Raw genomic sequence first — 55,798 nt, 5'->3', positions numbered from 1 at the left:
TGCCGATGCCTACCCTAAGGGCAACGACGTCATGGGCCCCGATGCCTCCCTGGCTGGCAGAGCCATTGGCAACGACTTCACCATCAAAGACGGTTGGAGGATGTACCACGGCTCAAAAGTGCCCGGCTTCCCGGCCCACCCCCACCGTGGCTTCGAAACGGTGACCATCGCCACCAAAGGTCTGATCGACCATTCAGATTCCCTTGGAGCGGCCGCCCGCTTCGGCAATGGCGACGTGCAATGGATGACGGCCGGCAAAGGGGTGCAGCACTCGGAAATGTTTCCCTTGCTAAGCAAGGAGAACGGCAATCCGCTGGAGCTGTTCCAGATCTGGCTCAATCTGCCCCAGAAGCACAAGCTGGTGCCGCCTCACTTTGCCATGCTGTGGAATGAGACCATCCCAAGGGAAGTGGTAAAAGACGCCAACGGTAAATCGACCGAAGTAATGGTCGTTGCAGGTAAACTGGGCGACAAAACCGCCCCCACTCCTCCACCTCATTCCTGGGCCAATGACGCCGACCATGATGTCGCCATCTGGACGATTAAAATGGAAGCAGGTGCTACGTTTACACTGCCTAAAGCTTCGAAGGGAGCCAAGCGGTCGATTTACTTCTACAAAGGAGAGTTGCTGCAGGTGGAAGACCAAAGCATCAATGCCTACAAGGCAGTGGAGCTGCAAGCCGACCAGGAAGCAGTGTTAACGAACGGCAAGGAGCCTGGCTTTCTCCTGATGCTGCAGGGGAAACCTATTGGTGAGCCAGTGGCGCAGTATGGCCCGTTTGTGATGAACAACCAGGCGGAGATTCAGCAGGCGATGCAGGAGTACCAGCGCACGCAGTTTGGCGGCTGGCCCTGGCCCAACCACGAGCATGTGCATTCGAGAGAAAAGGGCAGGTTCGCCATCCACGCCGATGGTAAGGTGGAGGAGAAGGGGTAACCAGTAAAGAGGTCGCTCTGTGCAAGCCGCAAGAGCGCCCTCTTTACTTTTTGGTGTCCGCAGTTTCGATCCAGGCAGAAGTATTCGAAGGGCGATCTCCAACTCTACCGTCATTGCGATCGAGCCACAGACTTATTTATTAAGAGTACTTCGTATCGGCGAGAGAAGCAATCTTTTTGTTAGGATTACGGTTCCAAACAAAAAGATTGCCACAGTCGTACTGTGTCCATTCACATAGATCAACAGAGTGGCACTCCTTCCCGCCAAAGGGCGGACAAGCGCAAAGACGGTTAATTTTCTGTTAGCGACTGCTAAATACGGCGTATAAATACCCTGTTCCACAGTCGTTCCGGCATGGTATCTTCACCTGCCGGCAGAAATACCCGCACAAATACCCTCCTCCCCTGATACAATTTGCCATACGGCACTGATACCCTCAAACGACGCTACCCAGGATATTTGTGCAAAAAAAACCTATGCGCAAATTAGCACTTACCCTATTCGCAGTTGTCGTCGCTCTGAGCCAAGTCAAAGCACAGACTTACTCTTACACGGTTCTTGAAAACGACCCGGAAAAGGCCTACACCAAGTTCATTGCACCCGAATTTGGCTCGGAGTTTTCCGGTGCCAACATCAGCATCCTCGTAGGTGCCAACGCCCGCATGGGCATTTCTGATAAGCTGGCATTTGAAGGCGATGCACAACTCGACGTTTACCAGTTGAGTGGAAAAGGCCTTGGCTACCATTTAGAAGGAGGCATTTTTCTTCCCTTAAAAACAAAAACGAAGATAAAAGACGTGCCGGTTATCCTGAGCTACAATCCCTATGCAGGAAGCAAATATGAAAACGGCAAGGAATACAACATAGAAGAAACCAAATACCTCAACATCCCCAACATGGACTACAAAGACCAATATGGCGTGCGGGGAGGTATTTACTCCCGTGGGCTTGGTGTTGAAAGCGATGGTATTAAAGCCCCTGCAGCAACAGGAAGTTTGTCGCTGGTCGGTCCTTATATTGGCGTTCAAAAAACATCGCAGGCCTATGTGAAAACAAAAATCAACAATGATATTGACAGAATCGGCGCTGGCTTTGGCAGGTACTTCATCGACGTCATGCTCTTCCCGGTGAGAAGCTTAAGCGACGAAGCCATTGCTCCTGAGCTGAAGAAAGACAAGTTTGTTGGCTGGCGTGGTGGCTTTCAGTGGTACCTCGATCCCCACGACGGTGAGTACAAGCGCTTGATGAATAGTGTATTTACCGGAGAAATAGGCTCAAGACCATATACTGGCTTCTACCTCAACATGACCTGGGGGTTTGCTTTTATGAACAGGCGGTAAATAAGTTGCCACAAAGGCTTTCGGCTTGCAAATGCCAGCCGAAAGCTTCTCTCATATACCAAACTTTACTTTTTATCGAACAGGTACTTGTTCAGCAGCTCTTTCCCTTTTTTGATTTCCGCTCGCCCGCTCGACTCAATGCCATACCAGCCGCTGTACCCTGAGTCTTTGGCCATGTTGATCATTTTGGCGGTCAACTCCTCCGTTGGCTGGTTCCTGTAACTCATGCCATGGGCATAAGGCAGCGTTTTCTCCAGGTAGGCCACATTGTCGAAGTCGTCCATGGGCCGGCGCCAGTCAGGATAAGTGCCAAAATACAGGTTGTTCACCTCCTGCATCAGCCTCACCATCCAGTCGCCGTCGTTCGAAACTCCACCGTGGTTTTCAATGACCACCTTTATACCGGCCTCCATGGCATACTCCAGCAGCATATTGTACGATTCCACGGCCCATTTAAGCGCTTCCTCCGGGTTGGCACCTTCCGGCCCTCTGCAGTTGGTGCGGATGGCATGGCAGCCCAGGTACTGCGCTATGTCAATCCACTTGCGGTGATTGATCACAAACTGCCTGCGGCCCTCTTTGGTATCGGAGGCTCCATCGCCTTCGGCATCTACCATTATCAGCACATTTTTTACGCCGTGGTCGGCGGCGTTTTTGTTAAGCTGCTTCAGGTAGTTTTCGTGAGGCACTTCCATGAGTGTGTTCACATATTCTATTCCGTTCAGACCAAAGTCTTCTCTGGCCACTTTGGCAAAATCGAGGGTTTTCCATTTCCCTTCTCTCACCTCATCCACCAGCGACCATTGGGCAAGCGAAATATCATCCTTCATAATGATGGGAGTTGATGGTTTCTTTTTGGAGGCCGCAAAGGCTGCGGGCCCCATCAGGGAGGCAGCCCCAACAGCCGCTGTCTTTCCCATAAAGTCTCTTCTGTTCATATCGTTAGGTGTTTAATTTTTCTTTCGGTTAGTTTTGCCGATGCAAGTGGTGCCACCAACAAGTTGTGGGCACCACAATTCTGCATTCTCTTACAGCTCCCAGCCTTTCCTGTATTCTCTTCTCAGGAACTTGTTCGCTTCGGCATCATTCGTTATTTCCATTTTCGCTGAGTCATAAACCACCCGTTTGCCTGCCCGCAGGGCCACAGCACCAAGGTTGATTGTTTCAGAAGTAGCCCCCGCATAAAGGAAGCTGCCAGGTGACTGCGTTTTACTTTGAAAGGCATCAATCCAAACATCGTCGCCCCGCACCGTGGTTTCCTCGGGGGCTGGCTTCCCTGCCAGGTAGCTTTTCATCCGTGCTTCGGGCAGTAGTACTGGATTTTCACACCTGAACTCCGCCAAAATCTTTCCTTTATCTCCCACGAACATCATCCCTTCCTGTGGCATGTCCTTTCCATCGACCTCAAGCTCTTCAGGTGTTGGTGGTTTCATGCCGCCGTCGTACCAGAACAGGTCGAAGGCAGGAAGTGTCTCTTGTTTGGCAAACTTAAACCTGACGATACTCGAGTAAGGGAAGGCAACATCGTTCACCACCGCTTTGCTTACCCCGTCCACAGTTGTTCTGGTAGTGGTACCATAAGCTTCGGCACTGTAGGCAGGCGTTTTCACTCCCAAAGTCAGGAACAGTGGCCACAGGCTGTAGTGGCCCATGTCGGCTATGCTGCCTCCACCGAAGTCGTACCAGCCCCGGAACACGCAGTGGGTATAGTCGGGGTGGTAGGGCCGATCAGGCACAGGGCCCAGCCACAGATCCCAGTTGAAGCCATCAGGAACAGCTGGTTTGTCGGTCGGGTTTTGCGTCCACTGCTGCCATACCGGGCGGTACGACCAGTTGTGAATTTCCTTAAGGTTACCAATCGCACCCTCATCAATCCATTTCTTGACCACGTCATTACCACTCCGCTTGCTCCACGCCAGCAGGTGGGTGCTCGTGCCGGTTTTCCTGGCAGTGTCTATGGTCAGCTTGGTTTCGTGCATCCGGTTGGCAATGGGCTTATGGATCACCACATGCTTGCCTTTTTTCATGGCTGCTATCGACACAGTAGCGTGCAAATGATCAGGCGTCATCACCTTCACCGCATCAATGTCGGTTTCTTTCTCCAGCAGCTCCCGGAAGTCTTCGTAAGACTGGCAGCCTTTGTACTTACCCGATGGTTTGTTTTTGGCATAGTATCGTGTTACGAAATCGAGACCGATGTCCCTTCCGCCCATAATCCCATTGAAGTTCGCCCCCCAGGAGTCGTCGCCCAGCGCCTTTCGGATACTGTTTCTTATGCCGTAAGGTGACCAATCGATGTAGTTGGTGCTCAGTTTGTTGGGATCGCAAACGGAGGTGATTTGCAGCTTGGGGTTGGCAATAAGGCCGACCATTTCCCTCATGCCCTGGGTGCCGCAGCCAATGTAGGCCAGGTTGAGCTTGTCGCTGGGAGCAACGTAACCTGTGCCTCCCACAACATGCCTGGGAACAATGGTGAATGCCATTGACGCCAAAGCAGCCGACCCGACGAACTCCCGCCGGTTGATTTTTCTTGCTGGTGCCATAGTTTAAGTAGTTAGAGCGTTCTATAGTTTTTTCAATACATGGAACGTACTATAAGTTACCACCTGACTATGAAGATCACAAAGCAAAAGTGTTGAATGGGGAAATTGTTGGCGGAAACATCGGTATATTAAACCATCGCTGGCAAGTGGCTAGGCCAGCGGCACCTCATAGTACTCCAGCGCCCATTCCAGCATGAACCTCACCCGGTTGGGCACTACCTTATACACGATCAGCTGCGGATTATCAACGCTGCCCAGGTAGTGTTGCAACAGGCGGTTGCTGTTCCAGATGTCTTCCAACAGCGCTCTATCAGCGACCACCTCAGCCACGCCGGTAATCCGCACCTGGTTATGCTCTTCGTCGACATAACAAAGCTCCACTTTGGGGTTGGTGGCAATTTCCGCCGTCTTTCCGTAGCTTTTCAGGTTAGCCACATACACAGTAAAACCGTCTGTACGCACCGGCGACACGGGCCGCAATCTGGGCTGATCACTGTCGATGGTAGCCAGCACAGGGAATTTCACCTTTTTTACAAGCTCAGCAGCCAGCTGTGGTACTTTGGCGGGGTCAATCGGTTCGGGCGTAGGTTTCGGCATAACTTTGTTTTCTTAGTGAGCTAAAATTAAAGGTTTCCTTCGAAAAATGGCAGTATAAAAACCAACTCCCTTTGCTTAAATTACCTCTCCTGAATACTTTCGTTTATGCGGCTCCTTTACCTTTTCCTCGCCCTGGCGGCCATAGTGTTGATCTCCTTCTTCATTTGGGGAGACCCACTCATGGAGACTTTCTCCATGGAGGGCTCGGTCAGCTGGCTCAATCAGTACGGCAGCTGGGCCTGGCTCATGGGCATTGTGCTGCTGATGGGCGACTTGCTGCTGCCACTACCAGCCACGCTTGTCATGTCTGCCCTGGGCTATATTTATGGGCCGGTTGTGGGTGGGTTGATAAGTGCAGCCGGTTCGTTTATCACAGGTTCCTTCGGCTACTGGCTGTGCCGACTCATGGGTGAGAAGGCGGCCATCAAGCTGCTGGGTGAAAAGGACTACGAAAAGGGCAAAAAGCTTTCTGGTAAATTAGGCGGCTGGGTGGTGGTGCTCTCCCGCTGGCTGCCCGTGTTTCCGGAGGTAATCTCCTGCATGGCTGGCATGGTACGCATGAATGCCACTCACTTTCATCTTGCGCTGGCCGCCAGCGCCATTCCTATGGGATTTGTTTTTGCCTTTATTGGAAGTGCGGGAACGGAAAACCCAACCATTGCTGTGATACTGAGTGCGGGGCTGCCTCCGCTGATTTGGCTGGCCATCAGGCCGATTTTTAAGGCAAGGCTTACAACGTAAGCCCCGCCTTCGCACATGTAGCTATTAAAGTCGCTTTACGCTGGGTTTCAAATCGGTCAGGTCGGCAATCCTGATCTTCTTATTGCCTTGCTCTATGCTTTTTCGGGCAGCCACACCAATCAGCACCGCCATGGCTCCATCACGGCTACCAGCTGCATGACGCAATGGATCGGCCGCATTCGGATCTTTAAAAATTCTGTCCTGCAGTCGGCTGTCGCCGCCGCCATGGCCCGCTCTCACTCTCGGCACTTTGATCTGCTGATAGTCGGCAAAGTTCTTCATCACCATCATCTGGTCAAACTCCTCAGCTTCTTCCTTTTTGCCTTGCGTCATTTCCAGCTCATGGCGGTTGGCCTGGTCTACCTCGTCCTTGCCCTGCTGCCAGGGTATGTCCTCCCAACTATCCAGCCTTCCTTCCATGCCATTGAAGGCCACTCTCCAGCCTTCGTACGGTGAGTAGGTCGTCAACGAATAGTTCACCACCACTCCGTTAGCATACTTGATCTGCGCACTCATTTTATCATAAATATTGATATCGTCCTTCCATACGCAGCCGTCTCTCAGGTAGCCATCATATTTTTCATTGTCAGCGTACAGGCTCATCAGGTTTTTGCTCTTGGTCATGTCCCAGTAAAACTTGCAGTTGCCTTTGTGTGGGCACGGCCGGCAGTTGGTATGCTTGAATTCAGTATGGTTCTTACCGTAGTGCTCCAGCTCCCCAAATGCCACCACTTCAATCGGATCGGAGTCGATCCACCAGTTGAGCAGATCGAAATGGTGACTGGCCTTGTGCACCCAAAGGCTTCCGCTGTTCTCAACCAACCGGTGCCAGCGACGGAAGTAATCCGCTCCATGGTACACATTGAGGTACCAATGGAAGTCCACCGAGGTGAGTTTCCCTGCTACATTATCCGCCAGTTGCTGCTTGATGGCGGTGGCCAAAGTAGAATACCTGTAGTTAAAGCCCACAATCACCTTTTTGCCCGACTTGCGCTCAGCATCCAGTATCGCCTGGCATTTGACGTCGTCGGTCGTCATGGGCTTTTCTGTTAGCACGTTATAGCCTTTGTTCAGCGATTTGATAACAAACTCATGGTGCGTAGAATCCATGGTGGTAACAATCACCAGATCCGGCTTCGTTTTGTCAAGCATGTCGTCGAAGTTGTCGAACATCTTGGCGTTGGGCGCAAAGTCGTTTTTAGCCAACTCCATCCGCCCTTTGTTCACATCATGCAGGCCAACAAACTCAAGGTCGTCGCCGTAGCTGTTAACAACCCTCTTTCCCCAGAAGCCAATTCCCCTTGACCCTGTGCCTACCATTACTACTTTCCTTTTTGCCCGGCGGGCGAAAGCATTCATGGGATTCACCAACATGGAGCCGGCCACGGCCGCTCCGGTAGTAGCTACAAATGATCTTCTCTGCATATGTATTTAAATAGGTTTCAATCAAGATAACCATTTGTCCCGGGAATTCGAAGCATTTCTTGTCATTCTCCAAATGGCTGATGTGAGCGGCGGCTGCCCTGTTTTCAAATTTGATTATATTGAGTGATGAAAAAAATGCTCCTGACCTACCTTGCCGCTATCTGTTTCGCTTACAGTTGCCAACAACCCGAAACGTCTTCCGCACCTTACGAAGCAGCCATTGCCGAAAGCAGCCGAATGATAGATTCGCTGATGACCGCTGAGAAAGTGCCGGGCATCGACGTAGCCGTTGCCATCAATGGCGAGATTGTATGGTCACAAGGTTTTGGCTATGCCGATCTTGAGAACGAAGTCCCTGTCAAAGCAGGTTACACGCTTTTCAGGATAGGTAGTGTTTCAAAGCCGATAGCTGCATCTGCTGTTGCGTGGCTGATGGATGAAGGTAAACTCGACCTCACACAACCTGTGCAAACCTACGTACCCAATTTCCCAGCAAAGAAGTATCCCGTAACCGTGAAACAGGTGGGCGGCCATATTGCAGGCATCAGGCACTACAGGGGAAATGAAATGCTAAGCAGCAGCTATTACCCCACGGTTGCGGAGGGACTCGATATTTTCAAAGACGATACGTTATTGTTTGAGCCCGGCACACGGTATTCGTATTCGAGCTATGGCTTCAACCTCCTGAGTGCCGTGGTAGAAGGTGCCAGCGGGGAAGATTTTCTTCCTTTTGTGCAAAAGAATGTGTTTGACGCCCTGCACATGGGCCGTACCACACCAGATGTCAACCACGAGATTATCCAGGGGCGCACCTCTTTCTACGACCTCGACAGCCTGGGAAGCATCGTGAACGCAACTTATGTTGATAACAGCTACAAATGGGCTGGCGGCGGATTTATTTCCTGCACCACCGACCTGATAAAATTTGGTGAAGCCTACAGAACAGGAACTTTCCTGAGCGATAGCAGTCGTTCCATTTTGCTCACCTCTCAAGTGCTGGCAGACGGCAACCCAACTGGTTACGGGGTTGGTTGGGGTGTTTGGGAAAAGAACGGCAGAAAGGGCTTCGGCCACACCGGCGGCTCTGTGGGAGGCATTACTGATTTTCGGGTCTACCCCAAAGAAGGCTTGATTCTCGTGCTTTTATCAAACTCCTCTGTTACAAAGTATGGAAATGTGAGTGACCGGATCGTCGAGCTTTTTCTCGCCGGTGACAAATAATGAAGCGATATTGAAGGCTGTAAAAGAAGAAAAGCCTCCTGAAGATCAAGAGGCTTTCTTTACTGTTAAACAGGTGTATGAATAAATTTGTGTTATGTAGAGGTATATACGGGAAACCACCTAGAGGTAACCACCCTTTTCGGAAATAATTTATTTTTTTTCATTTTATTTTAAAAGGCCATATTTAAGCATGATAAAGGTACTTTTTGTATGCCTGGGAAATATTTGCCGGTCACCGATGGCGGAAGCAATTTTTAACCGGCAGCTCAAAGAGCGGGGGCTGTCCGACCAGATAGCGTCCGATTCAGCGGGAACTTCACGCTACCACATCGGCGCCGATCCCGACCCACGTACCATCGACTGCGCCATTGGCAACAATACACCTATTGACCACAAGGCCCGGCAGATTCGGATTGAAGACTATCACGAGTTTGACTATATCCTTGCCATGGATCAAAACAACTACAGAGACATTGCGTCGGTTTTCAAAAAGGATCATCCTCACTTTCACTTGATGCGAGAGTTCGATGAGCGACGAGACAGCCTCGATGTGCCCGATCCCTACTTCGGAGGCATGGACGGCTTTCAGCAAGTGTACGACATGCTGTGGCGGGCAAGCGACAAATTAATAGACAGCATTGCCCGGGAAAAGAACCTCTAAATGTTTGACGAGCACTTCAAATCGTTTTTCGAAAAGGTCATTTTCCAAAGTACGGGTGTAGAAACAGAAGACATCGATTTTAGCTTTGTTGCCGGTGGCTGCATTAACAACACGGTAAAGCTAAACTGCAAGGCTGGCGTATTCTTTCTGAAATGGAACGAAAGCGCACCAGCAGGCATGTTTGAAGTGGAAGCCAGGGGGCTGAAGCTCCTGCAAGACACAGGAGCGGTGCGGGTGCCGGAAATAATCAACACGGGTACCATTGAAGGGAAAGATTATTTATTGCTTGAATTCCTGGAGTCAGGCAGGCGGGCTGCCAACCATGCGGAAACACTTGGAAGGGAACTGGCCGCTCTTCACCAAAACTCCTCCAGTTACTTTGGCCTCGATCACGACAACTACATTGGCCGCCTTCCACAAAAAAATGAATCCAAGCAATCGTGGGCCGATTTCTTTATTGAGTGTCGGCTAAAACCACAGGTGGGCCTGGCAGCCTATAACGGCCTTATTGCAAACGACACGGTGTTGCGATTTGAAGCCTTCCACGCTAAGCTGCCCACTCTTTTTCCTGAAGAGCCCCCTTCCCTGCTGCACGGCGACCTGTGGAGCGGAAACGTGCACGCAGGGCCCGACGGACATGCCTGGCTCATCGATCCTGCAGTTTATTTCGGACACCGGGAAATGGACCTGGCCTTTACCCAGCTGTTCGGAGGATTTGATGCCTCCTTCTATTCCGCCTACCACGAATCTTTCCCCCTGCAGCCTGGCTGGAAAGAGAGAACCGATCTCTGTAACCTCTACCCCCTGATGGTGCATGTCAACCTGTTTGGCACCTCCTATCTCCCAGCTGTTGAGCGAACACTTTCCAGGTATATTTAAAATATTTTCAGCGGTTTTCTTGCTGGTGCAATCGATTTAGATGTAGTTTTAAGCCTGTTTTAGACATTAACCCAAAGTTTAAGCGGATGGTAGACAAAAGCAAATTGGGCCAACCTGTTGGCACAACGCTTGATCGTTTTATTAAAAACAAACAAGACGAATTTTCTTTCGCTACCGGGGAATTATCCCAAATTCTGAGAGACATCGGGCTGGCAGGCAAAATCATCAATCGAGAGATTAGCCGTGCCGGCCTGGTGGATCTGGGAGGCTCAGTCGGTGAGCAGAACATCCAGGGTGAAAATCAACAAAAGCTTGATGTCATTGCCAATATCCGTTTCAAAAGAGCGCTGAGAAACGGCGGCGAGGTGTGCGCCATTGTTTCGGAAGAAGACGACGGCATCATCGACCTTAACAATCCTCATGGCCGGTACATCGTTGCCATCGACCCGCTTGATGGTTCTTCCAATATCGACGTCAATGTATCCATTGGTACTATTTTTTCAGTTTACCGAAGACTATCGCCGGTAGGTGGCCCCGCCCTGCGGGAGGATGTGCTGCAAAAAGGTGATGACCAGGTGGCGGCAGGCTATTTGCTCTACGGCTCTTCTACCATGCTGGTGTACAGCACAGGACACGGGGTCAATGGATTTACTTATGATCCGTCGCTGGGAGAGTTCTTTCTGTCGCACCCCAACATGAAAACTCCAACCACTGGCAATATTTACTCCATCAACGAAGGGTCGAGTCAGCTTTTCGATCCTGGTGTTCAGCAGTATATTCAGCACTGCAAGGAAAACCAACTCACAGCCCGGTATATTGGCTCGTTGGTCGGCGACTTTCACAGAAACATGCTGAAAGGCGGCATTTATATTTACCCGGCTACTTCGAAAGCGCCTAACGGAAAGCTGAGACTGCTTTACGAATGCAATGCACTAGCCTATATCATTGAGCAGGCAGGCGGAAAAGCCACAGACGGAAAAGGAAACAGAATTCTTGATTTACTACCCAACGAGCTTCACCAGAGAACACCCTTTTTTATCGGATCCAGCGAAATGATGGAAATGGCAGAGTCGTTCAGTCTGGCGACTGCCGATACTTCTCCCGTAGCTTAATTTTCTCCAGCTGCCGGTCTACAATGGCAGCTGTAAGATTACCCGCCACCTGTTCGGGTGCGCTCTCTTCCAGCAAGGATATGACTTTAGGTTCAGGCAAGTCGATCCGGTAGAGGATGTTCAGTAGCTGTTCAAAGGATTGATCAAGCATTCGGCGAACGACAGGAGTCAGCACTTCTATAAGCAGACTCCTGGCTTTGTCTTCATCATCAGCTGCGGTGTTCTCAACACTTTCAGGCACCTCGAAATGCTTGTTCAGCAACTCCAGAGCCCTGTTGGCAAGATCACGTTCGGCCATTACTTGTCTGCGGACTTCTTTTTGGCTGCGGGCTTGGCCTTGGTCTTTTCTTCCTTAGGTTGCTTTTCAGCGGCCTTGGCAGCAGGAGCTTTCTTTTCACCCGCTTCTTTAGGCGCTTTGGCTTTAGCAGGCTTTTCTTCCTTCACCTCTTCTTTGGGCTCGTCGAAAACCTCAGGGGCCACCTCCACCAAAATGCTGTACCAGTTCACCAGCTTCTTAATGTCGGACACGTATACCCTGTCGGCATCGTAAGTGGGCAACACATGCTTCAGAAATGACTTCAGCTCCTCGTTATCAGAGTTTTTGGTTAGACCAGTGTCGCCGGCAAATTCCTTGTGCACCTTGCGCATCACGTCCTCCAACGCCACCGTGCCTTCATTGTCGGTGGTGTAAATAGAAATCTCATGAAGGATAGACACTTTGGAGTTAGCGTTGACTATCAGCTTGGACTTCTTCTCATCTAACGATTCCAGTATGACGCCTGAGCGGGTAGGATTGAGAACTTTGTAAAGTCCGCCTTTGCCAGACACTGTTGCAATTTCTTTAAACTCCATATTTGTCAGTTTGTGGGCGCAATTTTAGATATTTTAATCTCACCATTCAACGCTTAATCACTTTTTTGCATAAAAAGCCCATTGGCTTCTTCTATATATCCGAGCAATTCTTCCTTTCCCCGCTTGTCTTCTGCGGAGGTTACGAACGATGGAGGAAGGAAAATCCAATACTTCTTCAATTCCCTCATAAAGGCCGCTACTGAAGATTGGGTGTGGTTTTTCGATTGTTTATCGGCTTTGGTGAACACAATTGATAGTGGTATTTCATTCTCCCCTGCCCAGTTGAGAAACTCCAGGTCAATTTTTTGCGGAGGCAGCCTCGAATCGATGAGCACAAACAGGTTGCACAGGTTCTTCCTTTCCAGCAAGTATTGCTGGTTCATGATCTCCCACTTGGCCTTTTCAGTTTTGCTTACTTTGGCCCAGCCATAGCCCGGCATGTCCATCAGCAGCCACGAATCGTTGATCAAGAATTGGTTGAGCAACTGTGTCTTTCCTGGCTTTGACGACGTTTTGGCCAATTTACTGTGGTTGGTCAGCATGTTGATCAGCGACGACTTGCCGACGTTGCTTCGCCCGATGAAAGCATACTCGGGCAGCTCGGATTCCGGGCAGGTATTAACGTTGGCATAGCTTGCCAGAAAAGTGGCTGTATCAATCCGCATTTTTTGAAATTTTGGCAAAGATACAAACCCTGCTGAGAACAAATTTTAAAAACGCAAGGTTTGCAGTATACTTGCGAAAAGTTTCGCACACCAGTTCCCTCATTCATTGGCCTTTTACTGGTTTTATTGACAATTATTTGCACTAGATGACCGTAGTACCCTACAAAGAAAAGGAAGGAAGCAAGAAAGCTCAGGTGGCTGAAATGTTCAACAACATTAGCCGCAGATACGATTTCCTTAATCACTTCCTCAGCCTTGGCATCGATATCGTTTGGAGAAAAAAAGCTGTTCGGGAGCTGAAAGAGATCAAGCCAAAGCAAATACTCGACATCGCTACGGGCACCGGCGATTTCGCTATTGAAGCCCTTTCATTGAAACCCGACAAAGTAATTGGTGTCGACATTTCGGAGGGCATGCTGGCCATGGGCAAGAAGAAAATCGCCCGCATGAAGCTGGAAGACAAAGTTGAACTTCAGATGGGTGATTCAGAAAAGTTGCTCTTCGATGACAATACCTTCGATGCGGTGATCGTTGCCTTTGGGGTAAGGAACTTCGAAAACCTGGAAAAAGGGCTGGCCGATATGTGGCGGGTGCTGAAACCAGGAGGAAAAGTGGTGGTGCTGGAATTTTCAAAACCCACCCGCTTTCCTATGAAGCAGCTTTATAGCTTTTATTTTAAGTACATATTGCCTATTATCGGCAGAATGATTTCCAAAGACCGGGCGGCATATACATACCTTCCCGAGTCGGTAAAAGCGTTTCCCGACGGGGCGCTGTTTACTAACATACTGGATCGGGTTGGGTTCAAAAAAACAATATGCAAACCACAAACCTTCGGCATTTGCTCCATTTATACCGGCATCAAGTAGCAATAATTATTTTGCTGCTTAGCCTTGCTTCGTCATCCGTAGCGCAGCACAGCACTGTCATCAACCTGCCCAACTACACTGAAAAGTTTCTTCACTATGGATTTGGAATGGGTCTGCACAGTTCCCGATATGCCATTCAATATTCCGATGCCTTTGCTGCCGATGACACGCTTCATTCGGTAGTTCCTCACAGCCTGGGCGGCTTCAAAATTGGCTTTATTTCCAACATGAGGGTGATGCAATACCTCGATTTCCGGTTTTTGATCACCGTTGGATTCTACGAAAACAAACTACTTTATCGGTCGGTGACAGGAAACACACTGGAGCAGCTGGTTGACGCCACCACGGTGGAGTTGCCTATGCTGCTGAAATACCGATCAGTGAGGCGTGATAATATTGGCATGTACCTGATAGGCGGCATCACTCCTACCATTGAGGCCCGTGGAAAAGACGACAAAGCAGACGCCAGCGAGCGTTTGCTCACCAAAAGCACTTCTGTAGCCCTGGAAGCCGGTGTTGGCTTCGACCTCTACTACCCGCTGTTCAAGTTCGCCCCGGAAATTCGCTACTCCTGGGGAATCTCCAATATCCTGACTAACGACGTCAACAAGTACAACGATCCGCTAAAGCGGGTTTCACCTCACAATCTGACTCTTTACATCACCTTCGAAGGTGGCCCATCTTAATTTGCCCCGATGACCACTCTCAACTTTCAGCGACTATTTGTCCACTGATTGTGGCAGGCTATGTGCCATTTGGTTGAAGTTTAGGTCTCTATATCTTTAATTGCCGCTGTTTACTCACAAAAGCATGCTAGCTCTATGAAAAAAATTGCCCTTATCACCGGCGCCACTTCAGGCATAGGAAAATCTACTGCTCATTACCTTGCTGACCAGTTTTATCTGATCATTTGCGGAAGGCGAAGAGACAAGCTGGAGGAGCTGGCGCACAACCTGCGAACCGAAACTGATGTGCACGTACTGAGCTTCGATGTAAGAGATCAGCGGGCCGTGAACCAGGCTATTGAGTCGCTGCCATCGAACTGGAGAGATATCGATGTGCTTATCAATAATGCCGGCAATGCGCATGGCATGGATGTTATTCATGAGGGCAGCACGAAGGACTGGGACGACATGATTGACATTAATGTGAAGGGGTTGCTTTATGTAAGCAAGGCCATCATCCCTGGTATGGTAGAAAAAAAGTCGGGTTTTATTGTAAACATTGGGTCAATTGCCGGGAAAGAGGTGTATCCAAAAGGCAATGTGTATTGCGCCAGCAAGCATGCCGTAGATGCCATCACCAACGGAATGCGACTGGATCTGAACCCTTACGGCATTCGAGTAACAGGCATTCACCCCGGCCTGGTGGAAACCGAGTTTTCGCTAGTTCGCTTCAAAGGCGACGAAGAAAAAGCCAAACAGGTTTACAAGGGAATGAAACCTCTGACAGGCGATGACGTGGCGGATGTTATCAAGTATGTGGTTACCAGGCCTCCTCATGTGCTGCTAAGCGACATCGTCCTATTCCCGACCGCCCAGGCAAGCGCCACCATGGTGCACAGAGAACCTTGATCAAATTTCGGACTCAAAAGGAAACGGCATCAAATCACTGGCTTTTTCGAGCACCAGCACTTCATCGTTGGGGTAAAGCAATAGCAGCCTGAACGGACGGTGTTGCTTATGCTGCATTTCCATCATCACCTGTCGGCAGCCTCCACACGGGTGAGCTGGTTCCGCCACCTCCGACTTTGCCGGAAAAGCGACAACGGTCAGCATTTCAATAGGCGTATCTGGGTAATTGGAGGAAGCGTGATACAGGCAAACCCTCTCAGCGCAAAGCCCTGCAGGGAAGGAACGGTTTTCCTGATTGGAACCGACGACCACTGTGCCGTCAGCCAGCAATGCCGCCGCCCCCACCTGAAAGTTGGAATAAGGGGCGTGTGCAGTAAAGCGTGCCTGCAAGGCGCTTTCCATTAGCGCTGCCTCTTCTTTGCTGAGCTCCTTTAATGACACGATTGTATAATCGATTTCTACTTTGCCCGTTCTTCTCATGTATACATATTCGATGGACAGCATTATACTGATTTATTGTTGAAAAAGTTTTAAAGCCTCCACCAAATCGGCTAATTTTCGAGCGATTTAACCCAAAAATATACATGACGAAGCGCATACTGTTAGTCGGAGCCGGAAGATCTTCCTTCTCTTTAATCAACTATCTCATTAGCCTCTTAAAAGAGAACAACTGGCAGCTTTGCATTGGCGATCTTGATGTAGGCTTCTTAAGTGAAAAGTTTGGTTCGGCTGAAAACGTACAGGTAATTTCTTTTGATATTTTTAACCAGGAGCAAAAAACCAAAGAAATAACGCAATCCGACCTGGTCATTTCTATGCTTCCAGCCAAGTTCCATATCCACGTGGCTGAAGTGTGTGCAGAGCATGGCATCAACATGATTACGGCGTCGTACGTCTCCGACGACGTCAAAGCGCTTGATGAAAAATTCAAAGCCAAAGGAGCTATTTGCGTCATGGAAATGGGCCTCGACCCTGGCCTCGATCATATGTCGGCCATGAAGGTGCTTGACCGGATCAAAGACAAAGGCTACAAGCTCCATGCGTTCGAAACCTTCACCGGAGGCCTGCTGGCACCTTCCACGGAGGACAACCCATGGCAGTACAAATTTACATGGAACCCCCGCAACGTGGTGCTGGCAGGGCAGGGCATTGTGAAGTTTATTCAGGAGGGGCGATTTAAGTATATTCCCTATCACAAGGTGTTCAGGCGCACAGAAGTCATCCACATACCCGGGCATGGCTATTTTGAAGGATACGCCAACAGGGATTCACTGAAGTACGTCGATTCGTATGAGCTTCAGGACATCCAAACACTTTACAGGGGCACCCTGCGCAGGCCCGGGTTCTGCAAGGCCTGGGACATTTTCATTCAACTCGGAGCCACCGACGACTCCTTTAAAATGGAGAGAGTCGACGAAATGACACACCGGCAGTTCATCAATTCCTTCCTGTATTTCAACCCTCACGACTCTGTCGAGTTAAAACTGGCCCATTACTTGAATATTGATATGGAGTCGGAAGAAATGTACAAGCTGAAGTGGCTGGGTCTGTTTGAGGATGAATTGGTTGGGCTGAAGGAAGGCACTCCGGCACAAATTCTGGAGCATATTCTCAAGAAAAAGTGGACGCCCCGCAAAGACGAAAAGGACATGATCGTGATGTGGCACAAGTTTGATTTTATGGAAGGCGACCAGGCCAGAGAAATCCAGTCGTACATGGTGGTAATGGGCGACAATGCCAACGATACGGCCATGGCCAAAACAGTGGGGCTACCTCTGGGCATTGGTGCCAAAATGATTTTGAATGGGGAGTTCAAACTGAGTGGTGTGCAAATACCCACGAAGAGAGAAATTTATAAGCCTGTGCTGAAGGAGCTGGAAGCCATGGGATTTGAATTCAGTGAAAGGGAAATAGACTTGATGGAAACAGCCAAAGGATAGGAACCGTCATAAATTCAGGTAATACGGTGCCAGCAGCTTTTTAAAGGCTGCGGTATAGGCATTTGAGTCATCTCGTATTACCAGTTCACTTTGTGTTGTCTTGGCTTCAGTTTTCGCATAGCAGGTGATCATTCTGAATATCGAGCCTCCTTCCTTGTTTCTGATGATGTGGTTTTCTAACGGATGCAGCCCTTGTAGTTTGGCCGTTTGGGCAAACAGTCCTGCCTCGTAGGCGGGATAGATCACATAAAACCTTCCCTCCGGCATTAGCAGCTTACCGACAACAGCAGCCAGGTCCTTCATTGAAAGGCTATAAGTATGCATCGCCAGCTTTCTTCTGACGTCATCGGATGGCACGTAGTTGGTATAAAAAGGTGGATTGGAAACAATCATGTCGAAACACTCGGGAGCTTCTTCAGCAAAAACCTGAATGGTAGTGTTGACGATATTCACTCTTTCCCTCCATGGACTGCTTTCCACATTTCGAAGCGCCTGTGCAGCTGCCTCCCCGTCAGCTTCAACCGACGTTATTTTTCCATTCGTTCGTTGAGCGATCATTAAAGCCAGCAGCCCCGTGCCGGAGCCAATATCCAGAACACTGGCATCGCCACCACAGGTGGCAATAGCTCCTAACAGGCAGCCCTCAGTGCTCACCTTCATGGCCGCACCATCCTGATTGATCCTGAATTGCTTGAATTGAAAGAAGTTATTTCCCATACGATATCCCTGTCAACACCTCACACCTTCCGTGATACACTCATTTGCAGCTGGTAAAATCACTGTTTGAAAGGCTAAAAAAGATTTTCACTGCTAAAAATACCTAAAAATAGGTATAGAACTCCGTGTTATTCTTGGGTACTTCGATGCGTACAAAAATGACAGCAGAAATCCTGTTCGGAAGCGATACCTGGAAAAAGTAAAGCAGCCGAAAAATGACCTGAGCAATCATTGGGGTTTCTGAAAATGTCGAACTACTAACTTCTAACCCCCGTGAGGCCATGCAACCTGAAATCAACAATGATAAACCAATTGCGGATGATCTTAAAAGCTCATCTGTAATAGGGCTGATTACCAATTACAAAAGAAAAGGAATGTTTGAAGCTCGTTTGGTAGAAAAAGACGACGATGATAAAAAATATATCTATTTGAAAGTGGGCCACGAAGACTTCTATATTGATCTGGACGAGAACGACATCCTAAGTGATATGTTCTCAGAGCATGAAATGGCCTCGCTTATCGAGGAACTGATCATTGAAAATTTAAGACTGGAAAGCAACCTGAGGGCTGCATCACAATGGCTCACAACTGATGAGTCGACTATTTTGGAGCTATCGGCCAAAGGATACAACGCACAGCAATTGTGCTCAAAAACAGGCCTTCCATTGGACACTATCGAAACACTGAAGGCAGAGCTAAGCTTAAAATTGAACAAGAGCAGCTTCGAGGAGGCCCTGGAATTTATCAGAATCAAGAAACTTTAGTAGTCGTAAGTTTAAGTAGTAGAATCCTCGAATCCTTGGTCAACTAGCAAGTGCGGAGCTTCAGCGCTTTGCACTGCTAGCTGATCACACCTCTCATTCTCTACGTTACCTGCATGGCCCTTCACCCAGTGAAACTTCACTTTATGAGGTGATGAAGCTTTTAAATACTCCTCCCAAAGATCCTGATTCTTCTTTCCCTTAAACCCTTTTTTCACCCAGCCTGCCAGCCAGCCTTTTTCCACTGAATTCACCACATACTGTGAGTCGGAATATACATCCACCTGCACGCCCGGCCTTTTGAGTGCCTGTAGTCCTCTGATGACAGCCAGCAGCTCCATTCTGTTGTTCGTAGTCAGCCTGTATCCTTGACTTAGCTCCTTCCTGAGCTCTTTGTGCAGCAACACTGTGCCATATCCACCAGGGCCGGGATTGCCTTTTGCTGCGCCGTCGGTGTACATAATTACCTTCATGTCAGCAGATTGGTTTTAATCAGTTTGATGGCTATCGAAAGCAAGATGATCCCAAATACCTTCCGAAGGATGTTGAGCCCAGCCTTGCCCAGTTTACGTTCGAGCCAGTTGGTAGTTTTTAACACCAGATAAACGAACAGCAGGTTGACCACGATGCCCACCAGAATATTCGGTAGCGAGTACTCGGCCCTGAGGGAAAGCAGGGTTGTCATGGTGCCGGCACCAGCAATGAGTGGGAAAGCAATGGGCACAATGGAGCTGGATGTAGCTCCTCCCTCTATTTGCTCGTGTTTAAAGAACTCTACCCCAAGAATCATTTCCAAACCAATGATGAAAATCACCAGCGCTCCGGCAATAGCAAATGAGCTGATATCAACACCAAAAAGGCCAAGAATTTTCTCTCCCAGAAAGAGAAAAACGATCATCAAAACTCCTGAAGCCAACGTAGCTTTTTCTGACTGTATATGGCCCACCTTCTGCCTGAGCGACACAATGATGGGAATGCTACCAAGGATATCGATAACAGAAAAGAGGATAAGAGAAACAGAAAGAATTTCTTTGAAGCTGAACATTTTCCTTATGAAAAATTGGGAGCGCAAATTTTGCTCTCTGAATCAGCTAATCAAAGTTTTTCTTGAGGAAAAAGCGAAGAGATTGGATTTCTTTTTTCTTGATGGAAGGAAAGTTGGCAATTCGTATAGTGTCTTCCTTCCACTCACCATAACCACTTCCGAGGGTAAACCCAGCATCAGAGGCCTTCTCCAGCAGCTCTTTTATCACTGACGGCTCAGCCTTCAATGGTATGACGGTGGTAGAACGCACCGATTCATTCTCTACTAGCGGTGTCCATGTATCAAACTTGTTCAGAAAATCCATCCAGTCGAGAAACCTGTTTTTTACTTTTCTACCTACGTCTTCAATCGGCCTTCTATCTTCCATAAGCCGGCAAAGCAGGTAGATGCCTAAAATATTTGGCGTATAGGGCGTTTGGTCTTTTCTGCTATTGGCAATAGAAAAGAGAAGGCTGTTGTAGTGATCGTTCTCATTCAATTTCTCAGCCTTTGCCACGGCAGCTGGCGACAAGATCATAACACCCATGCCAGAAGGCAGCCCAAAGCCTTTTTGCACGGAGGCAAACCAAACGTCGGCCATCTGAAAAGGAAGCGTGGTGGCAGCCATGCTGGAGGTGGCATCCACTGCAATAAGCCTGTCAGAGAATTGCCTCCGCAGGATCGTCAATTCCACGTCGCTTACCTGCGTGCCGTTGGACGTTTCATTTTGTGTAACACAAACAACATCCGCCTCGTCGGGAACGGCAAGTAACTTTATGGGGATTGAATCTTCTATATCAAATGAAGCGGCATGGGTTTCAATACCAAGCTTTCCAGCATATTCACACCATTTATTACCAAACGCTCCGTTATACACATGAAAGCTGGCTTTTGCAGTCAAACTCTGCGCAATAATCTCCCAGCATTCGGTAGCTGACGAAGTGAAAATGATCTCGTAGTCTTCGGGCACATCGAGTTTTTGTTTGAGCAGCTTCTTTGTCTTTTTGAAGAGCTTCATAAAGGCAGCACTCCGATGGTTTTCGGAAAGTATTCCTTCCATGTAAGCATCATAGAAGTACTCAGTCACCTTTGCATTGACCCTCGACGGCCCCGGATAAAAGGAGATGTGGCTCATTTATTATCAAGCAGATATTGAACTCCTAGTTTGTAGCCTGTAAGCCCCAGTCCGCTGATGATGCCTACACAATTCTTTGTCAGATAGCTATGATGGCGAAAAGCCTCACGGGCATAGATATTGGAGATGTGAACTTCCAAAACCGGTGTTTCGATAGCAGCAATGGCATCGGCAAGCGCTACCGACGTATGCGTAAACGCACCTGCATTGAGCACAACGCCTTTCTGCGAAAAACCAATTTTATGCAAATAGTCGATCAGCTCCCCTTCGTGGTTTGACTGAAAATACTGCAAATCGACAGATGGAAATGCTTTCTTGAGTTCTTCGAAATAGGTTTCAAACGACTGAGCACCATAAATGCTTTTCTCACGCACTCCCAGTAGGTTCAGATTGGGTCCGTTAACGATACTTATTTGCATACCTTAAGCCTGTGTTATCTAAATATTTTGTAAAGTAAATGTTCCTTGACTATTGGCAAGTACAATTCTCCTAAATTTACTGCCTATGGGCTGGGAACTTTACGTCAAGCAATTTAAAAATTACCTGAAACTAGAGCGCTCTCTGGCTCAGAATTCTATTGACGCCTACCTTCACGATGTGCGCCTGTTTGCACAGTTTATGGAAATCAAAGGGCTTTCGCTGGGACCCGAAGAAGTAAAGCCCAAGCATATCCACGACTTTCTGGAACATGTGAACGAACTTGGTCTGGCCGCCCACTCGCAGGCACGGATCATCTCCGGTCTTAAGGCCTACTTCCGGTTTTTGCTCAATGAGGGCGACATACAGAAAGATCCGATGGTGCTGATTGAGTCGCCCAAGCTTGGGCGCAAGCTGCCCGACACTCTCGACTACAATGAAATTGAGCAACTTCTGGCCGCCATTGATCTTTCCACACCGGAGGGCATGCGCAACCGAACCATCCTGGAAACATTGTACGGCTCTGGGTTGAGGGTATCAGAATTAGTCGGTCTTAAAAGAGAAAACGTGTTTCTGGATGTGGACTTTCTCAGGGTGCTGGGTAAAGGCAGCAAAGAAAGGCTGGTGCCACTCGGCTCCGACTCCAAGAAATACCTCACTATGTACATGAACGAGGTGCGGGTGCATATTCCCATCAAACCAGGTAATGAGGCATTTGTGTTTTTGAACAGGCGGGGTTCTAAGCTCAGCAGGGTGATGGTGTTTATGGTGATCAAAGACCTGGCAGCGAAAATTGGGCTAAAAAAGAAAATCAGCCCGCACACCTTCCGCCATTCTTTTGCCACGCACCTTATAGAAGGCGGTGCCGACTTGAGGGCCGTACAGGAAATGCTGGGGCACGAATCCATTACTACGACGGAAATCTATACCCACCTCGACAGAGACTACCTGAGGCAGGTAATTACGCAGTATCATCCAAGGAGTTAAAATTGGTGGATTAATGCTTTGTTGTTTTCTTTGCTCATAAATATCGTTGAATGTACAAAGCCCTTATTAAGCCCTTCTTTTTTCTATTTTCTCCCGAGAAGGCTCACTACCTGGCCATGGACTTGCTCTCGCTGGTTTGCAAAACGCCTGGCGGAAAGTGGCTAATTTCTAGACTATTTAGCTACCAGCGGCCTTCACTGGAAAAAGAAGTGTTTGGCATCAAATTCCCCAATCCCGTTGGTCTGGCTGCCGGATTTGATAAAGACGCCCGATGGATCGACAGCCTGGATGCACTGGGGTTTGGTTTCATAGAAATTGGGACATTGACGCCAAAAGCGCAGGAAGGAAACCCGAAGCCACGGCTTTTCAGACTACCCGAAGATGAGTCCCTTATAAACAGAATGGGCTTCAACAACCAGGGGGTGGACGCTGCCGTGGCAAGGCTTCGTCAAAGAAAATCAAAGGTAATTGTTGGTGGTAATATTGGCAAAAACAAAGTAACCCCCAATGAGAAAGCTGTCGACGAATATGTTCTCAATTTCCTTAAGCTATTTGATGTGGTCGACTACTTTGTGGTAAACGTAAGCTCACCCAACACGCCCAATCTCCGGGCGCTACAGGAAAAGGAGCCTTTGAAGCAGCTACTTTCCAGTCTGCAAACGGTAAACCTTTCCAAGCCAGCACCTAAGCCTATCCTGCTGAAAATTGCTCCGGATTTGACCAATAGCCAGCTGGATGACGTAGTGGAAATTGTCTCTGAAACCGGCATTGCTGGCATTATTGCCACCAACACCACCATTAGCAGAGAAGGCCTCGTTACTGACCAGCAAAAGGTAGAACAAATTGGCGCAGGTGGTCTCAGTGGAAAGATTCTGAAATCAAGATCCACCGAAGTTATTCGTTATCTGCACGAAAAGACCGGAGGCAGTATTCCCATCATTGGTGTGGGAGGCATTTCTTCCGCAGCCGATGCGAAGGAGAAACTTGATGCTGGCGCCTCCCTGGTGCAGGTGTACTCAGGCTTTATTTACGAAGGGCCATCCATTGTCAAGAACATTCTGAAACAGCTTTGATCGTTGCAAAGCTTGCAGCAGAAAGCTCATAGTTGCTGGCAAAGGAGCGCACAAGAAACTCCTGTGTCTTTCGTTGAATTGCTGAAGAGGTATCACTATTTTTGAGGCTTATTCATACATCCTGGGAGAACCTCCTACATGGCAAAAAACACTTTCAAAACAAATAATTACAAAAAAGAAGAACCAAAGAAGGAGAGCACGCCCCTTCCCAATTTTTTCAAGGACAAAAGAACCCACCTCGTTTTCGGCTTCTTTTTGCTCATTCTTTCCATCTTCCTATTTGTGTCATTTTTCTCCTACTTGTTTTCGGGTAAGGCCGACCAAAGTGTGGTGGAGTCATTCATGGATACGGGAATAAGGGCTTCGGGGTCGGAAATCAAAAACTGGCTTGGGCTCCTCGGTGCCGTCACTTCACATTTCTTTATTTTCAAGTGGTTTGGTATTGCGTGCCTGCTGGTTCCCCCGTTTCTATTCATCGTCGGGTTCAAAATACTATTTGGCAAATACCTGCTCCCACCCTTTCGGGTGCTTTCGTTTTCTTTGTTCTTCATCTTTTGGACAAGCCTCCTGCTGGGCTTCTTTTTGCTTTCCAGTAATGAGATTTCAGAATACGGATTCCTTAGTGGAGGCATCGGCTACGAGCTGGCCCTGATTTTTAACGAATTCATGGGCTGGGGCACCTTCTTGTTTTTGGTCTTCGCATTTCTGGCTTTCAATATCTATTTCTTCAACATCACTAAACTTTTTACTGAAACAGTTCCGGCTCCGGCAGTAGAAAATGAGGCTTTGGAGGGAGAAATTGCTGAAGAAACAGAAGAGGTTTCCGACGAAGAAGAACTCGAAAGCTGGACTGTGAGCGGAAAAGACAACGAAGAGCCTATAGAACTAGCCCTTGACAAGGAGCCACCCGTAAAAGAAAAAAGCACCGGCAATGTGCCGCTGGAGCTACTCAATGAGGAAGATCTGGAGGCAGAGCAGGAAGTAGACAAAGCCCTCAAAAAAATCCTCAGCACATCGCCCAAGCCCTCAGTGTCTGAAGACGTAGCCCTTGAGGTGGAGGAAGTCGAGGAAGAGGTTGTAGACGGAAAGCTGGCCAACTACGACCCCACCCTCGACCTGCCGAAATACAAGTATCCAACGCCTGAGTTGCTGAACGACTACCCCGACAACAAGGTAAAAGTGACGAAAGAAGAGCTGGAGGCCAACAAGGACAAGATCGTCGAGACCCTTACCAACTTCAAAATTGGCATTTCCAGCATTAAGGCAACCATCGGCCCTACTGTTACGCTCTATGAAATAGTGCCTGACGCCGGGGTGAAGATTTCCAAGATCAAGAACCTCGAAGATGATATTGCGCTAAGCCTGGCTGCTCTGGGGATACGGATTATTGCCCCCATTCCGGGAAGAGGAACCATAGGCATTGAAGTGCCTAACAAGAACCGGGAAATGGTGGACATGAAGTCGGTGATCATGACGGAGAAGTTCATGAAAAGCGACAAGGAGCTGCCCGTGGTTTTAGGAAAAACCATCTCCAACGAAGTGTTCGTGCTTGACCTGGCCAAAATGCCCCACATGCTGATGGCTGGAGCCACGGGACAGGGAAAGTCAGTCGGCATCAACGTGCTGCTCACCTCTCTGATCTACAAAAAGCATCCTTCTCAGCTCAAGTTTGTGCTGGTCGATCCGAAAAAAGTTGAATTAACGCTGTTCAACACCATAGAGCGGCACTTTTTAGCGAAACTACCCAACAGTGAAGAAGCCATCATCACCGACACCAAGAAAGTGATATTCACGCTGAACTCTCTGTGTATTGAGATGGATCAGCGCTACGATTTGCTGAAAGATGCGGCTTGCCGGAACATCAAAGAATACAACGGAAAGTTCGTCAACCGTAAACTGCTTCCAACCAAAGGCCACAGGTTCCTCCCTTACATCGTAGTGGTGATTGACGAATTAGCCGACCTGATGATGACAGCCGGCAAGGAAATAGAAACGCCCATTGCACGACTGGCGCAGCTAGCCAGGGCCATAGGCATTCACCTGGTGGTGGCCACACAGCGCCCCTCTGTGAACGTCATCACGGGTGTAATCAAAGCCAACTTCCCGGCAAGGCTATCATTCAGGGTAGCCTCCAAGATCGACTCACGCACCATTCTCGACGCTGGTGGTGCTGACCAGTTGGTTGGCATGGGCGATATGCTGCTGTCTACAGGTAGCGACATCATCAGGTTGCAATGCGCCTTTGTAGACACACCAGAAGTAGAAAGGGTGTGCGAATTCATTGCAGCTCAAAGAGGTTATGATACCGCTTACATCCTTCCCGAATTTGACGGAGACGAGGGCGGCGAAAGCGGAGTGGGCGAAGTAGATCTATCCGACCGGGATGCTTTGTTTGATGAGGCCGCCAAGCTTATCGTTATGCATCAGCAGGGCAGCACCTCGCTCATTCAAAGAAAAATGAAGCTGGGTTACAACAGGGCGGGAAGGCTCATCGACCAGCTGGAAGCAGCCGGAATAGTAGGGCCATTTGAGGGTAGCAAGGCGAGAGAAGTGCTGGTGAAAGACGAAATGGAGCTGGAATTTATCCTTAAAGGGCTTGATAATTAAACTTGGCACCAAACTTGGACAACAGGTACCTGACCTCCACAATCTGAAGCATTCAAACTTTATTGAGAGATTGGTGAGATAAAAGGTGTAGTTTTACAAGTTGGAAATGATAGTTTTTAAAAAAGAAGCAATGACATTAAAAGGAGTATTGAGTTTATTAGCATTAGTATTGACCACTTTTGTTTACGCACAGCAAGACCCGGCTGCAAGAGAAGTTCTTGATGCTATGAGCAATAAGTACCGCAAGGTACCAGCCTTCACAGCCGATTTCACCTACATACTTGAGAACCCGCAGGAAGGTCTCAATGAACAATTTGCAGGGAAAATTACGGTAAAGGGAGCAAAGTTTAAGCTGGAGCTCGAAGGGCAGGAAATCATCAATGATGGCGAAACCGTTTGGACTTACCTTGGGGAAGTCAATGAGGTGACAATCAACACCTACAGCCCTGATGATGCTGAGATTAACCTGAACAATATATTTGACTTATATAAAACAGGTTACAAATACATGATGGTGGATGACATGACCACTGCCACCAAAAAGACTGTGGACTTGGTTCCCGACGACAAAAACCTGAACTACTTTAAGATAAGGATGGACATTACAAGCGCAGGAAACAACCTGAACAGCTTTAAGATCTTCGACAAATCAGGCAACAGATACACTTACGCCATCACGAAGTTCACTGAGCAGCCAACTCTTAGCGACAAAGTATTTGTGTTTGACATAGCTGCCCACAAAGGTGTAGAAGTGATTGACTTTCGTTAGTCATCCTGCTTCTAAAGAACATAAAAAAGAAGGCCATCGAAACATCGATGGCCTTCTTTTTTATGTGATTCTGTTTGAATTACCTCACGCTGAATCCAACGCCAGCAGTAATTGTATTGTACTTCTGCACGGTATAATCACCATGTAGGGTGAGGATAGCCAGCTTCAAACGAAGTCCGATGGTGGCTCTTGCTCCTCCTGACTTGAACATCAAGTCGACAGGATCCTGCAATTCGATATCCGCAGAAGCACCGTTTGAAGCTTCAGCTTCGATTGTGTAAGTCCCCAACATTTTCAAGTTCGACTTAATCGAATTGGCACCAAACCCGCCGTATACGGTAAGGATGGATAGCTTTTTGGATACAAGTATCTGATAAGTCAGCGAGCTCACGGAAATCTCTCCGGTTCCGTCATCAGTGATTTCAGAACCAGCAAAACTGTTTTCGGCACTTAGCTTTGTGTAGCCAATAAGTACCGAGGCATCGAACGGGAGCACTTTCATTCCAGGAATCCATTGTTTGAAGTCGTGCATGACGCCAATACCGAATAGGCTGATAGAAAAATCCTCTGAAGCAATGGTTGGCATCAACCTCAGTTTCAAATCAGTGCCTTTCGGCAAGCCTATGCCCAATTGTGCTACAGGGGTTGGTACATAAGGAAACCCAAACCCTGAAGGTAGCTCAACAGCGCTATTTACCGTATAGGTCTGTCCCTGGTATTCTCTTTGATAACTTAACTGTAATTCTGATTCAGTGTCTCCTGGCCCGAAAAGTGTTTCCACATCGGCAGTGGTTTGGGCAGCGCCTCCATTTTGACTCACCCCAGAAATTGAACTGTAGTCGGATGCATTGAACTTAAAAACCTGTCCCTCTTGCGGAACTGAGGCCAAATTCACGGAAACGGTCAAATCAAAACCAGGAAATTTGTGAGGAGCAGCAGTGTTGTACCAGCCATTGGCCATACCTACGCCAAAGCCAGTAAAAAAAGGCCCCACGTAGTTTTCCAGCAATTTTTCAGCATCGTCACCTTGCGCTTTCAACACTTCAGAGAAATCCTGACCTCTTGACTCCTTTGAAGAAAGAACAACAATAAAAAGGGCTAACCCGAGACAACTAAAAACTTTTGTAAAAACAGACTTCATACGTTATACGATTTAGATTGGTTCATTATTTAGTCAAACCTATTAAAATGTAATTTTAATCAATTCATCTCAAGATTTATCAAAATGTTCTCAAAATTGACTTTTTCGAGCGTTGGCATCAATCCCCTAAAGTGGGTATTTATTTTGCATAGCTCCCCGTTGACTTAAAAGGGAGCACACAAAGTCCGCCCAAAAGCGTCAGCCAGCATTCCCTGCGAAGAAGCGAAGTTGGTCAGCATGGTGGTGCGTTTTTTACTTAATTTGCGGCATGATCTACTTTCTTTATAAAGCAGGGGCCTGGATATACTTTGCATTGATAAGAATTGTTGCTGTTGTGAACCCGAAAGCCGCCCTTTTTTATAAGGGGAGAAAGAACCTGTTTCGTAACCTTGAGGACAATTTACCTTCGAGCAGCGAACCACTTGTTTGGTTTCATGCCGCCTCGCTGGGAGAGTTTGAGCAGGGACGGCCCGTAATTGAAGAACTCAAAAGAAGGCTGCCAAACGTGAGAATTTTGCTCACTTTCTTTTCTCCATCGGGCTTTGAGGTGAGAAAAGGGTATGCGATGGTTGATTATATCTGCTATCTGCCAATTGAGTCTGTAGAAAACGTTAAACGGTTCTATGATCTCACCAATCCAAAGCTGGCTGTGTTTGTTAAGTACGAGTTTTGGAAGGAATACATAGACCAGGCACACAGCCGAAACATCCCACTGCTCTCCATTTCGTCTATTTTTTGGGAAGCCCAGATTTACTTCAAAAGCTATGGGGGATTCCTCAGGGAGTCGCTTTACTATTTTGATCACTTCTTTGTGCAAAATGAAGTCAGCAAGCAATTACTTGAAAGTATCAACATCGATAAAATAACCATAGCTGGTGATACAAGGTTTGACAGAGTGACCGCCATAAGGCAGCAAGCACGGGACATAGAAATAGCCAGGGTGTTCAAAGATGATGAGTTGGTCATAGTGCTCGGAAGTGTGTGGGAGAGTGACATGAAAGTACTCTTTCCGGCGCTCAACGCTCTGGGTAAAAAAGTCAAGGTCATTATTGCCCCACATCAAATTGAGCCAGGTTTTCTGACTAAAATTGAAATGAAGTTCAATCACTCATCCATCCGTTTTTCGAAAGCAACCGCTGAAAACGCCGCTAACTACCGACTGCTCGTGATCGATAATATTGGCATGCTATCATCTCTTTATGGCTACGGGGAAATCGCCTTTGTGGGTGGTGGCTTTCGGGGAGGGCTTCACAACACCCTGGAGCCAGCAGCTTTTGGCATTCCAGTGCTGTGGGGAGACAGCGAAACAAATGCAAGATTTGCGGAAATCGCAGGTCTTATCGACTCAGGAGGGGGGCTGCCAATAGGCTCCTCTGCCGAGGCCACAAAAGTGCTAACCGATCTGGTAGAAAACGCAGAAACTAGGAAGGCGAAGGGTAAGGCAGCCGGAGATTACGTCCAAAGCAAAACCGGAGCCACCAACACTATCGTTGATTACCTGATCAAACAACTTAAGTAGCATGAAAGGCAGAGTCATTAAGTCGACCGGGTCATGGTATTCAGTGCTACTGGAAAACGAAGCTGTGGTAAACTGTCGGCTCCGGGGAAAATTCAAACTGGACAAGCAAAAGGTGACCAACCCGGTAACGGTTGGCGACTGGGTGAAAATCGTTGTTGAGCCAAGCTCTGACACCGAGTACATCATTACTGATATTTATCCAAGAGACAACTACATCATTAGAAAGTCTCCCAAAAAAATGGCCTACGGGCACCTCCTGGCTTCGAATATCGACCTGGCAGTACTGGTTGCTTCTGTAGTATATCCAAAAACTTCCACAGGCTTTATCGACAGATTCTTAGTAACTGCAGAAGCTTACAGGATACCTTCTCTCATTTTATTCAATAAAAAGGATTTGTGGGACGATGAGGCCCGCAGTTTTGTCGAAGAAATGATGGAAACATACAAATCAATAGGTTATTCGTCACTCATAATGTCTTCATTTGACGACGTGGATATTCAAAAGCTAAAAGAAGTACTCCACGGAAAAACATCGTTGTTTTCAGGCCATTCCGGCGTGGGTAAATCGACCCTTTTGAATAAGCTCACCGGCAGCGTCACCCAAAAAACACAGGAAGTATCTGACTTTGCGAATAAAGGTGTGCACACCACCACATTTGCAGAAATGTTTGAAATTGAAAAAAATACTTTTGTAATTGATACACCAGGAATAAAGGAGCTAGCTTTGGCAGAGATTGAAGAAGAAGAGCTCAGCCATTATTTCCCTGAAATGAGAGAGCTTATCGGGCAATGCAAATACCATAACTGTACGCATACCCATGAGCCGGGGTGTGCGATAGTTGAGGCGCTGGATAGTGGGAAAGTGCCAGCGAGCAGATACAACAGCTATTTGTCGATGTACGACGACGAGGACAATCGCCGATAGCACATGCTTCAAATAGAAAAGAGCAAAGGATATAATTGAGAAAAATGAAGGCAAACGTAGGATTTGGATCAATTGACTACAAGGTAGAAGGGGAGCCTTTCGTTGGCAGGAATGAAGTGCTGGCAAAGCTGGATGATGATCTTACTGCAAGGAGAAACTGGCACAAACAGGGCTATGTAATAAAGAGGTTCCTCCCTTCTGGCACCTACCTTCAATTTCATGGAGGCATGGAAGAACTGTTCCGCAAATGCCTTACCCGGGCAGGTATTGAAGTCAACCCAAATTTCAAGTCAAGCAATTATCATGAGCTTGTTAAAGGTAATTATGATCTCCACCTTAAAGTAATAGAGCAAACCAAACTGCTTCAATGGTATGACTTACCTATTCATGTGTCAATAATTGAGGAGATCGTCTCAGAGATAGTATCGATACCAGTGAGATCCGTCAAGCCTATGAACGGAGAAAGAGTCTTCCATTTTCGGGTGGTGAGACCAGGAGAGCCAGACTTCAATCCGTTGCACAGAGACGCCTGGCAGGAGGAAAATAAGGGTGCCATCAATATTTATGTGCCACTTGTGGGGAGCAATCAAAACTCATCACTATTGCTGGCTCCGGGTTCCCATTTGTGGCCCGAACATAGAATTACCCGATCAAAGGAAGGAGCCGTCATGAATGGCCTGAAGTTCAATGTACCAGGCGTTATGGACTCTCAAATCCCCATCGCTCTTGAACGACCAAATCCGGGCATCAACCATGTGATGGTGTTTTCTCCCTACCTTATTCATGGCGGGGCTGTCAACAAGAACAGAAGAACAACCCGCATATCACTTGAAATGAGATTTTGGCGCAAATAAGTGGCTTTGCAGCCAATGGTAACTGTTTCGCAACCACCTAAGATCAATTTTAAGCCGGTTGAGAAGCTCCAAAATAAGATAAATAAAGGGCAGGCGGCCATACCCCTTAAGCAATTCCAAAAACAACGTGGCTTCTTTGTGGTTGGCACTGAACACCGACTGACGTATTTCGTACCTAAGCCTTCTTCTGAGAGCGTGATCCTCCTCTTCAGACTGGTTCATCTGTTGTATTTTCAAGCAAACCAGATAGGTAGAATGCAGTTGTTCGTCGCCCTTTTTATACCACCGGGTTGATAGGGATTCTGAATGCTTCCTGATCGAAGTAAACACCTCAGGCTGATAGGCATATTTATACTTTCTGGCAGACCTCACCCAAAAATCGAAATCTTCGTAAGAGAGCCGGGCATCGTATCCGTCAAGATTGTCAATCACCTGCTTCCGGAACATCATTGTGGGTGGAGCGATAAAATAGGTGGAGATAAGCAGCTTGTAAATGTCTGCTTCCGGCTGACGAAAGGAAGTAGAAAAATGGTGCTTCAGAAAATTACCGTTTTCGTTAATGTATTCAGCATTGTGGTAAATAACGCCAAAGCTTTCATCCAGTGTTTCAAAAAAAGAGACTTGGGCAGCGACCCGGTAAGGGCGCATCACATCATCAAGCGAAAAGTCGATGATATAGTCACCTTCTGCCAGCTTCAGTGCACTGTTGAACGAACTACAGTTTCCCAGATTTTTCGTATTCTCAATAAATGGAACATCTGGTTTACCTTTCAACAAAGACTTGATAACTTCACCGCTGTTGTCCGTGCTGGCATCGTCTACTACGATCACCTGAATATCAGGATAGGTTTGGTTCCAGACCGACTCCAGCGCCTCCTGTAGGTAGGGTGCCTGGTTATAGCAAAGACAGATGACGGATACCTTTTTCAAATCGTTTGCAAAATGTACAAAAATGGTGAAAATAAGATTTTTTGTATTGGACTACCCAGAACAGGTACCACTTCTATCCATCTGGCCTTTCAATACCTGGGCTTGAAGAGCATTCACTTTCCAAAACAACTTTGGGAAGATATTCAGCACCCAATTATGTCAGAGTTTACGGCATTCTCCGACACACCACTTTCACTTTTGTATCCAAAGCTAGACAAGGCGTTCCCCGGGTCGCTGTTTGTACTTTCCACAAGAGAGTTGAACTCCTGGTTGAAAAGCTGTGAGTGGATGTTCAGGTACAAAGCCAATGCGTGGGCATTTAACCAGGAACCCACCAAAACTTTCCATAGAGCACTGTTCGGCACCACTACATTCGACAAAGAAATGTTTACGAAAGGATACCATGAATTTCACAACGAAGCCCGCTCCTATTTTCAGAACAATGCGAACTTTCTTGAGCTAAACCTGCCTGAGGAAACAAGCCCATGGAAAAAATTATGCGGCTTTCTCGGCGCAGAGGAGCCTGATATCCCATTCCCACATCACAAAGACCACAGGTTTGAGCTCGTGGATCGGATTGCCATTTGGCTGGAGGATAAAAAATACAATAACTCCCACTCATGAACATCTTCGTCATTCCATCGTGGTACCCTACCGAGGATGAGCCTCACACCGGCATATTCATCAAAGAGCAGGCTATTGCCCTGGCAACCTGTAATCGCCAAAACAAAGTAGGTATTTCGACCTGGGGGTCGCACGTAAGGACTCTTCTTCTTGAGAGAGAAAATATACATTTGTGGGGCAGAAAGATCCTTAGAGGGTTGGCATTGAAGCCACGCACAACTGACCACGCCAACAATTGCAGAGAATACTTAACACCTGCCTTTACATGGTCAAGGTCGCTTTTCAAAGGTAACATCAGAAAGATCATAGAGGTTAATGAAGCCCACTTTAATCGCTTTGCTAATGAATTTGGTAAGCCCGACATCATCCACGCTCACACGGCCTACCCTGGCGGCTATGTGGCCATGAAGCTTGGGAAGAAACACAGCTTACCGTTCGTGATCACTGAGCAAATGAGTCCATTCCCACTTAAAACCTTCGATATCGAAGGCAGTTTGCACCCTTTGATATTGGAGCCCTACGAGCGATCTCAAAAAAACATTGCGGTGTCCAGGGCCCTCTACCAAACGATGGCATCGAAAGGGGTGCCTAACCTAACGCTCATCAATAACCTGACTGACGAGGAGTTTTTTCAACCAACAACACCGGGAAAACGTATCGGCCCGTTTCACTTCGCCTTTATAGGTAGAATAGAAGAACAAAAAGGCATCAGGTACCTTATTGAGGCAGCGGCTTTGTTAAGAGACGCAGATGTCGGCTTCACCTTGACGATAGGAGGCGATGGGTCGGAGATTGACAACCACAAGAAAAAAGCTGAGGAGTTGGGGCTGACTAACCACATTAATTGGCTGGGCACGCTTAGCAGGGAAGAAGTAAAAGCGGCACTACAGGCTTGCGATGCCTTTGTGCTGCCGAGCATCCACGAGAACCATCCGTTGGTATTGCTTGAAGCCCTGGCAATGGGCAAACCGGTAATAGCGACAAGATGCGGTGGCTCGGAAGAAATTGTGGCGTCGGAAGTCGGCACAATTGTAGAAAGTGCAAATACGCAACAGCTATTTGAAGCAATGAGGGAATTCTCACAAAGAAGCGTCGTTTTTGAAGCAAATGAGATAAGGGCGTATTTTCTTTCGCACTTCTCCAAACAAGTCATTACGCAGCAGTTGGAGGCGCTTTACAAAGAAGTCGTAGAAAACTTCTCAACGTAGTAACCTGAGGCAAGGAGCAAAGCCCACTTCAGCTCCCATCTTCTCCTTAAAACTAAACAAGCCTTTCTGAGACTCACCACGTACCGACGACTTCCCCATGTCTATGAGTGCATACCCTCGCTCGGCCGCCCAGCCGTGGAGCCGATCGATCAGCATCACCATAGGGCTATAGTTATTGTAAGCAGTGCTGGCAGCGGGCAAAAAATAGTAAAGCACCTTGTCTGACACGTGGGTGGTGATGCACGCAGCAACGATGAGTTGGCCGTCCCTGATCGTAAATGCCCGATAAACCCCTTCCAGGTTTACCCACGAACGCCGAAGGCTGCTTTCAGAGATATTGATAGCGACGCCCTGCTCCTTCCTGCAGTCTTCAATAAATGAATATACCTCGCCGAGCTTTTCCAATGACTCCTCAGCAAAAATGAACCCGGCATTCAGGCATTTATTTAGCCGCCGCACCTGACTGCCATGCATTTTTTCTTTCAGTTGATAGGCTGGCGTTACGGGTATGTGTTGATGTAAGTCAGAGAATTGTGTAAAGAACCCAGCCTCCAGCAAGCACCTCGCAAACATATTCCTGGCGGTTGTTGGATATTCGGAGAAGGGTGAATAAACTGTTACCTGATGTCCTGAAGATTCACCTATAATACGACCGACAAGCGCTTGAATGTGTTGCCCTCCGACTTCCTGCGCAACCGAAAGCCCTCCGAATGGACTCCTGGGCATGCTCACCCAACCGTCATTGTCTATGAAAAAGTGAATAGCCCCATACACCTTGCCATTTCTCTCCAACGTAAATGAAACATAACCTCCATCAGGGAACTGGTTTTCCATAAATGCCATAGATTGAAATAGCAACGGCTTAAATGCCCACTGCCTTCTTTCCAGGCCTCTTCCATTCTGATAGAAATTCACTTCCATATTGCCTGAGTTACTCCTGTCTGGTACTAACAACCGTTGACCATCTTATTGCCAAAGAAAAATAAGCTTCGCAACATAATTCATGCATAGTTAGACGTTTAGTTTTTAGTTTTGCAACTGAATGAAAGATTATTGCTGCCATTTATGAAATCAACCTTTGGGCTAATTACTGTCCTGTTGTTCGTCATCCTCTCCCCTCCTCACACCGCAACATCGCAGGAAAGGCTTCCACTTTTTAGCAGTAAGAGTAAAATCAAATTAGTGCAGCTTTGTGTGGACCACATCTACAACATGGAATTTGATGAGGCCAGAGTGCTTTACAAAGAGATAAAAATTGCTTTGCCAGGTCATCCCGCCATCGATATGCTCGATGCTTTCTTTATCTCATGGCAGGAAATGCCTTTCAATGTTCATTCCCCGGGCTACAAGAACCACATTGCCAAACTTCAAGCAGTAATTGAAAAGTCGCAAAAAATATTAAAAGAGGATGCTGATAATGAAGAAGGCATTTTCTTTGAAATGTCGGCAAGGGGGCTACTAGCTGAATATTACGCCGACGAGGGTAGCTACATGAAGGCCATCAGTGAGGCGAAACAGACTTATGATTTCATCAAAAAGGGTTTCGAGCTAACTGACAAAAACCCGGAGTTTCTGTTTACTGTTGGCTTGTACAATTATTTCAGAGAGACCTACCCTGAAAGGCATCCTATCTACAAGCCATTTCTGTGGTTTTTTAAGAGTGGAGACAAACAGCTGGGCCTTAAGCAACTTGACCAGGCTTGCCGGCAGGGGGTGCTGACGAAAGTTGAAGCCAATCTTTACACGTCCTACATCTACTTGCGGTACGAGAACAATCCGGAAACTGCCCTCAAGTACCTTAGAAGACTTAATAAAGACTATCCTAAAAACGCCTTTTTCCAAACGAAGCTTGCTGAGGCGCTGGTGATGAATGAGCGTTACAAGGAAGTAGGTCCACTGGCTGATGAGCTACTTGGGAATTCAGACCCTTACTATCGCATGTCGGCCAACTTATTTCTTGGCATCATGGAGGAAAAGAAAGCTCAAAACTTAAGTGACGCAACCTATTATTACCAAAAAGCCCTGAGCGAATCAGCGACATTTGAGTTCAAGGGCGAATACTACAAAAGCCTGGCCTACCTGGGGTTGGGGCGAATTTTTCGGAGGCAGGGCAACAGCGACCTTGCCGACGGGCAGTTTAACCTGGCTATTGAATGGGCCACTACCGAGGAGGTGGAAAAAGAAGCCAAAGGTTATCTAAAACACTAGTGAAGTGGCCTCCTTTCAATCCATAAGAACCACATCAGAAGGTTTCTATAAAGAGAAGGGCAGCAAGTTTCTGGCATTTGCATTCCCAGTGCGGACGGAAGATGATATCAAGCACCGGCTTGACGACCTCAGAAAGCAATACTATGATGCCCGGCACCACTGCTACGCCTACATCCTGGGCAACAAAAGTGACAAATACAGAGCCAACGACGACGGTGAACCCAACCACAGTGCAGGCGACCCTATTCTGGGTCAAATCCGATCCAAAGACCTGACAAACACCCTTGTGGTGGTGGCTAGGTACTTTGGTGGCACCAAACTGAGCGTATCCGGTCTCATTACCGCCTACAAAACCGCTGCAAAAGAAGCGCTGGATGCTGCTGAGGTAATTGAAACCACCATCAAAGACGAGGTATTGATCGATTTCGCCTACGAGCAGACCAGCGATGTGATGAGGCTTGCAAAAGAGTTCGGCCTGGAAATAGAGGGGCAAACATTTCAGGAAACCTGCTCACTTCGGGGCTTTATAGAGGTTGGCACCGGAGACTCGCTCAAAGAGAAACTTGCACTGGCAGGAGTTTCCTGTGTTCGCATAATCAAAGCCACATAACGTTAGTACAAATAACCCTTGCTGTTCAGCACCTGGTAAATTTCCCGGCACACCCAGGCATCGGTAGCCGCATAGTGGATCTGCGCTTTGGTGAGCTCTTCATTTTCCCAATTGGAAGTCTGCTGGGCTTTGTTAATTCTTTTGCCCAGAATCATGCCCGTCAGGTTCCTGGCTCCCATATTTTCAAACTCAAGGTCTTTCACCACCTCATTCAGGTCAATAAACCCATCGGGTTCAAAACGCCTGATCTTGTTCAAATCCACCAAATCATCACGAAGAGCTACGCCAATTTTGGTGATGGACACGTCCTCCATCAGGTCGTAAATTCGATAGTGGGGCCCCAGGTGGTTGATTCTGAAGAGAAAGGCCTCTTCCTGAGTAGCAAACTGCACCAGAGCTGTCGGAAAATATTGGCCTTTTCTGAACGCCGGCTTTGTCTCGGTATCGAAACCTAAAATTTTCTCCCTTGCAAGTATAGTGGTGGCATCTTTGATGTCGGCCTCATTCGAAATCACATGCACCTTACCTTCAAATCGAAACTCGGGTAATTGCAGTATTTCCTCTTTCGTAATTTTCTTTGGAAAGGTCATTAAGCTACTGCCTCCTTCTGCTCCTTGTACCTTCTGATTTTGATATTAAACACAGCAAAAGCAATGGTCATAAGTGGGCTTATTATATTAAAAAAACAATACGGGGCATAAATAAAGGTGCTCACACCAAGTACGCTGGACTGAGTGGCTCCGCAGGTATTCCACGGCACCAGCACCGACGTCACTGTTCCGCTGTCCTCCAGCGTTCGACTCAAATTCTCAGGCATCAATCCTCTTTCTCTGTAGATATCTGCATACATTCTTCCCGGCACCACGATAGCCAGATACTGGTCAGAAGCTGTGATATTAAAAAACACGCAGGTAGCAGCCGTTGATGTAATCAGCGACCATGTAGAATTCACCCGCTTAATAATCTCGGCAGCAATCTTTTTCAACAAGCCACCTGCTTCCATGATACCTCCAAATACCATAGCGCACAATATCAGCCAAATGGTGTTGAGCATGCCCGACATGCCGCCAGTTGACAGCAATTCGTTCACCATCGCATTGTCAGTCACCACATTGATATCTGTATAAAGTGCCTTCATCACTCCCACGTATGTTTGTTTCCAAAGAGGCCCTTCTACGGCGGCCACCTCCAAAATGATATTGGGCTGGAAAATGAAAGCAAACACAGCTCCCAGCAGGGTGCCGGCCAGGAGTGCGGGAATAGCAGGTACTTTTCTGATAATCATAAAGATCACAGCCACGGGCACTATGAACAACCATCCGTTGATATCGAACTTATCACTTAGCGAGGCCAGGATAGGTGCAATATCATTTACTGTGCCGTCGGATGACGAGAATACGCCAATTCCGATGTAAATGAGCAAAGTAAGTGTGAGCGAAGGAACAGTGGTATAAACCATGTACCTGATATGTGTAAACAAATCAGTACCGGCCATCGCAGGGGCGAGGTTAGTTGTATCAGAAAGAGGTGACATCTTATCGCCAAAATAAGCACCCGAAATAATGGCCCCGGCTACAAGCCCTTCGGAGATTCCGAGTGCCTGCCCGATACCGAGCAGAGCAACACCAAGGGTAGCAATCGTGGACCAGGAACTGCCCGTTGCCAGAGACACTATGGCACTAACAACGCAGGCGGCAAACAAAAAGATGGTAGGGTTAAGAATTTGAAGGCCATAGTAGATCATCGCAGGAACGATACCGCTTAGCAGCCAGGTGCCTGCCAGCGCCCCTATCAACAAAAGAATTAAGATCGAAGACATAGCGGAGCTGATGCTTTTCACCACCCCGTCAATCATATCATCCCAGGAAATACCCAGTCTTGTAGCAACAAGGGCCGCCACAGCCCCTGCTAAAATGAGTACGATTTGGTTGGAGCCGTCAAGGGCTGCATCACCAAAAATGACAACATTAAGAGACAGTAGAACAATAAGGAAAATGATGGGAATAAAGGCTTGCCAAAGGGTTGGCTCTTTCGTTTTTTGCATAAAAACGGTTTATAACGATATGAATAAGGTTTGAAGATAGTAAAAAATCAAAAGGGAGGCCTGCTTTTGCATTCCTATAAATATTTTACCACAAATGTTTTGGTTCTGTCTTTGATTAGTACAACTATCAACTGCAAGTAAGCTCTGCAAGTTCTTCCCCTACAAGCGTGCCGATAGCCACGCCCATACCACCGAGTCTCACTCCAACGGTTATGTTGTCGGAAAGCTTCTTTACAATAGGTTCCTTTGTTTTTCCGAACGCCATAATGCCAGACCACTGCTGATCAATTTTTAGTGAAGAGCCAGGCACAATCACCTCGGCAAGCAGTCGTTTCAGCTCAGCCAAAATTACCTCATTCACACCAAAATTAGTAGTTGTCTCTTTATCAAAATCGAGGTTCCTGCCGCCGCCCAGCAAAATCCGGTCGCCAGCGTTCCTAAAATAATAGAAGCCTTGATCCATGTGAAAAGTCCCCCGAAAAGGAACCTTTTTCATTGGCTCGGTCACAAAAACAAGCCCCCTGCCTGGCTTAATGTCCAGCTCAGGAAAGTACTGTGAAGCAAATGCGTTGGTGCAGAAAGCCAGTTTTTTGGCTTTGAAAATGATTTCGGTGTTGGTGGCAGACGAAAAAGCCGACACCTCCACATGGCTCTCTCTGTCTTCGTGCCGCTTTACTTCGCAGCCAGTAAGCACGTGTATTTTTTTGGCTGCGGCGATTTGATAAAGGCTTCGCATCATGTTGCCGGTATGCAGCTGCCCCTCCAGGGGATTGACAATGACCGTTTTCACCACCGACTTGTGGAAACCGAACTTTTGAACAAGCTGTGCGTCCTCCTGAAATACTTCAATACCGAAAAAACTTTTCAGCAACCCATTCACTTTGGGGATTTCGGGCAGGTACTTTACCTCAGCTTCCGACACCAACTCATAACCGCCATTTTGCTGAAAGCCCAGCCCGGCATCCCCCACTCGTTGTCTGAGCTTCTGGAGTCCGGCCCACCTGCGTTTTACAAGTGCCAGGCAGCCCTCTTCACCAAGAACCTTGATATCTTCCACCAATTCGGTGAGGCTGCCAAAGCAGGCAAAACCTGCATTCTTTGTACTAGCTCCTGATGGCAGCAGACCACGTTCCAAAAGCAATATGCTGGCATCTGGCGTTTTCTCTCGCAAACTAATGGCAGTACTCAACCCAACAATACCTCCGCCTACGACGACGTAGTCCCAGTTTTGAAACGATTGGCTTTCCCAAAAACTTAATGACATAAGGCTGTTTTGTTTGGATGCAAGCTAGTGAATCGATCAATTACCCGACGCCTCTTGTTGATAAATGGGCTTAAAATATGAAAAGGATTATGTATTTTAACGTGAGATCGATATTAGAATGTAACCAAACACCACAACGGGCGTCATTGCGGAAATTTTATTCAAATATTTCTGTCATTTGAATAAAATTATCCGCAATCTCCGTTGAAAATATGTGAGATTCCGGACAAATATTGCCCTATCTTAATTTGGGGCAACATTTTCCGGAATGACGATATTCTTATATCGACCACCCTTTATTTTAGAAGAACAAACCCTACTGATCATTATGAGAAAAATAGACGCCCTTCTTTCGGAGTATGGCGAAAGCCACCAAAACAGCACCAATAAGGCCATTCACTGGATTTGTGTACCACTGATATTTTTTAGCATTGTGGGGCTCATATGGTCTATTCCCAGTGGCTTTTTCCAGAATTTCATCAGTGACAATCCCTATGTGAATTGGGCCACTCTTCTGCTGGCAATCACCCTCATCTACTACATCACGCTTTCTATTCCGCTCTCCTTTGGCATGCTTGCGGTGGCTGCTGTTTGTTGTGTAGCGGCCAATTACCTGAGCCAAACTTTTGCCACGCCCCTGTGGGCCATTTCGCTGGGCATCTTTGTTGTGGCGTGGATCGGGCAGTTCTACGGGCACAAGGTGGAAGGGAAAAAACCATCGTTTTTCAAAGACATCCAGTTCCTCCTTATTGGGCCAGCCTGGCTGATGCACTTCATTTATAAAAAACTGGGGATACCTTATTGAATCACCTTATACTAGCTTAAAAAAGCACCTCGCAAAATTGACTGATTGAGAATGGCTATTAAAAAAGTTGGTTAAAAACCAACTTTTTTAATATATTCGTTGTTGTGAACATAATTAACCGGCAAACCTTAAAGAACTACTGCCTCATACATGCTGAGGCATGTGAAGGGTTAGAAACCTGGTATAAAGTAGCTAAGAAAGCGGAATGGTCCAATTTCAACGAGGTGAGAGCGGTTTACCCAAGTGCAGATCAAGTGGGTGACAACCGAATGGTGTTCAACATCAAAGGAAATAAATTTAGATTAATTGTCAGGTTCAGTTTTATCTACAAAGTAATTCTTGTCAAATGGTTTGGAACCCACGCCGAGTACGATAAAATAGACGTGACTAAAGTGTGACCAAAGTAATTAAGCAGTATGATTGGAATAATCGAGACAGAAAAACAATACCACGAAGCGCTTCATCTGGTGGAGCGTCTTCTTGACGCTCACCCTGATTCGAAAGAAGGTAAAGAGCTTAGGCTACTATTGCTCGTCATAGAAAAATATGAAGATGAGCATTTCTCAATTGATAGCCCAGACCCTATCGAAGCTATCAAGATAAGGATGGAAGACCTGGGCTTAAAGAATAAAGACCTTGTACAATCAATTGGCGATAAAGGAACCGTTTCAAAGGTGTTGAATTACAAAACCTCTCTTTCGCTAAAGATGATACGAAACTTGAGTAAGCAATTGAGCATTCCCGCCGATGTACTGATCAAAGAGTCAACACCTGCTGTCTAGCTATCGGTTGCTAAACTAATTTCTTATAAAGACTCACCACCTCTTCACCCATCCTTTGCCATGAAGCCTTTTTAAGGTCGCCTTCCTGGGCCTTGGTGTAGGCTTTGAGCTTGGCTGGGTCGCCTTTCAACTCACTGATGAAGTTCTTGATAGAGAACGTGTCCCATGGGTCAAATTTTGCTGCATGAGTCAGTACTTCCGTAACGCCAGCTTTGGTTGACAAAACAGCGGGCACGCCTGCGCTCACGGCTTCCAGCGCCACAATACCAAACGGGTCGGAGTTAGATGTTAGCAGAAAAACGTCAGTGTCTGCAAAAAACTGAGGCAACTTCTTTTGGTTCAGAAAACCCGGAAAATTGAAATAGTGAGACAAATTCATTTTGTAAACCTTCTCTTTCAACTCGTCGAGCATATGGCCACTGCCAGCCATGGTAAACCTGTAAGCATCGTCCATTCGAAGGAGCTCTCTGGCTACATCCACAAAATGTTCCGGCCCCTTTTGCCCAACCATTCTGCCCAGAAACGAAACATTGAAAGTCTTTCTCTTGTGGGGCTTCGCAGCCGCCACAGGAAAATAACCGTTGTGAACGACATGTATCTTTGCCGATTTTATGCCATAGTGCAGGTGGATAAGCTCCTTCGTTTGATGGCTTACTGTGATGATCGCATCTGCACATTCAAATCCCTTGCGCTCGATATCGTAGATGTGCTGGTTCACATGCACGCCCATTCTATCAAATTCGGTGCTATGACAATGCACCACTAATGGCTTACCACTGGCAGACTTCGCCATTACTCCTGCCTCGAATGTCATCCAGTCGTGCGCATGGATAACGTCGGCATTTGACTTTGTAGCTTCCTCCCCTACTATAATGGCATATTTCACCACTTCATTGAAGAGGTCGGGGCCGTAGCCACCTTTCAACTTCTTGCGAAGTGGTTCAAGCTTTTCTTTTAATACCGTTTTTTCTTTTGTTTGCTTTTGAACGACGTGCTGTTTAACAAACTGCTCTTCGGACAAGTAGGGCAAAAGATAGGAGCCTATTTCCAGCACTTTCACATCTTCCCACCACTCCCGCTCTTCCGACAACACCTTTTTCCATTCCACTTCCTCAGCCTCCCTGAGCGAGACTTTGTTCCACGATTTCTTCGCTGTAACCTTCGGAAGTATAAAATCCACCGACACGTTCTGCTCACTCAGCCCCAGGGTCAAGCCATGACACGCAACACCTAATCCTCCGGAAATTTCGGGCGGGTATTCCCACCCAAGCATGAGTACCTTCATTCAAATGGATTTATGCTTCAATATAAAAAAGAAAGGATCAGTGTGGTAGATAAGTTCGGTAAAAAAGGAATTAATTATACACGATCCTCAGCACCTCTACCTTCACACCATGCTCCTTCATAAAGTCAATCCAAAAAACCTGATGGGCCGATAGGTGGTCGGTGGGTGATTTAACCTCCCAAAAGTGATAGTCATCATTCTTCCACACAAACAGGTCGGGCAAGCCTGTACCATTTTCAAGCGGATTGCGGGCCATTTCCAACGAAATTTCCTTTAGCTGCTCAAGGCTTAGATGCCGAAACAGCGCTTCCATATGGGCGGCCAAATCAGGATGCCAGCCTACCCATGGGTTAACAATATTCTCCTTGGCTTGCATGGTCACAAACACTTTTTCCTGCAACTGTTGTTTACTTTCAAAAACAGAGAAAAAATGCTCAAAAGCCTGGTAGCGGCTTTTTAAATAACGACGATCCTGCAGGTCAACCGGCACACGCTGTAAAGGCTGGTGAATGAGTGCCCGCTCCTGGCTGTAGAGCTCTTCCCAAAAAACCAGGCCGAACAGACTACGCCAGATATAGTTCTCAGTGTGGGCGCCTTCAAAGCCCTGCTCTCGCAGGGTAATCAAAACATGCTCTTCGATGTTCAGGCTTCCATCTGGTTTTGGCACGATCAACTCCGGCGCCTCATTCATCACCCTTGTGGTGGTAAGCACCTGTTTCTTTCCTGACAGCTTTACCAGTTGATCGCTGGCAAAAAGCCACTCAGAGTGCGTTTCCGGCTCGGCAGCAATTCGCTGCAGCACTTCCTTTGCATCATCCTTTTTCCCAAGGCCTATCAGCACCCTCACCAGCCGTTCCCTCGACTCAGGCAACGAATGCCTCGAATAGGTGATGGCGGCTCTTTCCAACAATTTGTTTTGCTCGTACCACTTGCCTGTGCGCATGATGAACTTCTTCACAATTGATTCGGCCACGGGCGACAGATTTTCGGGCACGTAAGTCAGCGCACCTACAGCCTCATCAATCAGCGCTTCATCCTCAACCAACATGGCTCTTTTTAACGCCCTGTATTGCTGGTGCAGATCGAAGAGTTGGCTCACCTCGTCATAGCTCCTGAATTGTGGTTTGAACAGCTCTTCGTCGTAAGTTTCAAACTTAGCATTGCCAATATCCCTGATCACGAACTGCGACATATCTCCCCAGGGATGGCCGAAGAAAAACAAGCGGATCATTTCCAGTTGCTCCAGCTTTGCCATCTCCACCACTTCTTCCAGTTCAATCAGTCTGTCCCTCATTTTGGGCAATGTGAAAGTTTCGAATAGTAGCAGAATCAATTCTTCTCTGTTAGCTTTTTTTGCTTCCACCCCAACGCTTTTCAGTACCTCCTTCAACTCCCCCACTGTAAAAAGCCTCACCAGGTCCAGTGCATCCCATTCGTCGTTGACCACTGGTGAAGAAATAAATCCGTTTTTCTGTAACTCTCCCCATGCAGTGGCGGTATCCTTAATCTCAGCGTAAACTAGTTTTGATGGTCGGAAAAATCGACCTTTGCGGTTGGCCATCCGGATGTAAAGGCACTGAGCACTGATGCTTAAGGCACGAAAGTCGGAAAGGAAGCCAGTTTCAAAAGGAGTTAAAAATGAAGCGTATAGTCTTTCTACATGAGCCAGCACATAGAGGAAGTTGTCGTGGTAGTAGGTATCGTGAAGGCGAATTGGAGGCGTTCCCATTATTTTTCTTTCCGAAGATGCAACCCTGACACCAAATTAGACATCTAATAAGCAAAATCAATTCATTTTGAAAAGAAGAGAGTTAGCGGCCTATTTACTTTTTACACTTGCAATCCTGTATTGCATAGTGGTGGAGCGCAGCCATCTGATGGTCAGTACCACCGAGAACATTCTGGAGCGGCCGCTGCCTGCCTTTACCGAATTGATTATCGATATACCTTGCCAGGTAAGGGTACATACACAACGAGTTGGACAAGGCAAAATCATCGGCGACAACGCATTGCTCGACAAACTCAACCTTTCCTCAGAGGAAGGAACCCTCTACATCAAACTGGACGACCCTGAAGCCAAGCATTGGAAAAACTTCCTTTTCAGTCGCTGGGAAAGCGTCACGCTTGACATCTACATCCCTTCAGACGCACCTCAACTGGCCGGCACCTCCAGGTGGCTAACTTTCAAAGAATCGGAAGACGACGGCATGACTATCCATTCTTTCGGGCTTAGCAGCCTGAGAATCGGGACTGACAGCGTGATGTCGGCTAGTTTTTGAGTGCTCGATTTTCAACTTTAAAAGACTTTTACTATTCACTCATATTGAATAACTTCATCCAGAGTTAGTCAATGTACCTCATTGTTTGCAACCAGTTAACGAATATTAAGTGCCAAAAATATTTGAGTATTTTGGAATAATTATCTTTTTCTATTCAAATGAACATGACCCAATACACGTTCATGCTCAAAAAGGTGAATATGAAACCAAAGCCGAGTTCTTCCTTTTGAATGGAGAAATCACAGAGATAAAATTGTCGGCAGTCAAAGGCAGAAAAAGTCTTAAAAGTGGTGATTTAAGAGACTTCAAATTGTTCCTATCGAACTACTCCGAGAAAATAGTCGAAAAGTGGGTTGACTTTTTTGTGTATCATAAAAATGTTAGTTTTGAGAAGATTACAACAAAGCTGTCATGATTATCACTGACGATACGAAAGAAAGCAGCCAGGCTATTGTGAGCGTTTCGATGGCGGAGTATGTTAATGACTACACCATTCGGATTCATTTCAGTGACGGAATTACTCAACTGGTCGATTTCAAGGAATTTCTATCCAAAAGCAAACATCCCGCTGTTAAAAGATATCTCAATAAGGATTTGTTTACGAAGTTTGAGATAGTTGACGGTAATCTTAACTGGATGGATTACGATTTGATTTTTCCGGTTTGGGATTTGTATACTGGCAAAATTAGCTGAAACTAGTCCGCCCTGTAACCTGCCTCAGCGGTTTTCCTGGCCAGCTCTTCCAAATCTATCCCCACTATTTCTTTTGTTGCCTTCAGTGACTTTTCTTTCAGTCCTTTAGGCAAGCCGCTGTAGCCCCAGTACGCCCCAAGGATGGCACCTGTGATCGCAGCCACGGTATCATTGTCACGGCCATAGTTAACCACAAATTCCATGGCTTTTTGAAAATCTCCGCCTGAATACTCCAGTGCCATCAGGTTAATGAAATGAATTTCTCCAGCATGAAAAGGAATGTCCTGTAGCCTGTCATCCATCAGTTCGTAAGCTTTTGATAGCTGTGTATATTCCAGCTTACTCCCTTTAAAATTTTTGGGCATCCTCAAAGCCGGATCAATATCTTTCTCCGTCAACGCTTTGGCTTTGTACGCAATCTCTTTGGAAGCGGTATAGCTGGCGTAGGCTAGTCGCCCAATGAGCCTGCTGTTGAAATACCTGAGCGGGTCAACCTCCCTTGTAATCAGTGCTATTTGCTCCGGTTTTACACCCGGCTCCATGGCTTTGGCCACATAGGCTGCAGTAAGCCCGGTAATATCACGAGCATAGCCATGATCAAACAAACCCAACCTGTAAGATTCTGTATATGCTCTCTGAGGCTGCCCGGGATAAAACCCACCGATAGATGGCGAATAGAGCATGCCTGCACAAGCCATTTCTCCGCCGTAGAATTTGTTCACAGCGTAGCTATAGCCCTGCAGATCGTCGTCAGCAAACGGCTTGGCTACCTTGGCCCACTCCTGTAGCCAGGTCATGTGCATCAGCTGGCGTTCCATGGCTTCAGGCCCAAAGGCATCTATTTCTTTCACCTGTTGCATTTCTGCTTTGTACAGATTGATGATGTGGTTGGCAAAAGCCTTTGCATCCAGCGAATCGCTGGCTTGCTGGGTGACCAGGTAGTTCCCCATCAGCAATTTCCAGCGAGTGTCGTCGGTAGTGCCGCCGGCAGCCAGGTTGTCTTCCCACGGGCCTTCCGGCGAGCCTTCCCGGGTTACTGCATCCAGGCTATCGACAAAGCCGAACTGGGTTTGAATGGCTGTGCGGTGCCACATTTCGGTTGGGGCTCCCATGGCATCGCCAATGGCTGAGCCGACCAGCATGCCCAGCACTTTGTCGTAGTACTGCTCTTTCGTCAAGCCTTTTGGCCAATCGGCTGAAACTTGTGAAGAAGGCGCTGCGGGTGAAGGAAAGGCGGGCTCCTTCGTTTCGCCGTTCTGCTGGCATGCCAGGAGGCTAAGCATAAGGGACAGCGAGGCAACCGAAGCAATACGGTTTATTTTATGCATTTGATGTTATCTTTTTAGCGGCCCACTTTAGTAGCTCTTCCTTTTCTTCCAGCGACAAATCGAGCGGAAGCTGTGCCAGGCCGATAATCCTGCGCAAGATTTCCATCCCTTCAATTTGTCCGACAAATTCGGCGTTAATGCTTCCTCCGTATTGCGCCATTGCTTTTTCAATATCGGCTTCGGGCTGCTGTGCCATGCGCAGGTGGGCCAGCATCACGCCCAGGTCGTACTCGGCAGGGCCAAAGAAGCAAAACTCCGGATCGATCACCTTAAAGCCGGCATTTACCCGAAGCCAGCTGCCCGGGTAGTAGTCGCCATGCAGCAAGGTGTTGCCCGAAGCCAGGTAAATCTCGCCAAGCGCCGACACATTTTGCTTCAACACAGAGTCGGTCTTGTAAGTCATCGCCAATGCCTGAAGACCCGGCTGTATTGTGTCAAGATCAAAGCCATTGTCTTCCATATAAGGATAAACAAACAGGTGCTCGTGGTTCAGCTTTCGCAGCGCCAGGTTGTCGGGAAAGGTATTCACTGTTTCACTGTCGAATTTTTGCTCATGCAGCACCTTTAGAAAATCCACTGCGGCCGTCAATTCTTCGGCTGTCATCTGTTCGTCTTTCTTATAAACAAATGTGTAATCAGCGCCTTTTCCAAGATCCTCCAACACCATCAAATGATTTTTAGCATCGAAGCCGACTACCCAGGGCAGGTATTTCCTCAGCTCCGGCAGTGAAGCCGCCAGGGCATAAAACCGGCGCTCTACACCTATTCTTTCTATGGGTGCGGCAATTTGCGGGTACTTGTTAACAAAAGCTCTGGACTGCTTTAGAATAAGATTTCTGGTGTCTCCCACTACCCTTACCACCACATTCATATTACCTTCGCCGGGCTTTTCCAGTCTGAGCACCTCCTCGTAGGGTTCCATCCAGTTTCTATCCTGCAAGTACTGTAGCATGGCACTTCTCGAAATATCCAGGGATAATTCCATCTGACGCTTACGGTTTTGATTAAATAACGCTTACAATCGCAAAATGACTATTTGAAACAAAAGTTGCTGTATTAAAAGTCACTTTCTATTCAAATGGTCGGCAAGTGTACCAAACTGGCAGGCGCTGGAGTGAAGGCGTCGATACGGCAAGCAGTTAGCAGCGAAGGGAACCGTCAGTGGGCGGACACGGCTTGCTGAGTGGCTATGGCCGTACCGACACCTGTGCTACCGAAGGCAGGCGTCGGTACGGTAGCCATGGCCCTGGCGAAGGGAACCGTCAGCCGCCGGAGTGCGATGCAGTAGGTTTTTTTGAATGTATCAAAGTAGGCTTAACTTAGCCGCACAAAATCATATTTAGCTTTTCAATGCCACAAATCGACACCATTATTTTTGACCTGGGCGGCGTGCTCATCGACTGGAACCCACGTTACCTCTATCGCAAGGTTTTTAAAACTGAAGAAGAGATCACATGGTTTCTTGACAACATCTGCACCAGTGCCTGGAATATCGAACAAGATGGTGGCAGGTCATTTGCAGAAGCAACAGACTACCTCGTAGCCAAACATCCTGAGTGGGAAGAACCGATCAGGGCTTACTACGGAAGATTTACGGAAAGCTTCAACGGCGCCATTCAGGAAACGGTGGAGATACTAGATCACCTCAAAAACAAAACGGATCACAGACTCTACGCCCTTACTAACTGGTCGGCAGAAAGCTGGCCCTATGCGCTCGACACGTTTCCTTTTTTGCATTGGTTTGAAGGCGTGGTAGTGAGTGGCGTGGAGAAAACAAGGAAGCCTTACCACGACATTTACCAGATCGTTTTTGATCGCTACAAAGTAGACCCTGAAAAATCCATTTTCATTGACGATAACCATGATAACGTGGAAGCCTCAAAGCAGCTCGGAGTAACGGGCATCCACTTCAAAAGCTCAGCCCAGCTTCGTGAAGACCTGCAAAAGCTGGGTGTGCTCAGCTAGAGATAGGGCTCAAAAAAGTCGACAGGCAGGTGCCAAAGCTTGTCTTTGAACCTGCTTCGGAAAAACCCAAAATGACCGATCTCCTTCAAGCCGAAATCTGATGGCTTCAATTGCTGGTGGGTTGTTTCGGCGTTCGAGTACTGCGTCTGTAAAAACTTAACGGCTCGTAGGGGTGCCATCATGTGGTCGTCGTGCACACCAACAAAATAAATGGGCATCGTAAGCGCCTGGTACTTTTGCTTTACTGCCTCATCGTTTTGCCAGATACCCTGCGGATGCAAACCCCAGCTTCTCCATTCGAGGGCTGCGTCCTTTGGTAGTGGTGGGCCTCCACCCACCACAATGCCCGGCATATAACCCAGAGCGTTGGAGCTAAGCGGAAGGGAGACTTTCCAGAAAAAATTAACAAGAAATCTGTAAACTCCATCCCACAAATGGTTGGCCGCACATTGGGATCCAACAAACCAGACAGCAGTTATTCGGGGGCTCAATTCCGCCAACGGAAGTACCTGGCCCGCCACGCTGTGGCCGATCACAAAGACCTTTTCATAATTATCGAATCCCCAGGCCAGCGCCGCCTGCAGGTCGAGTCGGCCCCAGTCGCTCATTTTGGCATCAAAGCCTTTGATGGGCCCCTGCAGTGATTCGCCAATACCCCGATAGTCGAAGGTCAGCACATTGAACAGCCCTGTTTCTGCCAGGTAGGCGGCGTACTTGCTGTAGTAAGGCTTGGGCACGCCCGTGGCCGAGGCGATGACCACCAAGGCCTTAGAAGGAGTCGATGCTTTGAATAGCTGAGCCGATAGTTGGTAACCATCGGAGGCAGTTAGCTGGTGAGGGGTAGTGTTCATATAGGTTAAAAAAGTATACATAAAGATAGTATCATTCCGCTGATACGGTAAGATACTGTTCACTCTAAACCCATTCTGGCCCGATTTTCGTGTATTAATGAAAGAAAGGCCTCTGCCTCCTTCTCTCCCGACCGTTCCGGTCTAGCGCAAGACTCCCCTCTTCGATGCGCACCAGACAGTTCGCAATATTGAAAAACCCACGGTACACCTTCGCTTTAGCCCCGACATCAAATCGGGCGTGGAGCGGCTAAAGTTTGAAAAGGCCGACGCCGATGCCCTCAAGCGGGCCGGCGTAAAGCATGCAGAGAAGCGATAACCATTCACCGCAGTAGATTTGGGTATATCGTTACTGCTGCTTTGAGCAGTCAATTAACGGATGTTTAAAGGCAACTTCAGGTATTGAGTGCGAGTTTTTCACCCATATATTCCTGCCAGGTGACGAGGAGGTATTTTTGCTTGTTGTTGTGGGTGATGCCCAAAAATCCGACATCGTAGCAAAAGAGGTATGTGTCGCCGTTTGGGTTTTTCCAGAAGTGGGTAAAAAGGTGTGGGTTGAAGCCTTCGTTGTGGAGTGTCTCCCGCCGAATGGTGGTAAGGCCGCTGACGTTGTATTTTTTAAGAATCTTGCGATTGATTTTAAGCTGTTTGTCGACCTGAAAGTAAAACTTCTCGCTTTTCAGTTTTTTTTCGTACTGGTCGACAGATTTACACTGCACAGAGCAATATATTTTGTCGACCCGGCCTTTTACAGCGCCTCTGCACACCGGGCATGTCCTCATATCAGTATATTATACGTGTAGTATGCGACTAATATACGCATAATATACCGATATATTTTTTCTTTCTCTCGTTATTGCTCCCCCATGGAAAAGCTTCAGAACCTTACGTTGCGACATCTTTACTTCAACGACGAGAAGTATATCGGCATTCAATTTTACCCTCATAAAGTGGTGCAAGCGCTAATAAAAGAGCTTCCCGAGCCGAAGTGGAGCAAGAAGCACAATATGGTGTGCATTAGGAATACACCACAAAACCTCACGATGATCTTCGATAAGTTTAAGGGAGTGGCGTGGGTCAATTGTGCCTATTTCTTCAAAAACAGGCCGATTAATTCACACGGCCAGGAAAACGGCGATATTTCCTGGATGGAGAAAAGAAAGGTAAACGATGGCTACAAAACATGCCCTGCTGAGTATTTGCAAAAGCTTTCCATCAAAAAGTACGCATCCAACACCATCAGGACCTATGTCAATTACTTTGAGAAATTTATCAATCACTATAAAGACCATGAAATTAATGCCTTGAATGAGCTGCATATAAAATCTTTTTTGGAGCACATGGTTAGAAATAAGTGCTCTAATTCGGCGCTCAACCAGGCGGTGAATGCCATCAAATTCTATTATGAGATTGTGTTGGATATGCCAAATAGGTATTACGAGATTGAAAGGCCTCTGAAAGAGCATAAACTACCAAAAGTGTTGTCAAAAACTGAAGTACTGGCCATTATTGAAAATACGACGAACATCAAACACAGATGCGTAGTTGAATTATTGTATTCGGGAGGATTGCGCAGAAGTGAGTTGCTCAATTTGAAGGTAACTGACATAGATAGTCCTCGTATGACGATCAGGGTGGAGGGAGCTAAGGGGAACAAAGACCGTTTCACTTTACTGTCAGAAAAAGTACTGGAGGACTTAAGGAAATACTATGTGAAGTGGAAGCCGAGTAATTTCCTTTTTGAAAGCCCGGAAGGTGGCCAATACAGTGCAACGAGCGTAAAAAGGATTATTACTGCGGCTGCGGAAAAGGCACGAATCAAAAAGCTGGTGTCTCCCCATATGTTGCGTCACAGTTTTGCTACCCACCTGTTAGAGAGTGGAACTGATTTGAGGCAGATACAGATATTACTAGGCCACAACAGTCTGAAAACAACAGAAATTTACACTCATGTGGCTACAACGGCTTTTAATTGTATCAAAAACCCCTTAGATTGAGCAACACACATAATGGGTATATGGACCGGGGCCATACCCATATGTTAGCTGCAATAACTGCATAATTAATTCTCCAATGAATCAGACAGAAATAGACAAAGAATTGGATTCTAAAGACTACAAATTTGAACTTGAGAAGTTGGATGTTTTACGAAATTCAATAATTCAGTGTCTAACCTTCTGCTATTTAAACTCAATTCGAGACGGTATTAGTCAGGAAAGAAACTTTTTCCTAAGAATGTTAGATGATATACTTCAGTCTGTAGTTTCAATAAATATTCTAGCCAAAGAAGGAATATCAAACACTTGTTTCCGAGAATTGAGATACCTAATTGAAGTGTCAATTAAAAGTTGCTTGATTGTAAACAATACTACAAAACCAGTATTTGAAGAACAGATCAAAGAATACGAAAAGCTGCTGAACTCTTCTAACATTAATCCAATAAACACATTAAGCTTTACATATTTAAAACCTGATAAGGATGAAGAGTTTAAAACGGAAGTAAAGAGATTATATGGATACTTATCAAAATATACTCATTCAAGCTCCCACCAAATAAAAGAAAGGCTGGTGAGAGCTGAATCAGGTCGCACAATTGGATTTGAAGGAACTAAAGAATTAAGACAATTGAATGATGACATTGAAAAAGTGTATTCATCAGTAATAGTCTTTATTTTCCATTCTGTCGCGCAATACGTAGTTGGTGATTTCTTAGTAGAAACTAATGGACAAACAATTGATTGGGTATTCAATAAATCAAAATTCATTTCAAAAATTGATGAACAATTTGATTACAAACAAGAACGAAAATTCATTTTGGAAGAATTAAAAACAAAGAGAAAAAATAGAATCAAGTTTTAATCTGGGTTCTTATTATAGATGAATAACAACAAAATAAGAAATAACGAATCATACTCTCAACTTCGGGAACAAATCAATGCGGCTGATAGTGTTAGAAAGCTTGCGAGAATTTTATCGTTTTTCGGAATAAAGAATAAGAACCTAAATGAAGTTCTTGACCAAGTACCTGATTTCAAAAAACAACTAGAACATTTATCATCGTTACCAGACGAGTTTAATCAATACTTTTCAGAATTAGGTTGGATTGCCCATGAATCTATGAATACAGATTTAATGGAAAAAGCCGTTGATCTGGCAGAATCAGGGGATGTGAGTGCTGCCGAAGATGAATTAACCGAATACTTCTGTTCAGATAAAATCGATTGGCTACTTCATCAATTCAAAGGAATTCCAGAATTTAATATCCGATTTGATTTATTGAAATCGGCATTTGAAGACACCAAATCTGAAAGATATCACTCTTGTATACCAATTCTTCTAATGATTATTGATGGAACTGTAAATGATATTGATAGAAATAAAGGATTCTTTACTGAATCAACTGATTTAAGTGCTTGGGATTCCATTGCTGGACATAGCAGTGGACTAAGTAAGATAAGAGACATACTTAATCAAACTAGAAAAAAAACAACTACAGAAACTTTGCGATTGCCTTATCGAAACGGGATTTTACACGGTAGAGATTTAGGTTATGCCAATAAAGTTGTCGCAGCTAAATGCTGGGCAATTTTAATTGCCATTAAGGATTGGGTTAAGGCAATTAAGGATGGTAAAAAAAATCCTCCACCTCCAAAGGAGAAAAAATCATTTCGGGAAGAAATTAAAAGCTTATCAGAGGCTTTAAATGAGTATTCAGAATCCAAGAAACGAAATGAAGAAATCAGTAAACAAGTAGAGCAATGGTCACCAAGAAGTATTCAAATTGGAGTTGATGTACCATTTTCTGGCGAGATATCTGATTTTCAAGAATTAACTCCAGAGCGTGAAGCAGTTCAATTTCTTCATTTTTGGAAGACTAAAAATTATGGAGGAATTGCGAAACAAATACATAGATTTTCAAAGAAAGAGCTAGTAATTAGTACGGAAGCAGGAAAATTGAGAGGAATTTTATCTGATAAACAACTGATCGACTTTTCTATTAAAGAAATAGACGATAAATCACCAGCTATTTCAGAAGTCACAATACATTTAAATTACAGCTTAAATCTAAGAGTAATGTCTAAAGACATTACTCTTAGATTTATCTGTCAAGGTAAGGATGGACGAGTCGGAATATTCGGTGATCCGCACTCAAAATGGGAATTCATAGATCACGTTTTATATACATTAGACTTTGAATAAAAGCAGCTAACAAGGGCTAAGAAAACATAGGGGTTCGGTGGAATTCGAAAGTCTAGTGCTTTTGGATAGTTCGCCAATCCAAATTTTTGATAATGAAAAAAGTAAAGTAAATTATAAAAATATTTGGCTTGGCTAAGTGCGAACAGAAAGGGCGGCATTTCACACTCCCCTACGTTTCTTAGCCAGTCGTTGTGCTTAATTAGGATGAAAAAAATTATAATAAATATCTTTTGCCTTTTTGTAGTGTTGACCTCGTGTAATCTGAGTAATAAAGAAAACACTACTGAAAATGAATTCACCTCAGAAAAAGAGGTTATTAGTGAAGAATTAAATTCTGAAGAAATAGACTTAAGTTCAATCAAGCCAATTATTCAGGGTATTTGGTTACCGAGAGAATATGTCAAAGACATATACAAAACTCAATCTGCCTATTCTTCTCATAACGCAATTCCTGACATCGCAGAAATGCAAATCAACCCAGACGACATTAAAAACGACACACTATATGTAGGATCTAGCCTTAATAATCATGAAGGTTATGGCTTTAGAATTTGGTTTGTTAAACGCAATGACCAAATAATAATAGAAAGTGACGTGCGAAATTGGGACTCAGATCAATCGTATTCCGAATTAAAATATAAAATCGCCAAAGACACCATACTCCAATTAGTTACTAAAAACAAAATAGGCATAATCACAGATTCGATTGATTACTTGCGAATAAGAGACAAAGAATTTATCACTCAATTTGGAGGTTTAGGTTTTGAGTATTTAGCTAGAAAAATTCTTCTAGATGGGACTTATGAGGTATTTGATTCTAATAAGACAAGTTTGGGAGATGTATCATTTAATGCGGACGGAGCATCTATTGAAGGGTTTAAGCATAAATTCTATACATTTCAAACAGACTTTATTGCAGGACCATCGTATTCAGGCGACTATATAATACTCAGACCGAATGAAAATGATTACCAAAATACAGAAGCTTATGTCATCCAAAATATTTCTGATACGTTAGTCTTTTTTAATACAGAGGAAAAAGTATCTGATTCCGACTATGAGATAGTCTTGAAAAAAGAGATGTATTATTTATTAAAAAAATAAAAAACTACACACAACACGCTGTATAGTTCATTGTGGGTAAGTCAGTTTGGCAAGCTTCAAAGCTATTTGCTAGCTCGCAAAATCCGCTAGCGGATTTTGTTTTTGAGAGCAATTTACAAAACCGCCAAGCGGTTTTTGCTAAGTGCTAAATTGAAATTGTATCTTTATCAAAACCACAACGCACCATACAGTAAACGTTAAGTTCGATTGCTTCTTTCTGAGCGTAAAATCAGCAGTATTTCAAGGTTTCGGGGGTAAGGTCTGTCCTGGTCAGATTAGCAGCCATTTGTGGCATGAAATGAAACTTCAAGTCTTAGCGGTGAGACCGTGCAAGTA

At 46.4% G+C, this 55,798-nt stretch carries 59 protein-coding genes (1 of these 59 cut by a window edge); 34 read left to right on the top strand and 25 right to left on the bottom strand.

Annotated features, from left to right (window positions below; translation table 11 throughout):
* Both RIG68_RS14540 and RIG68_RS14535 read left to right on the top strand, forming a co-directional pair.
* Positions 1-937, top strand: partial view of a pirin family protein gene (locus tag RIG68_RS14540; RefSeq protein WP_350123541.1) — the 3' portion only. Its footprint begins 77 nt before the window's first position; 937 of the gene's 1,014 nt are visible here — the last part of the coding sequence; its start codon lies beyond the left edge, outside the window; the stop codon is at positions 935-937.
* Between the two features lie 476 nt (positions 938-1,413).
* Positions 1,414-2,277, top strand: coding sequence for a hypothetical protein (locus RIG68_RS14535; protein WP_350123538.1), 864 nt, complete (start codon positions 1,414-1,416; stop codon positions 2,275-2,277).
* 65 nt (positions 2,278-2,342) lie between these two features.
* Here the strand turns inward: RIG68_RS14535 and RIG68_RS14530 are convergent, their stop codons facing one another.
* The 3 genes from RIG68_RS14530 to RIG68_RS14520 form a co-directional block, all read right to left on the bottom strand.
* A complete protein-coding gene (locus RIG68_RS14530; protein ID WP_350123535.1) occupies positions 2,343-3,215 on the bottom strand; it encodes a TIM barrel protein in 873 nt (290 codons plus the stop codon).
* A gap of 90 nt (positions 3,216-3,305) precedes the next feature.
* Entirely contained in the window at positions 3,306-4,820 is a 1,515-nt protein-coding gene (locus RIG68_RS14525; RefSeq protein ID WP_350123532.1) for a Gfo/Idh/MocA family protein, read from the bottom strand.
* Between the two features lie 150 nt (positions 4,821-4,970).
* Positions 4,971-5,417 (bottom strand): pyridoxamine 5'-phosphate oxidase family protein, encoded by a 447-nt coding sequence (locus tag RIG68_RS14520; RefSeq protein ID WP_350123529.1) that lies wholly within the window; start codon positions 5,415-5,417, stop codon positions 4,971-4,973.
* A 105-nt stretch (positions 5,418-5,522) separates the two neighbouring features.
* Here RIG68_RS14520 and RIG68_RS14515 point away from each other — a divergent pair, with 105 nt between their 5' ends.
* The gene (locus RIG68_RS14515; protein WP_350123527.1) at positions 5,523-6,158 is read left to right on the top strand and encodes a TVP38/TMEM64 family protein; all 636 of its coding nucleotides are present in this window, start codon (positions 5,523-5,525) and stop codon (positions 6,156-6,158) included.
* 24 nt (positions 6,159-6,182) lie between these two features.
* Here the strand turns inward: RIG68_RS14515 and RIG68_RS14510 are convergent, their stop codons facing one another.
* Positions 6,183-7,583, bottom strand: a complete 1,401-nt coding sequence (locus RIG68_RS14510) for a Gfo/Idh/MocA family oxidoreductase (protein ID WP_350123524.1) — start codon at positions 7,581-7,583, stop codon at positions 6,183-6,185.
* A 126-nt stretch (positions 7,584-7,709) separates the two neighbouring features.
* On the opposite strand from RIG68_RS14510, the gene RIG68_RS14505 reads away from it, so the two are divergent.
* From RIG68_RS14505 to fbp, 4 genes are all read left to right on the top strand, one after another.
* Positions 7,710-8,804, top strand: coding sequence for a serine hydrolase domain-containing protein (locus RIG68_RS14505; protein WP_350123521.1), 1,095 nt, complete (start codon positions 7,710-7,712; stop codon positions 8,802-8,804).
* 190 nt (positions 8,805-8,994) lie between these two features.
* Positions 8,995-9,465 carry a low molecular weight protein-tyrosine-phosphatase gene (locus RIG68_RS14500; protein WP_350123519.1) on the top strand — a complete coding sequence of 157 codons (471 nt, stop codon included), beginning with the start codon at positions 8,995-8,997 and terminating at the stop codon, positions 9,463-9,465.
* Entirely contained in the window at positions 9,466-10,344 is an 879-nt protein-coding gene (locus RIG68_RS14495) for a fructosamine kinase family protein (RefSeq protein ID WP_350123516.1), read from the top strand.
* 86 nt (positions 10,345-10,430) lie between these two features.
* A complete protein-coding gene (gene fbp / locus RIG68_RS14490) occupies positions 10,431-11,456 on the top strand; it encodes a class 1 fructose-bisphosphatase (RefSeq protein ID WP_350123513.1) in 1,026 nt (341 codons plus the stop codon).
* Here fbp and RIG68_RS14485 read toward each other — a convergent pair.
* The 3 genes from RIG68_RS14485 to yihA are packed head-to-tail and all read right to left on the bottom strand — an operon-like array spanning position 11,419 to position 12,973.
* Entirely contained in the window at positions 11,419-11,754 is a 336-nt protein-coding gene (locus tag RIG68_RS14485; protein ID WP_350123510.1) for a hypothetical protein, read from the bottom strand. The two genes, fbp and RIG68_RS14485, sit on opposite strands and share 38 nt — an antisense overlap.
* Positions 11,754-12,308, bottom strand: coding sequence for a DUF5606 family protein (locus tag RIG68_RS14480; protein ID WP_350123507.1), 555 nt, complete (start codon positions 12,306-12,308; stop codon positions 11,754-11,756). Before RIG68_RS14480 ends, RIG68_RS14485 begins: the two co-directional genes overlap by 1 nt.
* A gap of 53 nt (positions 12,309-12,361) precedes the next feature.
* On the bottom strand, positions 12,362-12,973 hold the full coding sequence (yihA, locus tag RIG68_RS14475) for a ribosome biogenesis GTP-binding protein YihA/YsxC (RefSeq protein ID WP_350078953.1): 612 nt from the start codon (positions 12,971-12,973) through the stop codon (positions 12,362-12,364).
* A gap of 146 nt (positions 12,974-13,119) precedes the next feature.
* Here yihA and ubiE point away from each other — a divergent pair, with 146 nt between their 5' ends.
* The 3 genes from ubiE (at position 13,120) to RIG68_RS14460 (ending at position 15,416) form a co-directional block, all read left to right on the top strand.
* Positions 13,120-13,842 (top strand): bifunctional demethylmenaquinone methyltransferase/2-methoxy-6-polyprenyl-1,4-benzoquinol methylase UbiE, encoded by a 723-nt coding sequence (ubiE, locus tag RIG68_RS14470; RefSeq protein ID WP_350123502.1) that lies wholly within the window; start codon positions 13,120-13,122, stop codon positions 13,840-13,842.
* On the top strand, positions 13,791-14,528 hold the full coding sequence (gene porT, locus RIG68_RS14465) for a type IX secretion/gliding motility protein PorT/SprT (RefSeq protein ID WP_350123499.1): 738 nt from the start codon (positions 13,791-13,793) through the stop codon (positions 14,526-14,528). The genes ubiE and porT overlap by 52 nt, the downstream gene beginning before the upstream one ends.
* A gap of 135 nt (positions 14,529-14,663) precedes the next feature.
* Complete coding sequence (locus RIG68_RS14460) at positions 14,664-15,416, top strand: SDR family NAD(P)-dependent oxidoreductase (protein ID WP_350123496.1); 753 nt, start codon at positions 14,664-14,666, stop codon at positions 15,414-15,416.
* Here the strand turns inward: RIG68_RS14460 and RIG68_RS14455 are convergent, their stop codons facing one another.
* Entirely contained in the window at positions 15,417-15,920 is a 504-nt protein-coding gene (locus RIG68_RS14455) for a cytidine deaminase (RefSeq protein ID WP_350123493.1), read from the bottom strand.
* 80 nt (positions 15,921-16,000) lie between these two features.
* Here RIG68_RS14455 and RIG68_RS14450 point away from each other — a divergent pair, with 80 nt between their 5' ends.
* Positions 16,001-17,356: a saccharopine dehydrogenase family protein gene (locus RIG68_RS14450; protein WP_350123490.1), complete on the top strand. Its 1,356-nt coding sequence runs from the start codon at positions 16,001-16,003 to the stop codon at positions 17,354-17,356.
* Positions 17,357-17,362: 6 nt separating this feature from the next.
* Here RIG68_RS14450 and RIG68_RS14445 read toward each other — a convergent pair whose 3' ends face one another.
* Positions 17,363-18,073, bottom strand: a complete 711-nt coding sequence (locus RIG68_RS14445; protein ID WP_350123487.1) for a tRNA1(Val) (adenine(37)-N6)-methyltransferase — start codon at positions 18,071-18,073, stop codon at positions 17,363-17,365.
* 281 nt (positions 18,074-18,354) lie between these two features.
* Here RIG68_RS14445 and RIG68_RS14440 point away from each other — a divergent pair, with 281 nt between their 5' ends.
* Positions 18,355-18,837, top strand: coding sequence for a hypothetical protein (locus RIG68_RS14440; RefSeq protein ID WP_350123484.1), 483 nt, complete (start codon positions 18,355-18,357; stop codon positions 18,835-18,837).
* 11 nt (positions 18,838-18,848) lie between these two features.
* Here the strand turns inward: RIG68_RS14440 and rnhA are convergent, their stop codons facing one another.
* Genes rnhA through aroQ form a run of 4 tightly spaced genes read right to left on the bottom strand, consistent with a single transcriptional unit; the run spans position 18,849 to position 21,412 of the window.
* A complete protein-coding gene (gene rnhA / locus RIG68_RS14435) occupies positions 18,849-19,307 on the bottom strand; it encodes a ribonuclease HI (RefSeq protein WP_350123481.1) in 459 nt (152 codons plus the stop codon).
* Entirely contained in the window at positions 19,304-19,879 is a 576-nt protein-coding gene (locus RIG68_RS14430) for a MarC family protein (RefSeq protein ID WP_317490794.1), read from the bottom strand. Before RIG68_RS14430 ends, rnhA begins: the two co-directional genes overlap by 4 nt.
* A gap of 46 nt (positions 19,880-19,925) precedes the next feature.
* Positions 19,926-20,993, bottom strand: coding sequence for an aminotransferase class V-fold PLP-dependent enzyme (locus RIG68_RS14425; protein ID WP_350123478.1), 1,068 nt, complete (start codon positions 20,991-20,993; stop codon positions 19,926-19,928).
* Complete coding sequence (gene aroQ / locus RIG68_RS14420) at positions 20,990-21,412, bottom strand: type II 3-dehydroquinate dehydratase (protein ID WP_317490792.1); 423 nt, start codon at positions 21,410-21,412, stop codon at positions 20,990-20,992. The genes RIG68_RS14425 and aroQ overlap by 4 nt, the downstream gene beginning before the upstream one ends.
* 85 nt (positions 21,413-21,497) lie before the next feature.
* Between aroQ and xerD the strand changes: the two genes are divergently transcribed.
* The 4 genes from xerD to lolA1 all read left to right on the top strand — a co-directional run bounded on the left by xerD (position 21,498) and on the right by lolA1 (position 26,846).
* Positions 21,498-22,397 carry a site-specific tyrosine recombinase XerD gene (xerD, locus tag RIG68_RS14415; protein ID WP_350123475.1) on the top strand — a complete coding sequence of 300 codons (900 nt, stop codon included), beginning with the start codon at positions 21,498-21,500 and terminating at the stop codon, positions 22,395-22,397.
* A 50-nt stretch (positions 22,398-22,447) separates the two neighbouring features.
* The gene (locus RIG68_RS14410) at positions 22,448-23,470 is read left to right on the top strand and encodes a quinone-dependent dihydroorotate dehydrogenase (protein ID WP_350123472.1); all 1,023 of its coding nucleotides are present in this window, start codon (positions 22,448-22,450) and stop codon (positions 23,468-23,470) included.
* 138 nt (positions 23,471-23,608) lie between these two features.
* On the top strand, positions 23,609-26,077 hold the full coding sequence (locus RIG68_RS14405) for an FtsK/SpoIIIE family DNA translocase (RefSeq protein WP_350123469.1): 2,469 nt from the start codon (positions 23,609-23,611) through the stop codon (positions 26,075-26,077).
* 130 nt (positions 26,078-26,207) lie between these two features.
* Positions 26,208-26,846, top strand: a complete 639-nt coding sequence (lolA1, locus tag RIG68_RS14400) for an outer membrane lipoprotein periplasmic chaperone LolA1 (RefSeq protein WP_350094221.1) — start codon at positions 26,208-26,210, stop codon at positions 26,844-26,846.
* 79 nt (positions 26,847-26,925) lie between these two features.
* Here the strand turns inward: lolA1 and RIG68_RS14395 are convergent, their stop codons facing one another.
* Positions 26,926-27,987 carry a DUF6588 family protein gene (locus RIG68_RS14395; protein WP_350123465.1) on the bottom strand — a complete coding sequence of 354 codons (1,062 nt, stop codon included), beginning with the start codon at positions 27,985-27,987 and terminating at the stop codon, positions 26,926-26,928.
* A gap of 268 nt (positions 27,988-28,255) precedes the next feature.
* Between RIG68_RS14395 and RIG68_RS14390 the strand changes: the two genes are divergently transcribed.
* The 3 genes from RIG68_RS14390 to RIG68_RS14380 are packed head-to-tail and all read left to right on the top strand — an operon-like array spanning position 28,256 to position 31,285.
* Positions 28,256-29,506 carry a 3-deoxy-D-manno-octulosonic acid transferase gene (locus RIG68_RS14390; RefSeq protein ID WP_350123462.1) on the top strand — a complete coding sequence of 417 codons (1,251 nt, stop codon included), beginning with the start codon at positions 28,256-28,258 and terminating at the stop codon, positions 29,504-29,506.
* 1 nt (position 29,507) lies between these two features.
* Entirely contained in the window at positions 29,508-30,431 is a 924-nt protein-coding gene (gene rsgA / locus RIG68_RS14385; protein WP_350123459.1) for a ribosome small subunit-dependent GTPase A, read from the top strand.
* A 44-nt stretch (positions 30,432-30,475) separates the two neighbouring features.
* Positions 30,476-31,285, top strand: a complete 810-nt coding sequence (locus RIG68_RS14380) for a phytanoyl-CoA dioxygenase family protein (protein WP_350078920.1) — start codon at positions 30,476-30,478, stop codon at positions 31,283-31,285.
* Here RIG68_RS14380 and RIG68_RS14375 read toward each other — a convergent pair.
* Positions 31,256-32,215 carry a glycosyltransferase family 2 protein gene (locus tag RIG68_RS14375; RefSeq protein WP_350123456.1) on the bottom strand — a complete coding sequence of 320 codons (960 nt, stop codon included), beginning with the start codon at positions 32,213-32,215 and terminating at the stop codon, positions 31,256-31,258. The two genes, RIG68_RS14380 and RIG68_RS14375, sit on opposite strands and share 30 nt — an antisense overlap.
* 12 nt (positions 32,216-32,227) lie before the next feature.
* On the opposite strand from RIG68_RS14375, the gene RIG68_RS14370 reads away from it, so the two are divergent.
* Both RIG68_RS14370 and RIG68_RS14365 read left to right on the top strand, forming a co-directional pair.
* The gene (locus RIG68_RS14370) at positions 32,228-32,839 is read left to right on the top strand and encodes a sulfotransferase (protein WP_350123453.1); all 612 of its coding nucleotides are present in this window, start codon (positions 32,228-32,230) and stop codon (positions 32,837-32,839) included.
* Positions 32,836-34,047, top strand: coding sequence for a glycosyltransferase (locus RIG68_RS14365; RefSeq protein ID WP_350123450.1), 1,212 nt, complete (start codon positions 32,836-32,838; stop codon positions 34,045-34,047). Before RIG68_RS14370 ends, RIG68_RS14365 begins: the two co-directional genes overlap by 4 nt.
* Here RIG68_RS14365 and RIG68_RS14360 read toward each other — a convergent pair.
* On the bottom strand, positions 34,039-34,968 hold the full coding sequence (locus tag RIG68_RS14360; RefSeq protein WP_350123447.1) for a GNAT family N-acetyltransferase: 930 nt from the start codon (positions 34,966-34,968) through the stop codon (positions 34,039-34,041). The two genes, RIG68_RS14365 and RIG68_RS14360, sit on opposite strands and share 9 nt — an antisense overlap.
* A 144-nt stretch (positions 34,969-35,112) precedes the next feature.
* Here RIG68_RS14360 and RIG68_RS14355 point away from each other — a divergent pair, with 144 nt between their 5' ends.
* Both RIG68_RS14355 and RIG68_RS14350 read left to right on the top strand, forming a co-directional pair.
* Entirely contained in the window at positions 35,113-36,255 is a 1,143-nt protein-coding gene (locus RIG68_RS14355) for a tetratricopeptide repeat protein (RefSeq protein WP_350123444.1), read from the top strand.
* 4 nt (positions 36,256-36,259) lie between these two features.
* On the top strand, positions 36,260-36,865 hold the full coding sequence (locus RIG68_RS14350; protein WP_350123441.1) for an IMPACT family protein: 606 nt from the start codon (positions 36,260-36,262) through the stop codon (positions 36,863-36,865).
* A gap of 2 nt (positions 36,866-36,867) precedes the next feature.
* Here RIG68_RS14350 and RIG68_RS14345 read toward each other — a convergent pair whose 3' ends face one another.
* The 3 genes from RIG68_RS14345 to RIG68_RS14335 all read right to left on the bottom strand — a co-directional run bounded on the left by RIG68_RS14345 (position 36,868) and on the right by RIG68_RS14335 (position 40,173).
* Positions 36,868-37,455 carry a 3'-5' exonuclease gene (locus tag RIG68_RS14345; protein ID WP_350123438.1) on the bottom strand — a complete coding sequence of 196 codons (588 nt, stop codon included), beginning with the start codon at positions 37,453-37,455 and terminating at the stop codon, positions 36,868-36,870.
* Positions 37,455-38,909, bottom strand: coding sequence for a Na+/H+ antiporter NhaC (nhaC, locus tag RIG68_RS14340; RefSeq protein ID WP_350123435.1), 1,455 nt, complete (start codon positions 38,907-38,909; stop codon positions 37,455-37,457). The genes RIG68_RS14345 and nhaC overlap by 1 nt, the downstream gene beginning before the upstream one ends.
* Before the next feature lie 127 nt (positions 38,910-39,036).
* A complete protein-coding gene (locus RIG68_RS14335; protein WP_350123433.1) occupies positions 39,037-40,173 on the bottom strand; it encodes an NAD(P)/FAD-dependent oxidoreductase in 1,137 nt (378 codons plus the stop codon).
* 328 nt (positions 40,174-40,501) lie between these two features.
* Here RIG68_RS14335 and RIG68_RS14330 point away from each other — a divergent pair, with 328 nt between their 5' ends.
* The 3 genes from RIG68_RS14330 to RIG68_RS14320 all read left to right on the top strand — a co-directional run bounded on the left by RIG68_RS14330 (position 40,502) and on the right by RIG68_RS14320 (position 41,760).
* On the top strand, positions 40,502-40,978 hold the full coding sequence (locus RIG68_RS14330; RefSeq protein WP_350123430.1) for an Mpo1 family 2-hydroxy fatty acid dioxygenase: 477 nt from the start codon (positions 40,502-40,504) through the stop codon (positions 40,976-40,978).
* Between the two features lie 104 nt (positions 40,979-41,082).
* Positions 41,083-41,376 carry a type II toxin-antitoxin system HigB family toxin gene (locus RIG68_RS14325; RefSeq protein ID WP_350123427.1) on the top strand — a complete coding sequence of 98 codons (294 nt, stop codon included), beginning with the start codon at positions 41,083-41,085 and terminating at the stop codon, positions 41,374-41,376.
* 18 nt (positions 41,377-41,394) lie between these two features.
* Positions 41,395-41,760 carry a helix-turn-helix domain-containing protein gene (locus RIG68_RS14320; RefSeq protein ID WP_350123424.1) on the top strand — a complete coding sequence of 122 codons (366 nt, stop codon included), beginning with the start codon at positions 41,395-41,397 and terminating at the stop codon, positions 41,758-41,760.
* Positions 41,761-41,770: 10 nt separating this feature from the next.
* Here the strand turns inward: RIG68_RS14320 and RIG68_RS14315 are convergent, their stop codons facing one another.
* Positions 41,771-43,045 (bottom strand): glycosyltransferase family 4 protein, encoded by a 1,275-nt coding sequence (locus tag RIG68_RS14315; protein ID WP_350123422.1) that lies wholly within the window; start codon positions 43,043-43,045, stop codon positions 41,771-41,773.
* A gap of 70 nt (positions 43,046-43,115) precedes the next feature.
* Positions 43,116-44,774, bottom strand: a complete 1,659-nt coding sequence (locus RIG68_RS14310; RefSeq protein ID WP_350123419.1) for a VRR-NUC domain-containing protein — start codon at positions 44,772-44,774, stop codon at positions 43,116-43,118.
* 67 nt (positions 44,775-44,841) lie between these two features.
* Here RIG68_RS14310 and RIG68_RS14305 point away from each other — a divergent pair, with 67 nt between their 5' ends.
* From RIG68_RS14305 to RIG68_RS14295, 3 genes are all read left to right on the top strand, one after another.
* Positions 44,842-45,324 (top strand): hypothetical protein, encoded by a 483-nt coding sequence (locus RIG68_RS14305; protein ID WP_350123416.1) that lies wholly within the window; start codon positions 44,842-44,844, stop codon positions 45,322-45,324.
* A gap of 109 nt (positions 45,325-45,433) precedes the next feature.
* The gene (locus RIG68_RS14300) at positions 45,434-45,739 is read left to right on the top strand and encodes a DUF4160 domain-containing protein (RefSeq protein WP_152000838.1); all 306 of its coding nucleotides are present in this window, start codon (positions 45,434-45,436) and stop codon (positions 45,737-45,739) included.
* Positions 45,736-46,017, top strand: a complete 282-nt coding sequence (locus RIG68_RS14295; protein ID WP_350123413.1) for a DUF2442 domain-containing protein — start codon at positions 45,736-45,738, stop codon at positions 46,015-46,017. Before RIG68_RS14300 ends, RIG68_RS14295 begins: the two co-directional genes overlap by 4 nt.
* A gap of 2 nt (positions 46,018-46,019) precedes the next feature.
* Here RIG68_RS14295 and RIG68_RS14290 read toward each other — a convergent pair whose 3' ends face one another.
* Positions 46,020-47,345 carry an ADP-ribosylglycohydrolase family protein gene (locus tag RIG68_RS14290; RefSeq protein WP_350123410.1) on the bottom strand — a complete coding sequence of 442 codons (1,326 nt, stop codon included), beginning with the start codon at positions 47,343-47,345 and terminating at the stop codon, positions 46,020-46,022.
* The gene (locus RIG68_RS14285) at positions 47,338-48,330 is read right to left on the bottom strand and encodes a phosphotransferase (protein WP_350123407.1); all 993 of its coding nucleotides are present in this window, start codon (positions 48,328-48,330) and stop codon (positions 47,338-47,340) included. The genes RIG68_RS14290 and RIG68_RS14285 overlap by 8 nt, the downstream gene beginning before the upstream one ends.
* Before the next feature lie 365 nt (positions 48,331-48,695).
* Here RIG68_RS14285 and RIG68_RS14280 point away from each other — a divergent pair, with 365 nt between their 5' ends.
* The gene (locus RIG68_RS14280; protein ID WP_350123404.1) at positions 48,696-49,310 is read left to right on the top strand and encodes an HAD family hydrolase; all 615 of its coding nucleotides are present in this window, start codon (positions 48,696-48,698) and stop codon (positions 49,308-49,310) included.
* Here the strand turns inward: RIG68_RS14280 and RIG68_RS14275 are convergent.
* Both RIG68_RS14275 and RIG68_RS14270 read right to left on the bottom strand, forming a co-directional pair.
* The gene (locus RIG68_RS14275) at positions 49,307-50,161 is read right to left on the bottom strand and encodes an alpha/beta hydrolase family protein (RefSeq protein ID WP_350123401.1); all 855 of its coding nucleotides are present in this window, start codon (positions 50,159-50,161) and stop codon (positions 49,307-49,309) included. The two genes, RIG68_RS14280 and RIG68_RS14275, sit on opposite strands and share 4 nt — an antisense overlap.
* Before the next feature lie 392 nt (positions 50,162-50,553).
* Complete coding sequence (locus RIG68_RS14270) at positions 50,554-50,940, bottom strand: hypothetical protein (protein WP_350123398.1); 387 nt, start codon at positions 50,938-50,940, stop codon at positions 50,554-50,556.
* Positions 50,941-51,024: 84 nt separating this feature from the next.
* Here RIG68_RS14270 and xerA point away from each other — a divergent pair, with 84 nt between their 5' ends.
* From xerA to RIG68_RS14250, 4 genes are all read left to right on the top strand, one after another.
* Positions 51,025-52,155, top strand: coding sequence for a site-specific tyrosine recombinase/integron integrase (gene xerA / locus RIG68_RS14265; RefSeq protein ID WP_350123395.1), 1,131 nt, complete (start codon positions 51,025-51,027; stop codon positions 52,153-52,155).
* Between the two features lie 76 nt (positions 52,156-52,231).
* Positions 52,232-53,017, top strand: coding sequence for a hypothetical protein (locus RIG68_RS14260; RefSeq protein WP_350123392.1), 786 nt, complete (start codon positions 52,232-52,234; stop codon positions 53,015-53,017).
* An 18-nt stretch (positions 53,018-53,035) separates the two neighbouring features.
* A complete protein-coding gene (locus RIG68_RS14255) occupies positions 53,036-54,358 on the top strand; it encodes a hypothetical protein (protein ID WP_350123389.1) in 1,323 nt (440 codons plus the stop codon).
* Positions 54,359-54,562: 204 nt separating this feature from the next.
* Complete coding sequence (locus RIG68_RS14250; RefSeq protein ID WP_350123387.1) at positions 54,563-55,462, top strand: hypothetical protein; 900 nt, start codon at positions 54,563-54,565, stop codon at positions 55,460-55,462.
* The last annotated feature ends 336 nt before the right edge of the window (positions 55,463-55,798 follow it).

This window comes from Imperialibacter sp. (assembly GCF_040222385.1).
In the GTDB taxonomy this organism is placed as follows: Bacteria; Bacteroidota; Bacteroidia; order Cytophagales; family Cyclobacteriaceae; genus Imperialibacter.
This window is presented reverse-complemented; position numbering and strand designations above follow the sequence as displayed.

Coding starts and splice junctions, on each gene's coding strand:
- RIG68_RS14535 (WP_350123538.1), top strand. CDS start 1,414: ATGCGCAAATTAGCACTTACCCTATTCGCAGTTGTCGTCGCTCTGAGC.
- RIG68_RS14530 (WP_350123535.1), bottom strand. CDS start 3,215: ATGAACAGAAGAGACTTTATGGGAAAGACAGCGGCTGTTGGGGCTGCC.
- RIG68_RS14525 (WP_350123532.1), bottom strand. CDS start 4,820: ATGGCACCAGCAAGAAAAATCAACCGGCGGGAGTTCGTCGGGTCGGCT.
- RIG68_RS14520 (WP_350123529.1), bottom strand. CDS start 5,417: ATGCCGAAACCTACGCCCGAACCGATTGACCCCGCCAAAGTACCACAG.
- RIG68_RS14515 (WP_350123527.1), top strand. CDS start 5,523: ATGCGGCTCCTTTACCTTTTCCTCGCCCTGGCGGCCATAGTGTTGATC.
- RIG68_RS14510 (WP_350123524.1), bottom strand. CDS start 7,583: ATGCAGAGAAGATCATTTGTAGCTACTACCGGAGCGGCCGTGGCCGGC.
- RIG68_RS14505 (WP_350123521.1), top strand. CDS start 7,710: ATGAAAAAAATGCTCCTGACCTACCTTGCCGCTATCTGTTTCGCTTAC.
- RIG68_RS14500 (WP_350123519.1), top strand. CDS start 8,995: ATGATAAAGGTACTTTTTGTATGCCTGGGAAATATTTGCCGGTCACCG.
- RIG68_RS14495 (WP_350123516.1), top strand. CDS start 9,466: ATGTTTGACGAGCACTTCAAATCGTTTTTCGAAAAGGTCATTTTCCAA.
- fbp (WP_350123513.1), top strand. CDS start 10,431: ATGGTAGACAAAAGCAAATTGGGCCAACCTGTTGGCACAACGCTTGAT.
- RIG68_RS14485 (WP_350123510.1), bottom strand. CDS start 11,754: ATGGCCGAACGTGATCTTGCCAACAGGGCTCTGGAGTTGCTGAACAAG.
- RIG68_RS14480 (WP_350123507.1), bottom strand. CDS start 12,308: ATGGAGTTTAAAGAAATTGCAACAGTGTCTGGCAAAGGCGGACTTTAC.
- yihA (WP_350078953.1), bottom strand. CDS start 12,973: ATGCGGATTGATACAGCCACTTTTCTGGCAAGCTATGCCAACGTTAAT.
- ubiE (WP_350123502.1), top strand. CDS start 13,120: ATGACCGTAGTACCCTACAAAGAAAAGGAAGGAAGCAAGAAAGCTCAG.
- porT (WP_350123499.1), top strand. CDS start 13,791: ATGCAAACCACAAACCTTCGGCATTTGCTCCATTTATACCGGCATCAA.
- RIG68_RS14460 (WP_350123496.1), top strand. CDS start 14,664: ATGAAAAAAATTGCCCTTATCACCGGCGCCACTTCAGGCATAGGAAAA.
- RIG68_RS14455 (WP_350123493.1), bottom strand. CDS start 15,920: ATGCTGTCCATCGAATATGTATACATGAGAAGAACGGGCAAAGTAGAA.
- RIG68_RS14450 (WP_350123490.1), top strand. CDS start 16,001: ATGACGAAGCGCATACTGTTAGTCGGAGCCGGAAGATCTTCCTTCTCT.
- RIG68_RS14445 (WP_350123487.1), bottom strand. CDS start 18,073: ATGGGAAATAACTTCTTTCAATTCAAGCAATTCAGGATCAATCAGGAT.
- RIG68_RS14440 (WP_350123484.1), top strand. CDS start 18,355: ATGCAACCTGAAATCAACAATGATAAACCAATTGCGGATGATCTTAAA.
- rnhA (WP_350123481.1), bottom strand. CDS start 19,307: ATGAAGGTAATTATGTACACCGACGGCGCAGCAAAAGGCAATCCCGGC.
- RIG68_RS14430 (WP_317490794.1), bottom strand. CDS start 19,879: ATGTTCAGCTTCAAAGAAATTCTTTCTGTTTCTCTTATCCTCTTTTCT.
- RIG68_RS14425 (WP_350123478.1), bottom strand. CDS start 20,993: ATGAGCCACATCTCCTTTTATCCGGGGCCGTCGAGGGTCAATGCAAAG.
- aroQ (WP_317490792.1), bottom strand. CDS start 21,412: ATGCAAATAAGTATCGTTAACGGACCCAATCTGAACCTACTGGGAGTG.
- xerD (WP_350123475.1), top strand. CDS start 21,498: ATGGGCTGGGAACTTTACGTCAAGCAATTTAAAAATTACCTGAAACTA.
- RIG68_RS14410 (WP_350123472.1), top strand. CDS start 22,448: ATGTACAAAGCCCTTATTAAGCCCTTCTTTTTTCTATTTTCTCCCGAG.
- RIG68_RS14405 (WP_350123469.1), top strand. CDS start 23,609: ATGGCAAAAAACACTTTCAAAACAAATAATTACAAAAAAGAAGAACCA.
- lolA1 (WP_350094221.1), top strand. CDS start 26,208: ATGACATTAAAAGGAGTATTGAGTTTATTAGCATTAGTATTGACCACT.
- RIG68_RS14395 (WP_350123465.1), bottom strand. CDS start 27,987: ATGAAGTCTGTTTTTACAAAAGTTTTTAGTTGTCTCGGGTTAGCCCTT.
- RIG68_RS14390 (WP_350123462.1), top strand. CDS start 28,256: ATGATCTACTTTCTTTATAAAGCAGGGGCCTGGATATACTTTGCATTG.
- rsgA (WP_350123459.1), top strand. CDS start 29,508: ATGAAAGGCAGAGTCATTAAGTCGACCGGGTCATGGTATTCAGTGCTA.
- RIG68_RS14380 (WP_350078920.1), top strand. CDS start 30,476: ATGAAGGCAAACGTAGGATTTGGATCAATTGACTACAAGGTAGAAGGG.
- RIG68_RS14370 (WP_350123453.1), top strand. CDS start 32,228: ATGTACAAAAATGGTGAAAATAAGATTTTTTGTATTGGACTACCCAGA.
- RIG68_RS14365 (WP_350123450.1), top strand. CDS start 32,836: ATGAACATCTTCGTCATTCCATCGTGGTACCCTACCGAGGATGAGCCT.
- RIG68_RS14360 (WP_350123447.1), bottom strand. CDS start 34,968: ATGGAAGTGAATTTCTATCAGAATGGAAGAGGCCTGGAAAGAAGGCAG.
- RIG68_RS14355 (WP_350123444.1), top strand. CDS start 35,113: ATGAAATCAACCTTTGGGCTAATTACTGTCCTGTTGTTCGTCATCCTC.
- RIG68_RS14345 (WP_350123438.1), bottom strand. CDS start 37,455: ATGACCTTTCCAAAGAAAATTACGAAAGAGGAAATACTGCAATTACCC.
- nhaC (WP_350123435.1), bottom strand. CDS start 38,909: ATGCAAAAAACGAAAGAGCCAACCCTTTGGCAAGCCTTTATTCCCATC.
- RIG68_RS14335 (WP_350123433.1), bottom strand. CDS start 40,173: ATGTCATTAAGTTTTTGGGAAAGCCAATCGTTTCAAAACTGGGACTAC.
- RIG68_RS14330 (WP_350123430.1), top strand. CDS start 40,502: ATGAGAAAAATAGACGCCCTTCTTTCGGAGTATGGCGAAAGCCACCAA.
- RIG68_RS14320 (WP_350123424.1), top strand. CDS start 41,395: ATGATTGGAATAATCGAGACAGAAAAACAATACCACGAAGCGCTTCAT.
- RIG68_RS14315 (WP_350123422.1), bottom strand. CDS start 43,045: ATGAAGGTACTCATGCTTGGGTGGGAATACCCGCCCGAAATTTCCGGA.
- RIG68_RS14310 (WP_350123419.1), bottom strand. CDS start 44,774: ATGGGAACGCCTCCAATTCGCCTTCACGATACCTACTACCACGACAAC.
- RIG68_RS14295 (WP_350123413.1), top strand. CDS start 45,736: ATGATTATCACTGACGATACGAAAGAAAGCAGCCAGGCTATTGTGAGC.
- RIG68_RS14290 (WP_350123410.1), bottom strand. CDS start 47,345: ATGCATAAAATAAACCGTATTGCTTCGGTTGCCTCGCTGTCCCTTATG.
- RIG68_RS14285 (WP_350123407.1), bottom strand. CDS start 48,330: ATGGAATTATCCCTGGATATTTCGAGAAGTGCCATGCTACAGTACTTG.
- RIG68_RS14280 (WP_350123404.1), top strand. CDS start 48,696: ATGCCACAAATCGACACCATTATTTTTGACCTGGGCGGCGTGCTCATC.
- RIG68_RS14275 (WP_350123401.1), bottom strand. CDS start 50,161: ATGAACACTACCCCTCACCAGCTAACTGCCTCCGATGGTTACCAACTA.
- RIG68_RS14270 (WP_350123398.1), bottom strand. CDS start 50,940: ATGAGGACATGCCCGGTGTGCAGAGGCGCTGTAAAAGGCCGGGTCGAC.
- xerA (WP_350123395.1), top strand. CDS start 51,025: ATGGAAAAGCTTCAGAACCTTACGTTGCGACATCTTTACTTCAACGAC.
- RIG68_RS14260 (WP_350123392.1), top strand. CDS start 52,232: ATGAATCAGACAGAAATAGACAAAGAATTGGATTCTAAAGACTACAAA.
- RIG68_RS14255 (WP_350123389.1), top strand. CDS start 53,036: ATGAATAACAACAAAATAAGAAATAACGAATCATACTCTCAACTTCGG.
- RIG68_RS14250 (WP_350123387.1), top strand. CDS start 54,563: ATGAAAAAAATTATAATAAATATCTTTTGCCTTTTTGTAGTGTTGACC.